Below are 45,956 nucleotides of genomic sequence, written 5' to 3'. Positions count from 1 at the left end.
AGCTACTGGTCAGTTAATCAGATTTCCCGCTTCTTCTGAGAGAAATTTTGAGCTTGATATGGAAAGTTTTGTAAATAAAGCCTTAGTAGAAAACCTGAACCCTTAATTATTGTTTCCCTAATAATCCTACGGAGTAATTCTATACCTAAATCGTAACTTATTTACACCTAGGAGGGCACTAAGAGATCACGATATTATCCTTTATTATTGATGAATCTTTTGTAGACTTCATGTCAACCCCGAGCAGCAAAGTTTAACTAAATATGTTACATCGTTTAATAATCTAGTTATTGTGAAGAGCTTAAGTAAAACATGGGATTGGGAGGGAATTCAGTTGGGTTATTTATTAACCTCTAATCTAGGTTTTCTGGCACTTATGCATGAAACAAACTTCCTATATGGAGACATTATTGGGTTTGGAGAAAAATTTATACGGAATTTGTCAAGTTATCAGAAAGAATATAAAGCCAGCTGTTTAACTTTCTTTAGAAATAATACTGAGTTTTATTACACCAACATCTACAGGTAATTCCGGAACTAAGGGTTTTTCCAACCGAATTACAAACTATATTTTCTGTCAGTTTTGGCCAATTCATTAGGCACTGCAAAATGGAAATGACAGAAAAGCTATTAATTGATCATAAAATATTAGTTAAAGATTGTTCAGGAAAATCTTTAACAGACTTCGAAACAATGTGGCTCAGAATTGCTAGCAGGACCCTGATGAAAATCTTAAGTAGTAAATTCGATGAAAAATAATTGAAGAGTGTATTAGATAATTAAGTCATCCTTAAACGCATAAAAGATTTAGGAAACCTCTGCATATTAGTGGGTCTATGTTTAGGCCTAACGGGTATTTATCTTCTGTCAATAATAGGGTTATGCGACACTGTTAGGCCTTCACAGCATTATTATGACTGTCCTATGTGATATATTTGACGGGATTATTGCTAGAACGACAGAAAATCTTACATCACAATCATCTGCCATGGGCGGCCAACTTGATTCTTTAGCTGATCTTATCCATAGTGGAATAGGACCAACTTTAGTTATTGGCGGCTGGTGCGGTTGGCCCTTATGAATATTTATACCGGCTAGGTTTATTGAATTATGTCGGATGCTATAAGGTTAGCCAATTATAAATGTGTTTGGTTTAACTAAATAGCGGCTTCTTTCCAAGGATTACTTATTTTCTACTGTCCTATTGTTGTTAGTATAATTTTTTATTAAAGAAATTACTCTAACGTTTTAGAATAATTTTATTAGTGACAATCATCCTTGTTGCTTCTTCAAGTGGCCCCATACAGATACCTAAACTTAAGGGTTGGGCTTTGAAGGGTCTGGTTGGATTAATTATTTGTTTATCTGCCTATTATATTCTTGTAGGCTTCCGCACTTTATACGTATGAAAAGAAAGATTCAGTGAAAACATTAATTATTTTTGGATATCGATGGAACTCTCCTAGATACAGTTAATGCTCATCAAAATGCTTTGTTAAGAAGCTTTAGAGAATTTTAATTTTCTTATATAAATAAAAATTGGGGTTCTTATAAACATCACCTTGGACTGTGGATTTTGCATGAATTATTTTTGCAGAATTTCAATAGACAAGCTTTACCTGTAGAAGTAAAAAAGTTTGATGTTTTGTTGCATCAATTTTACGTTAATAATTTACCAAATTATAAAGTTAGCCCAATTACCGGGGCGAACGAATTTTTAGACATGGTTAATAGCAAGCAAGAAAAATTTGCCTTTGCATTTGCCACTGGCGCCATGCGTTTAATTGCCTCTGAAACTCAATTTTCTAAATAAAAAATCAATCAAACACTTTTATCATCTGCCAGTGAATATTTAACGCGTGAAGAGATTGTTTTGAATGCGATAGAACGGTCCAAAAAAAAATTTGGTGATACCCAATTTGGGCGGATCATTTCCATTGGTGACGGTGTATGGGATGCAAAGGTAGCGAACAATCTTAAGTTAGAGTTTATTGGAATCGGAGAATGGAACAACAAATTTGAAGGTTTATGTAAGCCGACCCAATTCTATAAAGGGTTTGATGATATCAATCCAGAACTATTATAATAAAAGGGACCTATTGTTCAGGTGTGAAGGGAAAGATAAAATGGTTAACAACTCTAAACAGAAAATTGCGGTCTTAGTGGGATCTCCTAGAACTGGAGCAGGCGAAGCAGCGGTGAAAATTCTTAATAATTTAGATATAAAACCAATTATTTTGTTATTGACTCACAAAACCTACCTACGGTTATTCAGGAAGCTTATAAAAGAATTAGACGCCAAGAATAATCACTTGTAATACTTCTAGTTTCAAGAAGTGATTGATTGTTGTAGCGACCTAAAGAACTTTGATTTATATGCAGTTGGATCAGTTTATGAATATTCACACTGGTAGCAGCACAAGCAGCTAAGAAGCTAGGCCTTCCAGGGCCAAACCGGAATCCGTGGCCGTTTGTCGGACGAAAGCTCTATGCGCAAAATCCTTAATGAATTTTCTGACGTGAACCCAAAAAATAGAACAGTGACTTCAACAAATGAAGCGGTTAAAAGCTTCCGATGAGATCATTATCCGGTTGTTGTTAAACCCACCAGCTTAACAGGAAGCGCTTTTGTGCGTTTATGTAAGAATGCTGGGGAGGTTAAGGAGCAAGCGGATTTAATTTTTGGGCTTGGCTCTTATATGCATATAACTTTAGAACCCTCTATTTTGATTGAAGAATATATTGATGGACCGGAATTTTCTGTAGAAATCATGGATAGTTTGATCATCGGAATAACTAAAAAACATCTTGGACCACCCCCATATTTTGTGGAAATAGGGCATGATTTTCCGGCAGATATTTCCGTGGATCTGGCTGATCAGATTTCTAAGATAGTTATTAAGGCTTTGAAAAAGATAGGATTAACGTGGGGTGCAGCTCATGTAAAGTTCGTGCCGATCGTAATGGCCCACGTATTGTGGAAATTAATCCTCGAATTGCCGGAGACCGCATCCCAGAACTTATTAAATTAGCTTATGGCGCTGATATGATAGAAGCAAATATTTTGGCTCTACTTGGAAAGAAAAGACCTTTAGTAAAAAGCATAACAAAGGAGCCGCTATGGTTTTTATACCGAACTCTAATAAAGGCAAACTAATAGACATTCAAGGTCTTGAAGAAGTCAAATCACTGCCCTAGGTTCGAAGTAAAATATACCGAACCTTAGAGATAATTAATTATATTAGTAATGGTTTCTAATAGGGATAGAGTGGCTCATATTATTACTTCAGCAAATTCAGTTCAAGAAGCTGCACAACTTGCGGAGCAAGCTACTAAGAAAATAAGATTTGATTGGCAAGAAACGGTCTAAAAGAAGAATATTTACTGTCATTTTTGATTTAATCAAAGGAAAAACTGGTAATACACCATTATTTTTACGAAAAACATTGTTAGCCATAAAATGAAATTCTAAAGACCTTTTATTTAGCATTAACTCAAATTCTAACTCTATAAGAAAGCTAAAAATGACTTGGTTAAAAAGAGATGAACTAAGCCCGTTCTTAACAATTCGCTTTTTATCTTTGTTATGTGAACAAGTTATATTTTATCTTGTACCTTTAATTATTTATATTAAAACAAAATATTACTCTTTCTGGGTTAGCTTTTTTATTGAATGGACTCCGAGAGTTATTTTTCTTCCATTTCTGGGTTTTCTGATCGATCGCTATAGCTTAAAATATCAATTAATTTTTGTTGAATATATTAGAGCAGTGTTGTCATTTTAGCATATTTTTGTTTCTGATAATTACTTAGTAATGGTAACGGTGGCTGGTTTTAGCTCTTGTCAGTGCACACTCATGGCTGGCGCTAGAGCGATTAATAGCAACTAAAAAAACACATGCAAACCAAGTTCCAATTTTGCAAGCAAGAGCTCAAATTATTATTCAACTCTCTTCAATCTTAGGGCCAGCTATAGGAACAATTTTGATATCGAGAATATCTTTCGAACTAATTATTGTTATATGTACAAGTATTTTCTTTCTTAATTCCTTTTTACTTAGAAAATTCTTTCCCAATAATAATGAAGATTCCACAAATCAGTTGCAAAATAAACCAAAGGCTCAACTACGCAATTTATTACAAGGATTTAGTATTATTTATAAGAGTCGCGCATTAAAATGTATAATTCTTTTAACAATATGCCTTAATATTGTAGAAGGGTTGTATTTAGCAACTATGCCCGCTCTCATTGTAGATATTTTTAATGTAGAAAAAGATTATGTTGCTATTACTTTATCAGTTGCTGCAATTGTTAGCCTGGTCTGTCTGTGGACCTTGCCATTAATTTTAAAAAAAACAAGTTTAAATCTGCTTGCAGTCTTTAGTGGACTTATTTTGGTTATCAGTGCTCTCTTAATAGGATTAGTCACCTCAGTATATTCATTTATCATTTTATTTTCATTGTTTATGGCAGCACGTAACGGTTTTACTGTATGGTTAAGAACAAAAAGATTAGAATTCATTCCTGTTAATGATGTAGGAAAAACCATAGGGATTTTTTTGCTGCTGTATTAGCAGCTATGCCCTTTCTGGGCTATTACTAGCTCAATTTGGTAATATATCATCTTTATCAAATTTAATTTTTATACAGCCCTTACTTCCTCATCAATGGCTTTATTTGTCATTTATATCAACCAAGGCTATTTGCTCGTAGCAATTCAACCTCCTCTTAGAATATCATTCATTCAAATTATTGTTATGCGGTAATTAAGTAGATTGATTAAAATTAAAGTAAGTTTCTGAAATCCAGGCTTTTACCAATAAGAAACCCTGTTCCTAGTAGCAACGACTGAAGATGGTTGCTTGAGGATTATGTATAAAATGGGGATATTTTAGATGGTTGCGGGGGCAGGATTTGAACCTGCGGCCTTCAGGTTATGAGCCTGACGAGCTACCGGGCTGCTCCACCCCGCGTTAGGGTATGTGTGTTGGGGTGTTGTGGGGATTATATGGAGGTGAGGGAGGATATGATGTGTTGACGGGACCTGGCAGTGACCGACTCTCCCGTGCCTTAAGACACAGTACCATGGGCGCGGAGGATGTTCACGGCCGAGTTCGGGATGGGATCGGGTGTAGGCTCCTCGCTATAACCACCAGGTTTCGTCAACACATCATGCGTGAAGTTATAGAACAGATAAGAAGTTGGGGTATCCGTGTAACTGTTTTTCTTTGATCCAACAGAGTTTGATCTCTGTGCGCGGATCAGCAAAGATGCGATAAGCCAATGAGGCGATTAGTACCGGTTAGCTACATGCCTTACGGCACTTCCACTTCCGGCCTATTAACGTGGTGGTCTACCACGGCCTTCATAGGAGAACTTATTTCGAGGTGGGTTTCCCGCTTAGATGCGTTCAGCAGTTATCCCGTCCGTACTTAGCTACTCGGCGATGCCGCTGGCGCGACAACCGATACACCAGAGGTACGTCCATCCCAGTCCTCTCGTACTAGGGACAGATCCTCTCAATTCTCCAAACACCCACGGTAGATAGGGACCGAACTGTCTCACGACGTTCTGAACCCAGCTCACGTACCACTTTAAATGGCGAACAGCCATACCCTTGGGACCTGCTCCAGCCCCAGGATGTGATGAGCCGACATCGAGGTGCCAAACCTCCCCGTCGATATGGACTCTTGGGGAGATCAGCCTGTTATCCCCGGAGTACCTTTTATTCGTTGAGCGATGACCCTTCCACACAGAGTCACCGGATCACTATGGCCGACTTTCGTCTCTGCTCGACTTGTCAGTCTCGCAGTCAGGCGGGCTTGTGCCATTGCACTCAGCGGTTGATTTCCGGACCAACCTGAGCCCCACCATCGCGCGCCTCCGTTACCTTTTGGGAGGCGACCGCCCCAGTCAAACTACCCACCATGCAGGGTCCCGGCCCCCGTTTTTGAGGCTCGGTTAGATATCAGAGAACAAAAGGGCGGTATTTCAAGGGCGCCTCCACACTAGCTAGCGCCAGCGCTTCATCGGCTCCCGCCTATCCTACACATCTCTTCCCTAATACCACTGCAAAGCTATAGTAAAGGTGCATGGGGTCTTTCCGTCTAGCCGCGGGTACTCCGTATCTTCACGAAGAATCCAGTTTCGCTGAGTTGATGTTGGAGACAGTGGGGAAGTCGTTACGCCATTCGTGCAGGTCGGAACTTACCCGACAAGGAATTTCGCTACCTTAGGACCGTTATAGTTACGGCCGCCGTTTACCGGGGCTTCAATTCAGAGCTTGCACTCCTCCTCTTAACCTTCCGGCACCGGGCAGGCGTCAGACCCTATACGTCGCCTTCCGGCTTCGCAGAGTCCTGTGTTTTTGTTAAACAGTCGCTACCCCCAATTATGTGCCCCCTATTCATGGTTCCCCACAAATGGGCCCTCTTCTTCCGAAGTTACAAGGGCAATTTGCCGAGTTCCTTCAACATCATTCTCTCAAGCGCCTTGGTATACTCTACCAGTCCACCTGTGTCGGTTTGGGGTACGGTCTATACGCTAGAGTTATTTCCTGGGACACCTTCACAGCCCTCACCACTTCCATCCGGCAAGAACAATTTACAGCATCCGTCACTTCTAGCAGGCCCTGGAATATTAACCAGGTTCCCATCGATTACGCCTGTCGGCCTCACCTTAGGGACCGGCTCACCCTGCGCGGATTAACCTTGCGCAGGAACCCTTGACTTACGGCGAAAGTGTTTCTCACACTTTTATCGCTACTCGTGTCAGCATTCTCACTTCCGATACCTCCAGCATTCCTCACGGAACACCTTCACAGGCCTACGGAACGCTCCGCTACCGCTTGTGGACACTCCCGTGTTTCACAAACCCGCAGCTTCGGTACATGGCTTAATCCCGATACATTTTCGGCGCAGGACGACTTTCTAGATCAGTGAGCTATTACGCTTTCTTTAAAAGATGGCTGCTTCTAAGCCAACTTCCTGATTGTCTTGGTCTTCCCACATCCTTTCCAACTTAGCCATGATTTAGGGACCTTAGATGGCGGTCTGGGCTCTTCCCCTCACGACCACGGACCTTAGCACCCATGGTCTGCCTATTGACTTCTACTCACCGGTATTCGGAGTTTGGTTAGGTTTGGTAAAGCTCGCGCTCCCCTAGCCCATCCAGTGCTCTACCCCCAGTGGTAATCCATCAACGCTCTACCTAAATAGATATCGCGGAGAACCAGCTATTTCCAAGTTTGATTAGCCTTTCACCCCTAACCACAGGTCATCCCCGTCTTTTCAACAGACGTGGGTTCGGTCCTCCAGATAGTGTTACCCATCCTTCAACCTGCCCATGGCTAGATCACTTGGTTTCGGGTCTAATCCCACGAACTATCGCCCTATTCAGACTCGCTTTCGCTACGCCTACACCTATCGGCTTAAGCTCGCTCGTGAGACTAACTCGCTGACCCATTATACAAAAGGTACGCAGTCACCACACACAACCCGAAGGTCATGATGGCTCCTACTGCTTGTAAGCATTCGGTTTCAGGTCTATTTCATTCCCCTCATCGGGGTGCTTTTCACCTTTCCCTCACGGTACTTGTTCACTATCGGTCACTAAGAGTATTTAGCCTTGGAGGGTGGGCCCCCATGTTCAAACAGGATTTCACGTGTCCCGGCCTTACTCAAGGATTATATTGCTTTCACCCGTACGGGGCTATCACCCTTTCTCGCTTGCCTTTCCAGACATTTCCGGTTCTTACATTATAACCACTGGCCTCTTCCGCTTTCGCTCGCCACTACTCGCGGAGTCTCGGTTGATTTCTTTTCCTCCAGTTACTGAGATGTTTCAGTTCACCGGGTTCGCTTCACAAACCTATGTATTCAGTTTGTGATAACCCCTAAGGGTTGGGTTCCCCCATTCGGACATCCACGGATCACTGGTCATTCGCACCTCCCCGTAGCTTATCGCAGCGTATCACGTCCTTCTTCGCCTCTTAGTGCCAAGGCATCCACCAAATGCTCTTATTCGCGCTTGATCGCAACCGCTTCTCCTCGCACAGAGATCACTCCCCGCTCAATTCAAAACAGTCACACTTAATCCCTCAACTCATTTCTTTCTTCTTCGTAAACTCTCAGCCATCGCCAAAATTCCTCTTAAGTCTAAACTTAAGCTCAATCCAGCAATAGCCAAGGTTAACCTTCTTTTCTATACTTCACGTATTCCGGTCTGTCACCTTCGCCCACATCAATCCGCAACCCTTAAGGCCACTCCATCAACACAAACTTCGCCAACTAAGTTATACCAACTCCCCTCAGCCAGCCTGGCTAACCATCCCCATCACCACAAGACTCACGTCCCACAGCAATAGTTACAGCTAACCCCTAACATTCCTTCCTCTCTCACCTGTCATATAACATCGGCTGCTTCGTAAAGCGGCCAAATATCATTACCATAAACACTGGCAACGGGTTACGGTTATAAGCTGAAGATACCCCCTGTCAATAAGTTTCTAATAATATTTTATTATGATTATTAGGAATAAAAAACCCTTATATAATAGATGGATAAATAGTTTATTTGCCCTTTAAAATGTTTCTGATCTTATTCCTGCCGTTACTAATCGACCAATAATCACATTTTCTTTCAAGTCTATCAAGAAAAGAAGAAAGAAACACTTCCCCAGTTGAACTTTTGATCATTAAGAATAAAGAAACTAACTGATCAACAAAAATAGCAAGTTTAGTCAAGCAGCTTGATAAAAAACTAGCTATCATCTGCCACACCAAGGAGAAATAGTTCAACCTACTGGTCGAAAAACACGGGAAATCATGAGAATAAAAACTGGTACAACGCAAATATATATTGATCGCATCCAGCGTTCTTTAGAATATATTTGCCAGCATCTTGATCAATCCGTTTCTTTGGAAACGCTGGCCAAGATTGCCTGTTTTTCACCTTTTCATTTTCATCGGATTTTTCGGGGATTGACAGGAGAAACGGTTGCCGACCTAACCCGGCGCATCCGTTTGGAATATGCTTATTACATGCTTATGCAGCAAAAACTGGATGTAACCGAAGCTACTTTTGAAGTTGGTTATGAGAATGTTGAATCATTCAGTCGGGCTTTCAAAAAGCATTTTACTTTAACCCATCAAAGTAACCATAGGAAAAGCAATGGCAGATTTTCAAACCCATGCTTCCTATGCTGTCCGGTTGAATTTTCCCCATTAAAACTAGAATTACAACCTATTATCGGAGAGACCACCATGAAAGTACGAATCGAAGAAATCAAAGAACACCCCATTGCCTATATTCGCCATATTGGACCCTATCACGAAGTTGGCGATACCTATAAGCAATTATTTGCCTGGGCAGGCTCAAACGGACTACTGCACCCCATGCCAAATATGTATGGTTTTTCATGGGATGACCCAACCGTGGTTCCAGCCCATCAATTACGTTTTGATGCAGCTATTTCCATGCCAAAAGATACAAATTTAAAAAAGGAAAAACTTGTCCAAATCATTAAATTCCCCGCTGGGTTATGGGCGATTACTCGCCATCAAGGTTCTTATAAACAAATTGGGGAAATCTTTCAAGAAATGATGGGAACTTGGGTACCAACAAGTGGCTACATGCCCGATGATAAAAGACCATGTTTGGAAATTTATTTAAACACCCCTATGTCCACCCCAGAACCAGAACTTCTGACGGATATTTGCATTCCCATCCAAAAAATTTCTTTGAAAAATAAATTTTAACAACTAAGATTTAAGCGGTTTTTCTTTTTTAACATTCATGTTAAACATAAAAACAGGCAGTTCGTTGCAATTGCCTGTTTGCATCGAATTAAAATGATTCGTTGTTTCGATGAGTAAATCCTAGAGGATGCACGATATCTTTCATTCATCAAATCTATAATAGTCGAGCGATGTCAAACGAGCGTCTCACCAGTTTAATCAGAGAAATTTTAAAAGTTTAAGAGGTGCTCAGAATTGCTTAGGCATCCTCTAATCCTTACCTCTAATAACTGGGTAAAGTGCTTCTAAAATAATAAGTGACAAAGTTTAAACTAAAACTGTTTTCCTGCATGATCTTCATTTTTATATAATTAAATTGGGTGAGCCGCTATTAAGTAGTTTATTTGTTTAAGTTGTATCTTACGATGATATCATCATACTTCTGGCAAGCTTCGTTCAATTTGCCCGCATAAGCCAGCAAAGCCGCTTCATCGGCCTGATTAACAATGTCGTCCATGTCACTTGATGATATTTGACCCATTATGGTCTTGTCGATAATAAATCGAGCTTTTGCGTCTATCTCCTCATCTGTGCAATCCGCATAAGAAATATTTGTTAATGCAAAGCTTGATAATAAAGCTACAATAAAAGCGTATTTTTAAACATAATGTTTCCTTTCAAATACTTTTAGCATATATTTATACCACAAAAAACAAAATTTGGAACTTACTTCTCGCTCATCATTTTTATTTTCGTGAGAATAGCTTCGGCCAATATTTGATGTTGCGAAGCTTCCCAATGCACCCCATCCAATTTACTAGAAGTGACAATCTTGGAAGCGTCTAAAAACCCAATTTCTTGTTTTTGCGATAATTTTTGGTAAAAAATAGGTAATTTTTCTGAATTTTTGATGGCTTCTAGTGAAATTCAAGTTGAAATGAAGCAGAAAAAAATTTCAGGTTGTCTGATGATCGGCGGCGCTATCAATAAAATTTCGGGGCTTGGCCTGATGGACCTTTGTTGGAATTTTTAACTAATTCAATCAGTTGGCTCATTGCTTGCGTAATTTGCTCAGGCGTGCGATTAAATCGTGCCCTGATATCATTTGTTCCTAAGCTTAAGATAACAATCTCAAGGGGATAATGAGACTCTAAAAACAACGGTAAATCCTTCCAACCGTTTCTTGGGGGTTTATTAGGAATAAGCTCATCAAGATTAGTCGTTCGACCAGCCAATCCTTCTTCAATAATATGATATTGCTTGCCAAGCTTTCTTTGCAAAATACCGGGCCAGCGTTGATCGCGCGCATATCTCGAATGGAGGGATGTTTTTTCATCAAAACTTGCTGGAATGCATCCCCGCAAATTTGAATCGCCATAACATAATATATTTTTCATAATAGTTTCTTTCACCGAGCTAAGTTATAACATTTTATTTCGGAAGACGGGTGTAATAGATGATAATCTTCAATAACCTGATCATAGATTGTGCATGCTATTTGCAAGTCGCGCGGATTTGCTACTGTTTGGATAACTTCTAGTCTACGAGAAATTTCTTCTGACTCAGTAATTAAGAACCTATTTTTATTTACGGCATCTTCGAGCACGCTTATTTTTGCCACAAAATCCTTTATTGAGCAGGTTCCTCTATACCGTGAAGCTGTTACGGCGCTTGGCATTATAATAAAAATCAAAAAAACTATTTTTCTGACGCTCATCCACATGGGCTTTTATTAGAATTTCGTCCTTTAAATTAGTCAATTAATTTTTTGAATTTACTCAAATGTATAATTAACCTAATAAACAAAAAAAGCGATACCAACCAAATGGTATCGCTTCACAAATAAGAATCTCTAAAGATGATAAATGAGTAAAGGAGGAGAAGGGATGGGAGGGAGGTGGGTTGGGTGTGGGGTTGAAGATAGGGTATGAATTAGTAGTATATTATGTAAGGTTGGGTTAACCATTGCTGGTTAACATCCTTAGAAAGGAGGTGATCCAGCCGCAGGTTCCCCTACGGCTACCTTGTTACGACTTCACCCCAGTCACTGACCCTACCGTGGTTGGCTGCCTCCTTGCGGTTAGCAACACCAGCTTCAGGTAGAACCAACTCCCATGGTGTGACGGGCGGTGTGTACAAGGCCCGGGAACGTATTCACCGCTACCTGCTGATTAGCGATTACTAGCGATTCCAACTTCATGCTCTCGAGTTGCAGAGAACAATCTGAACTGAGATGGCTTTTGAGGATTTGCTCCAGGTTGCCCTATTGCGTCCCTCTGTCACCACCATTGTAGTACGTGTGTAGCCCAGCCCGTAAGGGCCATGAGGACTTGACGTCATCCCCGCCTTCCTCCGGCTTATCACCGGCAGTTTGTTCAAAGTGCCCAGCTTAACCTGATGGCAACTGAACATGGGGGTTGCGCTCGTTGCGGGACTTAACACCAACATCTCACGACACGAGCTGACGACAGCCATGCAGCACCTGTGTGGAAGCCAGCCGAACTGAAGGATCTCATTTCTGTGACCCATACTTCCCATGTCAAGAGCTGGTAAGGTTCTTCGCGTTGCGTCGAATTAAACCACATACTCCACCGCTTGTGCGGTCCCGTCAATTCCTTTGAGTTTTAATCTTGCGACCGTACTCCCCAGGCGGAGTGCTTCATGCGTTAGCTGCGACACTGAAAGGTAAACCTTCCAACGTCTAGCACTCATCGTTTACGGCGTGGACTACCAGGTATCTAATCCTGTTTGCTCCCCACGCTTTCGCGCCTCAGCGTCAGTTGAATTCCAGATAGCCGCCTTCGCCACCGGTGTTCTTCCTAATATCTACGAATTTCACCTCTACACTAGGAATTCCGCTATCCTCTCCCGGACTCTAGCTTTACAGTCTCAAATGCCATCCCCAGGTTAAGCCTAGGCCTTTCACATCTGACTTGTAGAGCCACCTACGCGCCCTTTACGCCCAGTCATTCCGAACAACGCTAGCCCCCTCTGTATTACCGCGGCTGCTGGCACAGAGTTAGCCGGGGCTTATTCTCACGCTACCGTCATCATCGTCGCGTGCAAAAGAGCTTTACAACCCGAAGGCCTTCATCACTCACGCGGCATCGCTGGATCAGGGTTGCCCCCATTGTCCAAGATTCCTCACTGCTGCCACCCGTAGGAGTCTGGGCCGTGTCTCAGTCCCAGTGTGGCTGATCGTCCTCTCAGACCAGCTACGGATCTCAGGCTTGGTAGGCTTTTACCCTACCAACTACCTAATCCGACGTAGGCCCTTCCTTCGGCAATTAATCTTTCCCCCAAAGGGCTTATAGGGTATTAGCTATAGTTTCCCATAGTTATCCCCTACCCAAGGGCAGGTTCCTACTTTGTACTCACCCGTTCGCCACTAATGATATTGCTACCATCCGTTCGACTTGCATGTGTTAAGCGTGCCGCCAGCGTTCGTTCTGAGCCAGGATCAAACTCTCAGTTTAACTTACTCGATCCACAGCCTAAACTGCAAATCAGAGCCCAATTTAATTCAAACCTTCCTCAAACGTCTCTCGTCCAAACATATCAAAGGCTCTCACCCTCAACATGCCTAAACGCTAGCGCTCATTTCTATCTTCAAAGAGTTAAAAGATACCCCTATCCCCCCACTCACTCCACCTCCCTCCTATCCCTTCTCTCTCTCCTCTACTCACTTGTCATACAACACGCCAAACCGGCTAAAACTTCGTTTAAAGCAGCCAATCGATCATCCGGCTATTTTAAACAGCTCAGGGACTTTATAAACTACGCCACTGATTGTCAACTATTTTCTATAACAATTTATAGATTCTTTTAAATGGTAGATTTCTTCAAGATACTACAGAAAAAGCATTAATCTTTCTTTAATTGTTTCGATGCGATCGCAACACCCGCTTTTGATGAATTAGGCCGCTTACAAATTTTGCTGATCCATTGCCCCACAGATACCAGCCAATCAAGGTTAATTCCTGTTTGGATCCCCATCCTATTTAATCCATATACCACATCCTCAGTCGCCACATTCCCACTTGCCCCAACAGCATACGGACAGCCGCCGAGCCCTGCAACCGAGCTGTCAACTACCGTAACCCCCATCTGTAATGCGACTATAATGTTGGCAAGCGCTTGCCCATAAGTGTCATGGAAGTGCACCGCTATTTTTTCAACAGCCTATGCCTATTTAAGCCGCTTTGCCCATAAATTGAAAGTCGGTCAGTTGGTTAAACAGGGGCAAATCATTGGTTATGTCTGAAGCACAGGATTAGCCACAGGCCCCCATTTACATTTTGAGGTTTTGCAAAATGGCAGCCAAATTAACTCTTCGAAGCTCAAATTTGACCAGCAAGAAAAATTGTCCGGCCAAGCGTTGCAAGAATTCCTGGCGCGGGTGAAAGAAATTGAGCAAAAACAAAGCCAATGGCAATCACCCACCCCTGTTGCCGAAATCGAAAATTCCGGCGACCAGCAATAGGCCTGCCCTATCAACGTTGTGATTTATCCTCTAACCTATTAAGGTTGCTGCTTAATTTTTCTTTTTTCTTGTCGCATGGCCTGCAAAACCAGCCCTTGATCATCAGCCGTAACATTCACAATCTGCCCTTCCTGAATTTCTCCGGCAATGACCGCTTCAGCCAATTTGTTCTGCAAATGACGCTGGATAACTCTTTTAAGGGGACGGGCGCCATATACAGGATCGTACCCTGCTTCCGCCAGCCAAGCTTTAGCTTTTTTATCAAGGTTCAATTGGATCTGCTTGTCCACCAGAAGTTGGCGCAACCGCTCAAGTTGGATATCAACAATATTTGCCATGCTTTCGCGCCCCAAACGATGGAATAAAATAATGTCATCCAACCGGTTGAGGAATTCCGGTCGAAAAGCCCGCCTAACAATCGCCATCACTTGATCGCGCATTTTAGGCGTTTCATCCTCTTGAGATTGGGCTGCCAAAATTTCGCTGCCCAAATTCGATGTCATAATAATTAGGGTATTGCGAAAATCGACTGTACGCCCCTGGCCATCGGTTAAACGCCCATCATCTAAAACCTGCAACAAAATATTAAAAACGTCAGGATGGGCTTTCTCCATCTCATCAAATAAAATCACCCGGTAAGGCCGCCGCCGCACCGCTTCGGTTAAAGCACCACCCTCCTCATACCCAACATAACCAGGCGGGGCACCAATTAAGCGTGAAACCGAATGTTTTTCCATATATTCTGACATGTCAATCCGCAGCATGGCAGCTTCATCGTCAAATAAGAAAGCTGCAACAGCCTTTGATAATTCGGTTTTTCCGACCCCTGTAGGGCCTAAAAATAAGAATGAACCGATCGGACGGTTAGGGTCTTGCAATCCCGCCCGCGAACGACGGATTGCACTTGCGATAGCTTGGATCGCTTCCTCCTGGCCAACTACCCGCTGACGTAATTTATCCTCAATGTGGATCAGCTTAGATTTTTCTCCTTCAAGCATTTTTTCAACAGGAATACCTGTCCAGCGTGCGACAACCGCGGCTATTTCTTTATCCGTTACCACCTCATTAAGCATATGGTGCTGGCCAGCTGCTTCGGTTTTTTCAACCTTACTAGTTAAATCCGGGATAACACCGTAAGTTAATTCACCCGCCCTGGCCAAATCCCCTCGGCGTTGCGCTTGCTCCAATTCGGACCTAGCTTGCTCCAACTGTTCTTTTAGTTTATTAGCCGAGGCTAACTTAGCTTTTTCTTTCTGCCATTTGCCCGTTAATTCGGCTGATTGGGATTCGAGTTTAGAAAGCTCATCCATCAGTTTTTGCAACCGCTCACGGGAAACAGGATCCGTTTCCTTTTTCAGGGCTTCTCGTTCAATTTTTAATTGCATCACCCGCCGGTCAACTTCATCAATCTGCTCCGGCTTTGAATCCACAGCCATTCTTAAGCGGCTGCCCGCCTCATCAACCAAATCAATCGCCTTATCGGGTAAAAACCGGTCCGTGATATAACGGTTGGATAAGGTGGCAGCGGCCACTAAGGCACCATCGGTGATACGGATCCCGTGATGAAGTTCATATTTTTCCTTTAATCCGCGCAAGATAGAAATGGTATCATTAACAGTCGGTTCAGCCACAAAAACTGGCTGAAAACGCCGCGCCAATGCAGCGTCCTTTTCAATATGTTTCCTGTATTCATTTAAAGTGGTAGCGCCAACGCAATGCAACTCCCCTCTGGCTAAGGCAGGCTTTAACATATTGGACGCATCCATGGCGCCCTCCGCTTTGCCCGCACCCACGAGGGTGTGTAATTCATCAATAAATAAAATAATTTGCCCTTCAGCCGCCGATATTTCCTGTAGAACCGCTTTCAACCTTTCTTCAAATTCACCGCGGAACTTAGCACCAGCAATCAAAGCGCCTAAATCCAGGGAAATCAATTTTTTGTCTTTTAATCCCTCTGGGATATCACCATTGACAATACGGAGTGCCAAGCCTTCCACAATAGCGGTTTTACCTACCCCAGGCTCACCAATTAATACCGGGTTATTTTTGGTACGGCGCGATAGCACTTGGATGGCCCGCCTAATTTCCTCATCTCGCCCAATAACCGGGTCTAATTTTCCTTCCCTGGCTGCTGCCGTCAGGTCACGACCATATTTTTTCAACGCCTCATAATTGTTCTCTGCTGAAGCCGTATGCGCTTGGCGGCCTTTGCGAATATTATTAATGGCTTGGTTTAGTTTTTGGGGTGTAGCACCCTGTTTATTCAAGGCGTCAGCAGCTGGAGTATTGGTTGCCATAGCAACTGCCAGCAATAAGCGTTCAGCCGTAACAAAACTGTCCCCAGCTTTATCAGCCAGTTTTTCAGCTGTTTCAAGGATTTTTGCCATTTCCTGATCCAGATGGACCTGGCCAGCCCCACTGCCTTCCACTTTTGGCATTTTGCTAATCGCCAATTTAACCTGGTCAAGGATCAATTGCGGATCAGCGCCTATAGAACGGATAAGGCCATCCGCTAATTTATCTTTATCTTCGAGTAAAATCTGTAACAAATGTTCAGCAGTAAGCCGCTGATTGGATTGGCGTTGCGCCAACAACTGCGCCTCTTGCAAAAAACCTTGGGATTTTTGCGTATATTTATCGATATTCATGATGCCCTCTTTCCTGCTGCGTCCGTTGATTAAGCCCACAGCTGTGATGCGTTCACCCTACCATCTCTGCTAAAATCAGCTGGATGAGGATGCTGTCTTTCTTTATGTGATATGGTTGGTTTTTAGTAAAACACAAGACATATAGCAAATTTTTCCCTTCATTTTTCGAACTTCGATCGCGGCTGGTTAACGAACCATATTCCAAAAATCTAACAAGGACACAAACGGCGATTTGTCAACGCTTGCATCAATAGTTATGGCCCAACAAAAATGATCCGTGAAAAAATGAAAATATCACGTAGTCCAGAAACTTGTGATCTGATATTCTGATACGCATCCTTTACCAGTCATCATTCACTATACTTGGACGATCATACTACAAAGGAATAATGATGAAAATTAAAAAAATCGACCGCCTTGATGGCATTGATCTTGCGAGATTTATTGCGTTTTGTGGAATGGTGATTGTCAATTTTAAGATGGTGATGGCAACACCTGAACATTCTTCTAGCTGGATTGGAATGATCGTTGATTCTTTCGAAGGCCTGCCGCAACTTTTGTAGTATTGGCTGGCATCAGTTTTAGCCTACTAATCAAGCACATTGGCTGGGAACATGGAAAATTAGTCATTTTAAAACGAATATTGTTTTTATTGGCAGTTGGATTGTTGCATTCGCTAATATTCCAGGCTGATATTATTCGTTATTATGCACTTTATTTTTTATTTGGCTTGGTTTTTTTCAGGGCCTCTACTCGCATATTGATTATCAGCGCGTTATTCATACCGATACTATTTGTCCTGTTATTATGGTTTTTTGATTATGATAAGGGATGGGACTGGGTAACTCTTACCTATATCGATTTCTGGACGTTTAAAGGTTTCAGCAGAAACCTGTTTTTTAACGGCTGGCATCCAGTGATCCCCTGGTTAGCCTTTTTCCTATTCGGCATGACGCTTAGTCGGCAGCGGCTCCATCAATTCTCGACTCAATTGTTGATAACAATTACGGGATTTTTCACCGCCCTAATGCCCTCGTTGATATTGGTAGTCCTGAGCAACGTCAGTATTAGGGGTTTGGATGAGTTTGCTATTCTATTTGCTACAAAGCCATTACCACCGATGCCCCTTTATATTATTTCCGGGATAGGGACAGCCTCCGTTATTATTGGGATAAGCTTATTAGCCGCCAGCTGGCTAAACAAGATAGGAAAAAACCAATTGCTATCTTTATTCACCTGTCCCGGTCGGCAAGCCCTAACCCTCTACCTTGCGCATGTTATCTTGGGAATGACTATCCTCGAATTACTGGGAATGTTAGGAAGCCCCCAACCCCTCCCTCATGCCCTGATTGCTGCCTTGATTTTTTGCTGTTTTGCGGTGTTGTTTGCAACAATCTGGTCTCGGTATTTTTCCTATGGACCTGTCGAGATGTTGATGCGACGCTTGACCAGCTTACAATCTGGTCTAGGGCCTGGAAAAGGATAAAAAATTTCTTCTTGAAGAATATCTATTAAATGAATATTGATCGTTTTTTCGTTAATTATTAGCGGTATCATAATACCGCTGCCAGCAATTACACACAAAGCTTGACTTTTATGAAATTGCTCGTTAATAATCTGCAAATTATTGAGTTCATTTTGTTCAAAGCAGGGAAATTGCAATGTTAAAAACTTTTTCTGCCAAACCAACCGATATCCAAAAAAAATGGATCGTGGTTGATGCAGAAGGTGTGGTACTTGGCCGCTTAGCCAGCATCATCGCCTCTTATCTGCGCGGCAAACATAAAACGATTTATACCCCCCATATGGATTGCGGGGATAATATTATTGTCGTCAACGCAGCTAAAGTGAAGCTGACTGGCAATAAATTTGAAGATAAGAAATTTTATTGGCACACTGGCTATCCCGGTGGTGTAAAAGTACGGACAATCCGCCAATTGATTGAGGGCAACCACCCGGAACGCGTGATCACCAATGCGGTGCGCCGGATGATACCACGCGAACCGTTAGGCAGGCAACAAATGCGTAATTTGCGCGTCTATGCCGGGGCAGAACATCCCCATGGTGGTAGCAACCCGGAAACACTGGACGTTGCTGCTATGAACCCCAAAAACAAAAGGGAAAATGAAGCATGAACCCTACCTCCCAAACATTTTCAAGTTTAAAAAATTTGAAACAAGAAGTCCCTGGCGTTGAGCTTGATAACCAACCCAAAATTGATGAATTAGGGCGTTCCTATGCCACCGGTAAGCGTAAAAATGCGGTTGCCCGGGTGTGGTTAAAGCGTGGTTCCGGTAAAATTGTTGTCAATGGCAATGATGTAAAAATTTATTTTGCCCGTCCGGTGTTGCAGATGATTATCAATCAACCTTTCGCAACCGCTAGCCGCGTTGGTCAATTTGATGTGATGTGCAGTGTGAATGGCGGCGGCTTGTCTGGCCAAGCTGGGGCCGTACGTCATGGCATCAGCAAGGCTTTGACGTATTTTGAACCGGATTTGCGGCCCGTTCTAAAAACGGGTGGGTTCTTAACCCGCGACAGCCGCGTGGTGGAACGCAAAAAATACGGTAAAGCCAAAGCCCGCAAGAGCTTCCAATTCTCGAAACGGTAATATCTATTTCTGGTATCTACCATTAAAAAAGCGCCTAATCATTTTAGGCGCTTTTTTCTTTCCTCTCCCATTCCATCACCTTTTCTAAAATTGATCCAGGATTGCGTTTTTCTGTAAAATCTTTAAGAATGTTAAAAAATTCTTTAACGTTGGTATCTGATTTGAAAGCATCACCTATGGCAATATCACGGCAATCTATCCTGAAAATTGGTATATTAGGCGCCAGCGGCTATACGGGCGGGGAATTGATTCGCCTACTGACCAACCATCCCAAAGTTAAGCTTGTAGCACTTAGTGCAGAAAAACAGGCCGGTAAATCCCTAGGGGAGGTGTTCCCCCATTTACGTCATTTGGGCCTGGGCAACTTACAAAAAGTGGATGATATCAATTGGGCCAATTTGGATTTGGTTTTTTGTGCCCTTCCCCACGGTATGACCCAAGAATTGGTGGCAAAATTACCGGATCATTTAAAAATCATCGATCTTTCCGCCGACTTCCGCCTGCAAAATACCCTTGAATATGCCACCTGGTATGGCCATGCCCACCGCGCCCCGCAGCTCCAACCAAAGGCCGTCTATGGATTATCGGAAATTTACCGGGCACAAATTGCCAAAGCTTCACTTGTCGCTTGTCCGGGATGTTACCCGACCGCTGCCCAGCTTGCCCTGATTCCCTTAATCAACCAAAAATTAATTGAACACAGCCCGATTATTATCGACGCCAAATCCGGGGTCAGCGGCGCTGGCCGTGAAGCCAAGCAAAGCAGCCTATTCAGCGAGGTACAGGAAGGTATTCATGCCTACGGGGTCACCGGCCATCGCCATACCCCGGAAATTGAACAGGGTCTTACGCAAGCAGCCCAAAAACCCATAAAAATATCGTTCCTTCCCCATTTGGTGCCGATGAGCCGGGGGATTTTGGAAACAATCTATGTGCATTTGGCGCCACAAGTAACGGCCCAAGATATCCGCCAAGCTTGGCAAAAACAGTATCAGCATGATGGGTTTATCGAGGTTCTGCCGCCCCCCATTTCACCCGAAACCAGGCATGTGCGTGGCACAAACAGATGTGTGATGGCGGTTTTTGATAGTCCCCTTAAGGGGCATGCCATCTTGCTGGTAACGATCGATAATTTAATCAAAGGCGCTTCCGGGCAAGCCATCCAAAATATGAATATCATGATGGAATGGCCGGAAGATTTAGGGCTTAATCAAATTGCCTTATTTCCTTAAAACGGGGGTGATAGCGCGTGGCCGATAAAACCCCCCATACTAAAACCCCTGCCCAGATCCATCATGCAGAATTGCGAAAACAGCAAAAAAATAATCGTTTGCAACAAGCGTTGCGGAACAATTTGCAGCGCCGGAAACAACAGCAACAAGGCAGGTCGCCAGCTATGATTGACGATAGTCCAGAAAAACCGGATGAATAATTCCAGAGGAAAACATGATGCTTGTAAATAATTGTTTATTTCTGCCACACAATCGGCCAAAATTTGGTTATAATCCACTTGTATCAATCCATCAGCAGCAGCAATTAATGAAAAGGTAATATCATGGCAATCATGCCGGATCATTGGATCCGTAAAATGGCTAAGGAAAAAACGATGATCGATCCTTTTGTGGATGGTCAAAAACGGCAAGGGGTTATTTCTTATGGCCTTTCCTCTTACGGCTATGACGCTAGGGTATCTGAAGAATTCAAAATCTTTACCAATGTGGATAATGCCTTGGTTGATCCTAAAAACTTTTCAGCCACCAGCTTTGTGGAGCGCAATACCGAGGTTTGTATTATCCCACCCAACAGTTTTGCCTTGGCAAGAACGGTTGAATATTTCAAGATCCCCCGCGATGTTTTGGTGATTTGTCTGGGAAAATCTACCTATGCCCGTTGCGGGATTATTGTCAATGTAACCCCGCTGGAACCTGAATGGGAAGGCCATGTGACGCTGGAATTTTCGAATACCACCCCACTGCCCGCCAAAATTTATGCCAATGAAGGGGCGTGTCAGTTTTTATTTTTGAAAGGTGATAGCCTGTGTGAGGTGTCTTACGCAGACCGGGCGGGCAAGTATATGAAACAAAAAGGGGTGACTTTACCCAAGGTGTAAAGTGACAACCCGAATTCCCGAATTGACGATATAACAAGATGTGGTTCAGAAAAAATATGGACAAGATTAAAATTAACGGCGGCCAGCCCCTTTTTGGGACGATCCCTATCAGTGGCGCTAAAAACGCTGCCCTTCCCTTATTGGCGGCAACCCTACTTTGCCCTGAAAAAATTATCTTGGAAAATGTTCCTAAGCTTGCGGACGTCCATTCCATGCAATTGCTGTTAAGCGATATGGGCAGCCTGATTGAACAACCCAGTGCCGACAGACTGGTGATTGACAACCGCCAGATCCATTCTTACCGCGCGGATTACGAATTGGTGCGAAAAATGCGTGCTTCTATCTTGGTTTTAGGGCCATTGGTTGCCAGATTTGGCGAAGCTTGCGTGTCATTACCCGGTGGCTGTGCGATCGGCACGCGGCCAGTTGACCTTCATATCAAAGGCTTGCAAGCATTGGGTGCAGAAATTGAAGTGAAGGATGGCTATATTTATGCGACAGCAAAAAAAGGGTTACAGGGTACCAAGATAACGCTGCCGATTGTTTCGGTCGGCGCCACCGAAAACATCATGATGGCTGCCAGCTTAGCGAATGGGCTAACCATTATTGAAAATGCAGCCCGTGAGCCGGAAATCATTGATTTGGCAAATTTTTTAAACAAGATGGGCGCGGACGTGACAGGGGCTGGGACATCCCGTCTCCGAATCAAGGGGGTCAGTTCTCTCAAAGGCTGTCATTACCCAATCATGACAGACCGGATCGAAGCAGGCACCTATATTATCGCGGCTTTAATTACCGGCGGCGAATTAACCTTAACCAATGCCCCTACCGCATCTTTGGACGCCTTGTTAACGCCTTTGACACAAGCAGGAGTTAAAATAGAAACTTTACCGGGGCAAATCTCCGTGAAACCTTCTTCCCGCAAACTCCTAGGCATTGATATTATGACGGAGCCATACCCCGGCTTTCCCACAGACTTACAAGCACAATTTATGGCGTTGATGACAATTGCTGAAGGGGCATCTATGATGACAGAGACGATTTTTGAAAACCGTTTCATGCATGTTCCCGAACTCGCACGGATGGGCGCTAATATTACGATCCACGGTGCCTCAGCTCTTATTCGGGGAGTTAAAAATTTATCCGGTGCACCCGTTATGGCCACCGATTTACGTGCGTCGGTTTCACTGGTACTCGCGGGACTTGCGGCAAGCGGTGAAACGATTGTGAACCGGATTTATCATTTAGATCGCGGATACGAAAATTTAGTTGAAAAACTTACAAATTGCGGAGCATCAATTGAACGAAGTAAAAATTAAGCATCCTGAAACCCCAGACTTATTAAGGTTACACGCCTGTGACCAACAAGATTTACAGGTGGTGTCGGCCATGTTACAGGACTCTTTGGTCACTCTTAGTGATATGGTCTACTGGGCTGAAGAAAAACGTTTTGCGATCCTATTTAACCGGTTTTGCTGGGAAACACATTGCTCGGCTGCAAAAACTTCCAAGGAAACCCCCGGGCAACATATTCATGGGCAACGTATTCATGCAGGATGTATTTTTAACGATGTTGAGCAAGTTCAACAACAGGGCTTAGATGATTCGTCCCCGAGCCAAATCCTCAATTTATTGGCAGTTGAGTGGCATGAGGACAAAAAATCCATCCATTTGATCTTTTCAAATAATATGGCCGTCAAGCTCTCGACACCGAAAGTAAATTGCTACCTCAAAGACCTGGGTGACAGTTGGCCCACCTGCTGGCAACCGCAGCATCAAGCATAAAAATAAAACCTTTTTTTTGCACACCCTTGCCAAGCAGAAAAAATAGGTGCATGGTGGGCTCACATTTCAAGTGATACGTATCATATTAAAGGCTTAAGATAGGAAAATAAATGCCTAAAGAGGATGTCATCGAATTCCCAGGTACCGTTGTGGAATTATTGCCTAATGCCATGTTTCGGGTAAAGTTAGATAACGATCATATTATTTTAGCCCATACATCAGGCAAAATGCGGAAGAACCGCATTCGGGTTTTGGCGGGTGACCGGGTCAATGTGGAAATGACGCCTTATGATTTAACCAAAGGCAGAATCACATTCCGGCAGAAATAATAACCCATGTATTTGCTTTTGTCATAGGTTGAGGCTGTGTTTATCCTTGCATCCGCCTCGCCCCGTCGTCTCCAATTATTGGAACGGATTGGCGTTCGCCCGGATCATATTTTGCCCGCAGGTTTAGATGAAACCCCGGGCAAGCAAGAACTGCCCTTGCAATACGCTAACCGCATGGCCGAAGAGAAAGCCCTACATATTTATCAACAACACCCGACCGCCATTGTCTTGGGGGCGGATACGGTTGTTGCCTGTGGTAGGCGCATTCTGCCTAAGGCCGACAATGCCCCTACAGCTAGAACATGTTTACAACTACTTTCCGGGCGTCGCCACCGGGTGATTACAGGCGTTTGCTTAATCACGCCTGATAAAACGATTTATAAAAAAACTGTGATGACTTCCGTTAAATTCAAACGGCTTTCTGCTGGGGAAGTCGACCGCTATATTGCCACCGGCCAATGGCAAGGAAAAGCAGGGGGATATTCTATCCAAGAGTCTGCCGAATGCCTGATCCAAGCAGTCCATGGTTCCTATTCCAATATTGTGGGATTGCCTTTATATGAAACCCGTCACTTGCTGTTGCATGCCGGGTTGACTTGTTTGGTATAACCGTGACTTCCCCGATGATTTTATTTATTTGGCAGGAAAAATCCCTCTCCAAGGCAGCTCTTTGGCAAAATGACCGCTTGGTCGAATATAAACAACGAAGTACCAACAGCATTGGCGGATATAATGACATTTTTTTAGGCAAGGTAACAACCATCCTAGATAAGGGCGGCACTGCTTTTGTTGAACTTGGGCATCAGCAAGCGATGCTACAGCAAAATGATTGTCCCTTTCCTTTGCAGCCGGGACTTGTACTGATGGTACAAGTGGAAAAGCCAAGCGATATCTATGGCAAACAGGCCAAACTAACAGCAAAAATTAAATTACCCGGTATTCATTCGGTTTATTGCCCCCATCATCAAGGGATCACTTTTTCCTCCAGAAGCGGGGCATCTGAAGAGGCGCGCACCCTTATTCAAACGGCGATGCAGCCGATGATCAATTCCCTATCCGGCGGCTTGATTATCAGGCATGCCTTGGCCGCCAGTTTACTGCCCCATGCCTTGGCAGAAGTTGCATGGTTGCACCGGCAATGGCAAATTTTTCTTGAAAAATGTAACTCCCTTAAAAATCCGCAATTGGTATTTCGGGAAGAACAACCTTTCTGGCAGTTGTTGCGGGATGAAATAAACCAAATTCAAAAAATCATCGCCTTTTCACCCTTAAAAGCCCAACAAATCCAAACATATCTCGAGAAATATTATCCGTCTTTACAGGACAATATTGAAGAATTGCCTATTGCTGATTGGCCAGTTGGCCTAGAAGACATCCAAGACCAATTAGAAGATGCTTTAAGGCAAGAAGTCACCCTTCCCTCCGGCGGATCGTTAATTATTGAGGAAGGTCAGACGCTTACAGCCATTGATGTTAATGCCGGAAAGAACTTAAGCGCCGTCCAGCAAAAAAATTATTCCAAAAACTTTTATGTTAACCAAGAAGCTTTGGGGGAAGTCGCCAAACAAATCCGCTTACGCAACCTCAGCGGCCACATATTGATAGATGTCATCCCCTTATCTTCCGGGGTCGAGAAAAAAGAATTACTGGATTATCTATCTGGCCAAATCCAACAGGATTCAGCCTATTGTCGGGTTGCAGGCTATAGCAGATTGGGATTAATCGAACTGACCCGACAAAACAAAGGTACCCCTTTATCCGCAATCAACATCAAGCAGAAATAAATAACACTGGAAAACCCGATCCAAGCTATATAATTTTGTTAAGCAACAAAATATCTCCTTTGGGAACATCCTAAAAAATGAAGTGCCCTATTTGCCATCAACCATCACAAGCAAAATACCAGCCTTTCTGCTCGGGCTATTGCGCCGATGTGGATTTATTGCGCTGGTTAAATCAAGATTACCGTATTTCCTCGCCCCTTTCTTCCGAAGAATCAACAGCCCCCAACCGGGATGATGAGGCGGAACAGGAATAACCAGCTTTTATGAATTCTTGATAAAATTGATGAAACGCTGGCGGAGATCAGGTGCAATAAAAGCAGCCTCCAAGGCATTCACATTGCATTGCCGGAATTCCCGCTTAGTCCAGCCAAATATTTGGTGCAAACGGTCATATTCCTGCCCCAAGGAAATATTATTCAGGGCCCGACCATCGGTATTAATGCTTAAAGAGACACCCGCCTTGAATAAGCGATTGACGGGATGCTGGCTATAATGGCCATAAACCCCTGTTTGGATATTGCTGCTGGGGCAAACTTCCAAATGGATGCGATGGCTGATCAAATAAGAAATTAAATTTTTATCTTCCCAAGAACGTATCCCATGCCCTAAACGGGAGGGGTGCAGTTTTTTTAATGTTTCCCAAACACTTTCTGGCCCCTTTGATTCGCCAGCATGCGCGGTGATGGGAATATGACGGGCAAAAACTTGATCGAAAACCTGCTCATGGGCATTGAGGGGGAAATTTGCCTCATCCCCAGCAATATCAATCCCCACAACAACCCCTTTAGGGGCATGACGCCGCACCAAATCTGCTGTTTCCTGGCTTTGTCGAGGAGTAAAATGACGTAATGTACAAAGTAAAAGCCTCGTTTCCAGACTTGGATGAATCGCCCTTTGTTTACGGAGTTCATCGGACACAATCACCACCACATCGTCCCCCGATAACCCTTGTTGCACATGCAATAACGGGGCATACCGGATTTCAGCATAGATGACACGGTCTTCAAGTAATTGGCGGATGACATCTTGGGCGGCCAACCGCAAACCAAATTCCGTTTGCATCAGTTCTAAACTGCGGCGGGTATAGGTCAGAAATTCAGCTAAATCTTTACATTTGGCCGGGGCCACAAAATCCTTGCGGTACGCATCAGGGGTGATATTTGGCTCAAATGCGCGGACAAAAAGGTAACTGAGGGAACAATCTAAATGAAGATGCAGTTCAATTTTCGGTTCTGTTTGCCACATTTTCTGCTCCATCATCCGCATGATCACCTAATTATTGTCCTAATAAAACAAAAAGCCTATCTATTTTCATAGACAGGCTATCCAATTTTGCTCTACCGACCGGTCAGTAAAAATCCATAAGAATTGGTTTAAATCAGACAAAAAGATCGAATGTTGCCCTTCAATCTAATATCCTTCGCGTTCCATCCGCTTGCGCAACAGCTTGCGGTAACGGCGCACCGCTTCAGATTTTTCACGGGTACGACGCTCAGACGGTTTTTCAAAATTCCGGCGCAATTTAATTTCCCGGAAAACACCTTCGCGCTGTAATTTTTTCTTTAAAACACGTAAAGCCTGATCAACGTTATTATCACGAACAACAACTTGCACGTTTAACCTTCCTCCACTCATAAAATTGAATAGCAAATTTGCCCAATGCAAAATAAGTCCGCAACCAATATCATAGGCATCTTGATTTGTGAAGTGTTTTTATCAAAATATCTTTTGCTTTTATTAACGGCCTGTCATTTTCATTCACAGCCCTTATACATCCCCCTTAACTCCTACGAAAAAACCCTTACAAAGCAGGTATATTTAAGCAATATTCACCCATACCCTTCCCCCCTAGCATCCTGGAATGCTCTATGATATGGTGAAAAAGTCATTATAAAAACAAAGAAGAAATATCAATTTTATACCAAGAAAGGATCAATGGTGGCTATTTTAAAAATCGCCCGAATGGGTCACCCGGTTCTGCGTATACTGGCTAAACCTGTTGCTGATCCCACCGCCCCAGAGATTCAACAATTGATCCGGGATATGCTGGAAACCCTGGAAGATATTGGTGGTGTTGGCCTGGCTGCCCCACAAGTTCATGTGCCATTACGAGTGGTCATTTTTGAAGTTCCGGCCAAACGCGCTGGCGACAATGCCCAGCCCATGACTCATCTGATTAATCCCGAGATTGAAATCTTGTCCGAAGAAACCGTGGAAGGATGGGAAGGATGCCTGTCGGTCCCAGGATTGACCGGGATAGTACAGCGGCCAACCCATATCCGTTATCGGGGATACACACCCACAGGCGAAAAGATAAGTCGGGAAGCCCATGGATATCATGCCCGTGTGGTCATGCATGAATGCGATCATTTAGACGGTATTTTATACCCAATGCGGATGCAGGATATGTCAAAGCTTATCTTTCGGGAGGAAATGCGTTTTTGGCCCGAAACATTTGCCGAAGATTTGGACGATTAGGAAAACGGTGTTATTAGCCAAGGAATAGGGATCATGGATAACAATTTAACCCCCCAAAAAAACAATTTATTGCTGGCTGTTTTACCGCATGTGGCTTTTAGCGGCTGGTCTCCTATGGCTATCGACACGGGCTGTGCCGATATGGGGGTTGATCCCCAACAAGCTGATATGCTTTTCCCCGGCGGGGTTAAAGAAATGATTTTATGGTATAGTGCCTATGCAGACCGGGAAATGGTTGCTGCGTTACAAACGGAATTGAATGAATTAAATGGCGTTAGGGCTAAGGTTTTTCGTGCTATCCAGCTGCGTTTGCAGCAGAATCTAAGGTACCGAGAGGCCGTCCGTTTGGGCTTATCCTATCTTTTATTACCCTGGAACCAAACAGCTGCCTGGACCAGCCTATATCAGACAATCGACGGGGTCTGGCATTCCATTGGCGATCAGTCGGTCGATTTTAATTTTTATACCAAACGCCTGACATTAGCGGGCGTATATTCATCAACCCTTTTTTATTGGTTGCAGGATTCTTCCCCTAACCATGAAAAAACCTGGGATTTCCTAAATAATCGCCTACAAGATACGACCCGTATCCCCAAAATCCGCCAACAACTAAAATCAGCCCGGCAACATCTCCCCTCGCCCTTGAAGATGCTTCAAAAATTGCGCAAAAGTTTATAATATCTTTTTTAAGCGGTTAGATCAGGAAGCAATTTGCTTTCCAACTTGGTTATTTGATCTTTTAATAAAAGTTTACGTTTCTTCTGCCGTTGTAATTGGATCTGATCGAACGGTGCCATTAACATTGCCCGCCGGATCAGTTCATCCAAATCCCGGTGTTCTAGCCGTAATTCTTCCAATTGCCGCCGTAAATCTTCTAAACCTCTCATGATCTAATGGTTCCAATATATAAAATGTTAGCTTTGTTTTCTATTTTTTTTAGAACCCAGCATGCAACATATTGAACCCGCTCTGTGCTGCATGCACAGCATATTAGCTTTTTTACCCCCAGCAATCAACATTTATCCGCGCCTTCAAGTGACAAATTGATGAATCATTCTACCTCTCTTACACATTTGTAATCCAGATAACCCTTAGCCATTCCCCAGAATAAATCAGCTTGCGAATATTCTTTAACCCATGCTTAATAAGCGGATTCCTGATTGGAAGAAAGGATACCTATGATGAAAAAGATTGGAATTTTAACCAGCGGTGGTGATTGCCCCGGTTTAAATACCGCAATCAAAGCAATGGTCCAACATTGCGAGCTTCAAGGGTTACAGCCCATCGGCATCCGTTACGGCACAAATGGGTTATTAGCACGACCCGTTGATACGGTGGCTTTAGAGTCCGGTAATCATCCCTATGGTCTTGATTGGTGGCGGCAAGGGGGGACAGTTTTGGGCACCACCAATAAAGGTAATCCTTTTTCTCCCTCAACCACAGGAAAAACCACCAACTATTCTTCGGAAATTATTGAAGGGTTAAAAAAAACAGGGGTTGAGGGATTAATAGCCATCGGTGGTGATGGCAGTTTGGATATTTTATATCGCCTATCTCAGCAAGGCCCATTCAATTTGGTTATGGTTCCCAAAACGATTGATAATGACGTTGGTGGCACGGAAATTGCTATCGGCCATGATACAGCCGTTATGGTGGCTACCACCGCCTTGGACGATCTAAAACCAACAGCCGCCAGCCACAGCCGCATCATGGTACTCGAAGTGATGGGACGGGGAACCGGTCATATTGCCTTGAGTTGCGGCATAGCCGGTGGGGCGGACGTTATTTTAATCCCAGAGATTCCCTATCATCTTCCAAACATTACACAGCATATCCAAAAAATCCAGAAAAGCGGGCGAAATTTTGCTTTAGTGGTGGTGGCGGAAGGCTTGAAAAAAGAACCCGCTAAAAAAACATTTAGCCAACATGATGCCGCCACAGATTTAGGGATTGGCCAATATCTGGCGGAAAAACTAGAAAAATCAACGGGAATGGAAAGCCGGGTAACCGTCCTTGGCCATGTGCAGCGGGGTGCCCCGCCCAATGCACGGGATCGCCTGCTAGCTGCCACTTACGGCGTGCATGCTGTAGAATTGGCGGTACAAAATAAATGGGGCCGGTTAGTAATTTGGAAAAATAACCAGGTTGATCATATCCCATTGGCTAGTTTATCCCCGCAACAGATCCAGCCAATTATTAATAAAAGCCTACTCAATACGGCCCGCGGCCTTGGCATATGTTTAGGAGATAGGTGAGAGGAGCCTTTCTTTGACTGCAAGAACAGAGGGCCAGGATATTATTGATGATATTGTACTTTAACCAATGCAAAAGGGGAGGAACGATGTTCCTCCCCCCTTTGGTTCAGTTGATTATCGGTGGTTAGAGTTTACCAACGGATGCCCAGCGATCCTTGGAACGTCCGCTCATCCCTCTTGCCACCAATGCTTTGTTGGTACCCCACACCCACCGTCACAGGCCCAAAACCCACATTCAATCCACCACCACCCGTATAGATGTTCTTGCTGCCGTCTGTTGACCGCACGTTAAACGCCGTCCCCGGTTGCTGGAACGACACTTCCCGGTCTTGATACCCCTTACCCACCAACACCCGCTCATACCCTCCCTTCACATACGGTTCAAAGCTCACCAAGCCCGCTTGGAATACAGCGCTCACCTCCACCCTCACATGCCCTCGTCCCTCCCATCCCTTCTCCTTCTCCCCACTTAAGCTCACCGAGTTCCCACCCTTCTCCTCAAACCCTTGCTCATATACACGCGCCATCTCCAACCCAACCTCAGGTGTCACACGGATCATCCCCAAATTGATCCCATACCCCACCCCACATCCATCCCGAACTCCTCACCTGCTCCGATCCCCTCATATTCCGTTGGTTAGGCAACCAACTTCCTACTATGCTTCTTGTAACCTTCTGTTTACCAGACGCATAACTCACTCCCCCACTCACCTCAATCCCTCCGAAGTTCCATCCTCCATACCCCCCCATCATCAGTTTCACCTCTCCCTCCCCACGTGCGCCCAGCTTCAATCCCCCCTGCCCATACCCCACCATCACACCTACCTTCCCTCCCCCAAACCCATATTCAACACCCCCCACCAAGCCTCTCACATCTCCACGGATCCTCTCCCCATTCCCATCCCCCTTCACATCCTCCTGCCCCTGCAGCACATTCCCCCATACCCCAACCCCTTCCAAGTTCCCATCAATCCGCCCATCCCTAACGCACGGAAGTTCCGTGTCACCCCACTACGCACTTCCCCCATCGCTGCCCAGGCTTCCCCACTTAAACTGTCCAGTGCCGCTCGGTAGGCATCATCATTCGCCCCTAATCTCTCAAACGCCTCCGCTACCGTCTCCATATCACTCCCGCCCCACTCCCAGCCATCCCCCGGAATAACCCATCCCCCGCTTGCCGCTGGTTGTAACTGTTCCCAACCGTCGCATAATTGATCTTCTCCACCTGCACCTGCACCACCCTTGGGACAGTATAATTCACTTTGAACTTCGTAAACTTCGTTCCAGCAGGTAATGTTGTCAAACCAAACTGCCCATTCACCGCCACTCCTGCCGTGATCACATCATAACTCGCGCCATTCCTGTACAATCCGGGCGCAACCGCCACTGTCAATGTGCCATTGCCACCCAAATTCACACTCCCCCCTACCGCAAGCTGGCTCTGTAAAGCACCAGGCCCAACGCTAACCTCCACAACCGATCCCGCATCCACCGTCACATTCCCCGTTACCGTCAAGGTACCTGTGCCTGTCGTTCCATTTCCAGGACGAAGAATCCCAGTTACCAGTACGTTCACACTCCCCTGCACCCTTCCCAAACCACTGAATGTCCCTCCAGTTCCTACTACAACCCCTGCTGTAGTCACGGTCCGATTGGTGGCAATATGTAACTCACCGGCCCTCACCCCTACTGCGTTACTAAAGTTATAATCACGATCCAATTCCCATCTACCAGCACCAACTTTTTGCAAAGATTCAATATTATTCACGGTATTGCTGAAGGTCTGGCTTTGATTCGCCACCCCCCCACCTAACGTCAGCGTATCAGTCCCTACTCCTCCATCAATAATCCCACCCACTCGCATATTCATATTCAACGTTAAGTTGTCGTTCCCTACTCCTAAATCAATGCTACCCCCTATCACCCCTGTATTCACTACAGTATCATTCCCATCCCGCATCAGAACATCTCTACTAATCTCGCCATTATTCGTCAGGGTATCAACGTTATTTCCCAAATCAACGCTCCCGAAAACCTTCCCATCCACTCCATTGGTCACTGTATGGAACCCACCCAAACCGCCAAGGATCGATGCCCCCACCAACCCCGTGTTATTAACGGTGTTGCTCCCATTTCCTACATTAACGTTCCCAGCAATAGCACCGCTATTGATGATCTCATCATTGCCAGCACCTGCCAAAACACTGCCAGAAATCCCCTTCCGTATCCCATTCAATGGATCCCACTGACCCGTATTGGTTAGCTTGTTGTTACCTTCGCCTAAATTGACATTCCTGTTCATAAGGTCAATAGCAATTGCCCCATCATTGACCACCACATCATCCCCTGCTCCCATGATTACCTCGCCGTGAATGACCCCCGTCGCTCCGTTAGTTAGCGTGTTATCACCATTCCCTAAATCAATTACCACAGGTGACATAACAGTACCAATAACCGCATGATTCTCTATAATGTCATTGCCACCCAGGGTTGTGATACCTTGTACAATCATCCCTGTTCCAATATTTTTTACAACGTTATTGCCTGCCCCCAACCCCAATTTGCCTGAAATACTGCCATCATTTACAACCCTATCAATCCCACTGCCGCCGGTAACATCACCGTTGTAAATCGCCCAGTGATTATGTAGTGTATTATCCCCATTTCCCAACCTCACGGCACCTCTTATTGAACCATTATTGGTAATAATTTCATTACCATCACTACCATCAATAGCAAATCTGGTTCCCTTCAAGTCACCATCGTTGATAATAGTTGTCTCTTGCCTCATGGCCGAGTCTACCCAGACCCCTGTATCAGCTGTAATCTCTGCACCGCTTTCATTGATGATAGTGGTGTTATCAACGCCTTTCAGACTTATGCCTATGCCGAAAGCAGTAATTTTCCCATTATTAGTAATTTCTGAGTTATGACTGCCTAACTCAATGATGATGGCATCTTTTTTAGCGTTGTTAATCACCCCATCATTTTCTATCACTACCTTACCATTCTGAGCGATAATAGCAGCGCCTGTCCCCCCGCTAATAACTCCATTCTTAAAAACGCTATCCTTAACGTTTTGTATTTTTCCACCCTTATTAATAAAAACACCATTAAACCCAATGCCAGCGAGGATCTCACCCGCATTGATAACTGTCCCTCCCCCGCCAGACAAAGCAATAGCTGAACCTCCGCCTGCATTTACTTTGGCGGTGTCCTCCACCTCCACAGTAATATCTGGGACTGCGTCAGAATATGGTGCGCTCACTCCACTACATGTCACAAGTTTCCAGCTTTCACACAAGCAGCTTGGGCAGATGTGCCAGAAAGACCAAGAACCATTAAAGCGGCAACCGAGGTCATGGTAACAAAACATGCTTTGGGCGATAGGAAGTGGGTCATTAATCTCTCCTTAAAATCTGTGTGAAAAAGCCAGGAAAATACGGACCATACGGGGCCATTATTAAAATAGCTATGGGGCATGCTATCAAATTTTATTATATTTAGCTACTATTTTTAGGGGCTGGCGTAGATTGATAGAAAACACTCGGGACATCCGTGGATAACATGACAGGCTTGCCAAGTCCTCCCTATTGCATTGGACAAACCTTTCAAGGAAAAGTTGATACCCATACATATATATTCTTTTGCCGAACCCACCTCGCCATTACCCCCAGAACATCCATTACCCAGCATTTTCCCATAGATTATTTTGCCAAGATGCTGTTATATAGCCTGGTTATTTTGTTCAATCCCTATATATAACGGTCTTTGATCATGCCCCGCTGCCTTGCCTTGTTCCTATTACTCAGCAATTTCTGTTGGTTATCCGCCTGCGGCTTAAAGGGTGATGTGAACCCGCCACAGGATGCAGGTCCCGCCTATCCCCGCACCTATCCCTTCATTCCCTAAAGGATGCCATGTTTCATTACCATCAGCAAAATTTGCATGTTGAAGATGTTTCCTTGGCTACGCTCGCTGAAAAGGTGCGTACGCCTTTTTATTGTTATTCGAGCGGGTATATGGCCCAACAATATCAACAACTGGCCCAAGCCCTGCACCGCTTTTCTCCCCTGATCTGCTTTGCGGTTAAAGCCAATTCCAACCAAGCCGTGATTAAAACCTTCGGGCAATTGGGCGCGGGGGCTGATGTGGTTTCTGGTGGTGAGTTGCGTCGCGCCCTAGCGGCTGGCATCCCCGCCAGTAAAATTGTTTTTTCAGGGGTTGGCAAAACCGCTGAAGAAATTACCTTTGCCTTACAGCAAAATATTTTTCAATTCAATATCGAATCCGAACCCGAATTAATGCTGGTGGCCCAGCTGGCAGAAAAAATAGGGAAGAAAGCTGCCATTTGCTTGCGCGTTAACCCCGATGTGGATGCCCAAACCCACGCGAAGATATCGACCGGCAAGGCCGAAAATAAATTCGGCATCGACCGTCAGCATATTACAGCCCTTTACCAAGCCGCCCAACATTTACCCGGGTTAGATGTGATGGGACTGGCCGTCCATATCGGTTCACAAATCACGGATTTTTCTGCATTTGATAAAGCTTTTGCGGGTATCGGCCAACTGGTTGCCGAATTACGTCAAAAAAATCTGCCCGTCAAAAGGATTGATGTGGGGGGCGGCATTGGCATTCCTTACCGGGGCGAAACCCCGCCTTCCTTAGCTTCTTACGCCGCCCTGATTGAAAAATGGATTACCCCCCTCAATTGCCAGTTGCTGGTGGAACCCGGACGGTATTTGGTTGGCAATGCGGGCGTTTTGATCTCACGGGTTTTATATGTCAAAAAAGGGAAAACCCGGCAGTTTCTAATTATTGACGCTGCCATGAATGATTTATTGCGGCCTAGCCTTTATGACGCGTGGCATGAATTCCAACTGGTTCAACAACCCAAAGAAAATCAGCCCTACCAGTTATATGATATCGTGGGGCCAGTTTGTGAAACGGGAGATACTTTTGCCAGCCAACGCCCCCTTCCGCCTGTCCAACCAGGTGACTTGGTGGCCATCTTATCAGCTGGCGCTTATGGGGCCGCCATGGCCTCCACTTACAACAGCCGGTTATTGGCCCCTGAAATACTGGTTAAAGGCAACCAATTTAAAATAGTGCGTCCGCGTTTGAATTATGATACATTGCTGGGGTACGATCAATTACCGGATTGGTTAAGGTAAGCTATTTGGTTGAAGTGAGGAAGGACATGTCACATTCGCGCCGTTCTGTATTACAGCCCAATCAAAAAGCCCCGCCGTCAGCAGGGGGGCCGTTATTGCCTTCATCTATCCTCAAGCGTTTGCGGCAATCATCAAGGGCTTTGTGGTGGGAAAAAGCCTGGTATGAAAGCTGGCCATTTTTACTGAGCCTATGCTTGGGTTTTGCCCTATTATTTTCAGGTTTACTGCCCTTATTACCAGGTTGGGCACATGGGGGCTTGCTAGCCCTTTTAGGGATTGGATTGGTCGGAAGTGTGACATATTGGTGGCGGACCAGCCGAAAACCCGCCCCTGCTGAAATTCACCGCCGCCTGGAACAAGAAAATCAATTGAGTGGCCACCCGGTTAGCCAATTGCATGACCGTTTGGCAGGCGGCGCCGATGATGGTTTTTCGCAAGTTTTATGGCAAGCCCACCAGCAACAACTCATCCATAAAATCGGCACTATGCAAGCCGTAACCCCAAGGCCACGCTTATTTCGTCGCGATCCCTTCGGATTGCGGGGGTTGGCGGTGGCTGCCCTATTCCTGGCCATTTTCTTGCCAAACAGCAGCCCTTGGCAACGGTTACAGCAAGCCCTGTTCCTACCACAAGCTTCACCCAATGATCCTGGGCTACCTCTCGCCAAAACCCCTTTATTATTGGATATTTGGATCTCCCCCCCCGCTTATACGGGGCAATCCCCTATTTTTTTAGCAACGGCTGATCACCCTTTTGTTAAGCCATCGGCAGGTAATAAAACCGCCACTCTTGAAATTCCTGAGGGCAGCGTGCTTAACATCGGGTTAAGTGGGGGCAACGGGTTAGCCCCCGATGTCATGGGTGGTGATATCCCCGTATCAATCCAACAAATTACGAACGGTACTTTCCAAGGAAAAGGTTTGTTACTGGTGGGTACCCGTATTACCCTTAAGCAAGGTCAAGAATTATTGGGGGAATGGAGCATCCGTATTATGCCGGATACCCCCCCCGTTATTTCTTTCGCTAAACAACCAACCGGCACAGGCCGTGGGCGTTTGGATTTGAAATATGTTGCCAGCGATGATTATCAATTGCAATCGGTCAAAGCGATCATCACCTTGCTCAACGATCAAGCCCATTCTGATCAACAAGAAACGATAGAGGTGGTATTACCGGTCGTCACAAAAAATAATTCCAAGATTGTGGAGGGCAGTAAATTATATGACAGCGCCGCCCATCGTTGGGCGGGATTGCCCGTAAAGGTTCAGTTAATCGCAACCGACAGTAGCGGCCAGTTCGGCCGCAGCAAACCCGTTGAGATGTTACTGCCGCAGCGCCAATTCAAGCATCCCTTAGCACAAGCTGTTATTATCCAAAGGCGGATGTTAAACCTGATCTATAACCAGGAAATGCGCCTGCCGGTTGCGATGTCTTTGCATCATATCAGCAGCCAACCTGCTGAATACCGAGATGACAGCCTAGTCACTTTAGGCCTGCGGTCATCATTGGAACGTTTGTTGCAAGACCAGGGCGATAAGGCAATCCCTGAAGTGCAAGATATTTTATGGAAAGTGGCTTTAAGAATTGAGGACGGCAATTTATCCGACGCCGAACAAGAGCTGCGGAATGCCCAACAAAATATGCAGGAAGCCTTGAACAACGGGGCATCTGACCAGGAATTACAAGAACGTATGCAGGAATTGCGGGAGGCGATGAACAATTACATGTCATCGATGCAAGATAAAGCCCAGCAAGACCAGCAAAATGCTGAGCAAGAGGGGCAAGACCAAGGCGAAGCGCAACAGGGTAACGGCCAGTTTAAAAATGGCGGCAACGGCCAAACGATCACCCAAGAAGATTTGCAGCGTATGTTGGACCAGGCGGAAAATATGGCACGCAGCGGCGCCCGGGAGGCTGCACAAGATATGTTGTCACAGTTAGAAGAATTGATGGATAATTTGACCCCCTCACCCGGCCAAGGCCAAGGGTCAGGTAACCCTCAAACGGGCCAAAACTCAAGGCAGAATGGCGATCCACTGCCTTCCCCGGAATCGCAGTTGAATAAGGGCTTGAATGGTTTGATGCAAGATCAGCAAGACCTGATGGATCGCAGTTTTGGGCAATCCCAACAAGGAAATAATCCTGGCCAAAATCGCGACAATGCCCAAGAGCAACAGCAACTTCGGGAACAATTGGGCGAACAAATGCGGCAAATGGGCGAATTGCTTGGGGACATCCCTCAAAGTTTTGGCGAGGCTGAGCAAGCCATGCGCGAAGCAGAACAAGCCTTCCGCCAAGGTAATCCAGACGCCGCAGGGGAAGCCATGGGGCGGGCGCTTGAGCAGTTACAAAACGGCAGCCGGGAATTAGGGGAAATGCTGGCAAAAAGGCTTGACCCCAACGGCAATCAAACAGTCCGCCGTAATGACGGCGGACGTGACCCGCTTGGCCGCCAAGATCCCGGACAAGGACGGATGGATGAAGGCCAGGTTAAAATCCCAGATGCCCAAACGATGCAAAAATCCCGAAATATTTTGGAAGAATTGCGTCGCCGCGCTGCTGATTTAAGCCGCCCAGCCATTGAACGCGAATATCTGCAACGGTTGCTGCAATTGTTTTAAAGTCCATCCTTGTACCTTTAAGAACGGCAGACAGACAATATTTTGATTGACTTTTGATCAAATGGGCAAAGCTGTTGCCCTGTTCCCCCTTGGCCTCCTATCAAGAACATTCCCTTGTACCAAGAGATGTTTCGCAATTCGTAATTTTGCTGATACGCTTAACGTCCACTAGTCGGGTCGGCAAATTCAAGCTGAACATATAGTTTGGTAGCTGGCGGGTGATAAAGGGTGGATTGCACCACAATTGATTGCAGGGGCGCTAGTTCCTTAACAGGGGCGTGAAAAGTCCATTCTTGCAACCAATTGTTTGTCCCCTCCTCCCTCACAATGACCCGCAAGGGAGGAAGCGGTTGGGGTAAGTGGGTTAAATTGACAATCCGGCCTTCGACAACCAGGGTAGCAAGTGGCGCCAGTTCCGGCGTATCACTTGGCGGCGTTTGCAAGATGCGGACATCGGTAATCTCAAGCCCAGCCCCGATAATACCCAACCCTATCCAGCCATACGCCGCATTCAAACCCGGCCATATTTTAATCAGCGGGCGTTGCAACCCTAATAAAACCAAAATACCAATCCCTAATCCGATGCAGGCTTTCCCCCAAGTCCTAAATATCCAGCGCTTAGGGACAGGCGGCTTAAAAATTGCTGGCAATTGGATTTTTCTGGGCAAATCTGCAACCATTGGCGAATCATTGGCTGATGTGCTATTGGAAGTAAAGGCTGGGGGCGGGGTTTCATCGCCGCCATGACCGCTTTTATTGTGGGTATCCCCCATTTCTGGCAGCGGGATACCGTTTTTGTGCGGATCGGCAGGTTCTTGCCACCAACGATGCTGGCAACGGGCACATTGCACCGTCCGGCCCTGTAGGCCCAGGAGATGATCCGCAACTAAATAACCTGTATGACACGCTGGACAAGTGGTAATCATCCGTTAATCACCATAATAGCTGATTATTTTTGTTATCATTTGGTAAAAAATTTGCTAGAAATTGATCAAACAACGTATAATCCAAATCTGATGCGCGTTATTTAATGTTTTATACTGTGCCGATTCGCCTGAAGCAAGCAATCATTTGGTGGATTTTTACCTATACGGAGTGATGTTGGTTTTATTTGAACATGTATCCATGCGTTATGGCAATGAGCCGGAAATATTGCGGGATATTTCTTTTACCCTGACCCCCGGAACATTCCATTTCCTGACCGGCGCCTCTGGTGCTGGCAAATCATCCCTGTTGCGGATGATGTATTTGGGTCAACAGCCATCCGCAGGGACTTTGCGATTATTCGGCCGTGACGTCATCCGTTTAAGGCGGCAGGAATATCCGTTGATCCGCAGGCGGATCGGGGTGGTTTTCCAGGATTTCCGCCTTTTGGATAACTTAACCGCTTTTGATAATGTGGCCTTGCCCTTACGGGTGATCGGCGTCTCGGAAGCCCAAGTTCGGGAACATGTATCCGAATTGCTAATTTGGGTGGGGTTAGCTGACTATCTTTACAATTACCCGCGCACGCTATCCGGCGGGCAACAGCAACGGGTGGCGATTGCCCGGGCGATTATCAGCCGCCCCAGTTTACTGCTGGCGGATGAGCCGACCGGTAACTTGGATGAGCCGATGTCCATGCGTCTCATGTATTTGTTTGAAGAACTTAATAAAACCGGCACAACCATTATTATTGCCACCCATAGTGAAAATTTGATCCATAGCTTTCCCTATCCGCAAATGCATATCCATAACGGGCAGTTATCTTTCCTGCCGCCCGGAGTTAGTTAACATGGGCTTTTTTTCCGTTACCCTGCCGCTTGGCCAAGATTCCTCGGGCCGCTTTTTGCCCTGGATTATGGCGTTTATGGTGTATATCGGCATGTTGGCCTTGGCCAGCAGTTTAGCCCTTGACCGCCTGGCCGCCCGTTGGAACACCGGCTTGCAGGGCAGTATGACCGTGATGCTGCCGCCGCCATCAATGGCCACGGAGCAAACCGTTTTGCGGGAAAAAGCCTTGCAGGTTATCCGCACCACTCCCTGGGTTACCAAAGCAGCAATCATTGACCCTGCAACAACGGCGAAAATGCTGGAACCTTGGTTGGGTAACAACAGCAATTTCCAACAATTGCCTATCCCTGACCTGATTGCGGTGGAATATCAATCAACCAACCCGGCCCGCATTGCAGAATTGCGGAAATCCTTAGCGATAGTTTCACCAGACATATTGTTAGACGACCATCAAGGCTGGTTATCCGAATTGCTCAGTTTTGCCGAATCCTTACAAGGCCTGTCTTATTTTTTGATTTTGGTGGTTGAGGCGGCCACCGTTATTACGGTGATTTTCGTTACCCGCACAGGTTTGGCCATCAACCGGCGTATTGTCGATGTTGTGCATTTGGTGGGCGCCCCTAATCGCTATATCGCCAAGCAATTCCAGAACCATTCGCTGCGCTTGGGAATCATGGGCGGCATCATTGGGGCTTGCCTGGCGGGGTTGACTTTGCTGGCAATCGAATATGTGCTGGGTTCCCTAAGCTCTATCATCCTACCAAAACTGACCTTATCTTTTTGGCATTGGGTTCTGTTATCGCTTTTACCGGTTTCAGCAGGGATTATTGCAATGCTTACGGCGCGCTATACCGTTTTACGCTCACTCTCTTGATATAACATTGAGGATGGATCATGCGAGGATTTCTATCGTCCTTATTATTTCGCTGCCGATTTTGCAGGACGGTTTTTTTGCTAGCGGTTTTTTGGGTCATGGGTTTTGTAGGTTATATCAACCAAAGTCCCCGTCACGATAATTTTTTACCAACCACCCGTTTTCAAAGCGGGGTGATTTTAACAGGGGGGCCAGGCTTTCGCCGCATAGAACAAGGGATTAATTTTCTACTTACCAATCAGGTTGAACGCTTGTTGATTTCAGGGGTCGACCCATCTGTATCCTTACCCGCCATCCTAACCCCTGCCTCTTCTGCCTTGACTGGGGAAAATATCAATTGGCTATCCTGCTGTATTGATTTGGGATATGAAGCGCGTGATACCATCGGCAATGCTAAAGAAACCAAATATTGGGTGGAGCGGCATGGATATCAAGAATTGCTGGTCATTACATCTGATTACCATTTGTTGCGCAGCATGACAGAACTGCAAATGGCGTTGCCCCATACCAAATTATATTACTCATCTGTACCTTCCGATTTCCTTAAATCGGTTGATGATGGCAAAATCAACGTCAAATATCTGTGGAAATTAGCCGAAGAATATAACAAATTCCTGCTCGTTGCCGCCCGCCAATGGCTAGAAGAAATTTGGTAACCTCAATGGATCAAAAAACAAATAAACCCTTCCCTAAGTCCCGTGGCTTATTATCCGAAAAACAAGAAACTTGGCTGCGCTCCCTTAGTTTTACCATCGCTTTTTATGGCTGGAGTTTTTTGATTATGACCATTTCTTTGCCTTGCTTACCCCTTTCAAGGCAAGCAACCTTTGAATGTGGCCGACTGTGGGTGCGGGTGACTTGTTGGTTGCTTCAGGAAATTACCTTAATCCGCCATCAATTTAAGGGATTAGAAAATATTCCCAACACCCCGGTGATTTTTGCAGTCAAACACCAATCAGCTTGGGAAACACTGACTTTTTTGCTGGTCAGCAAACAGCCAGCTTTTGTGTTGAAGCGGGAATTATTATGGGTGCCTTTATTCGGCTGGTTTATGTGGGGGTTAAACATGATTTCCATTAACCGGCGCGAACGCCGGCGCAGCATGCAGCAATTGCTGCAAAATGCCCGCCTGCGTCTTACCCAAGGCCGTTCAATCGTCATCTTCCCCGAAGGCACCCGCATGCCCCCTGGGCAGACAGGGCCTTACCATGCCGGTATTGCCGCTTTATACCAACATTTAAACGTACCGGTTGTGCCGGTGGCTTTGAATTCTGGGAAACATTGGCGCCGCAAAAGTTTGCTGAAATACCCAGGCACTATTACCATGGAATTCCTATCCCCCTTGCCCCCGGGATTGGATAAGCAACAATTCCTTAGCACCCTAAGGCAACAGATTGAGGCCGCCTCAAAGCGGTTGGACATCTAGGAGAAATATTTTAGGGGCTGGCGTAGATAAGTCTAAACAAGACACCGCCACCTTATTATCATAAAAAAGACCAATAGGGTTTCTTAAGAAAACAAAATCTATTTTCTGGCTGTCCGCTCAAACCGCCAATAGACGGGTTGGATGCCTTTATTAATGGCCTTTTCCTCATAACGGGTGGCTGGCCAACCCTCGGGCCTTTTTAACCAATCATCCGCACTTTCAGCCAACCAACGGAAATCTTGATTTTTCAACATATGTTCAGAAATCCAGGTAATCAGGCCGTAGTCATCGCTGGCTAAACGAAATTCACCGCCGTCTTTTAAGATTTTTGCCAATAAAGCTAGATTCTCGGGGTTAACAAAACGCCTGCGGGCATGACGTTTTTTCGGCCAAGGATCGGCAAACAGTAAAAAAATCCGGTCGATTGATTGTTCCGGTAACATTTTGAGTAACGGTTGGGCAGGCTTGGGGAAAATCCGGATATTTTGCAATTGTTTTTCCCCAATGGTGGACAGCAAATTCCCCACCCCATTTTCAAACACTTCACAACCGATCATACCGATTTGAGGGAAAGATTTGGCCATTTCGGCCAAATGCTCCCCGAAACCAAAACCGATCTCCAGCCACATCCCGTGTACAGGAAAAGGAAACAAAACAGCTGGATTAAACGGCGCTGCAGGCAATTCGAAAGAAAATTTTGGCAACAATTCATTGAAATCATGCTGCCGCTGGACGCGCATCGGCCGCCCTTTCCGGCGGCCATAAAAGCGCGAGTCAATCGAGGGAATAGACATCTTTAAAAAGCCGATTTCAGTTCCTCGGCCAAATCCAGTTTCTCCCATGAAAATCCGCCATCTGCCTGGGGTTTTTGACCAAAATGGCCATAAGCAGAGGTGCGGGCGTAAATCGGCCGGTTCAGCTGCAGTTTTTCCCGAATGCCGCGTGGGCTTAAATTAACCAATTGCTGTAACTTTGTGGATAATACGTCTTCATCCACCTTGCCTGTGCCATGGGTGTTGACGTAAACCGATAGCGGTTTAGCAACCCCAATTGCATAGGCCAACTGGATCGTACAATAATCGGCAAGCCCCGCAGCCACCACATTCTTTGCCAAATACCGGGCCGCATAGGCAGCTGAACGGTCAACCTTGGTGGGATCCTTGCCGGAAAAAGCGCCACCGCCATGGGGGGCCGCCCCACCGTAGGTGTCCACAATAATTTTCCGGCCGGTTAAACCTGTATCCCCATTGGGTCCACCGATCACAAACCGCCCCGTTGGGTTCACATAAAATTCGCTTTCTTCGCACATCCAACCTTTCGGCAATATTTGCAGCACGTGGGGACGGACAATTTCGCGCACTTGCTGCTGGCTTAAATCTGCATGATGTTGGGTTGAAACCACAATCGAGGTGGCGCGAACTGGCTTGCCATCAACATATTCTAAGGTAACCTGGCTTTTGGCATCCGGGAACAAACCCATATTTTTGTTTTTGCGCCGCGCTTGCGATAAGGATTTTAAAATGCCGTGGGCATAATATAAGGGCGCTGGCATCAAATCCGGCGTTTCTTTGCAAGCATACCCAAACATAATCCCTTGGTCGCCCGCCCCCTCTTCCTTACCGGCCGTTGCGTCCACCCCCATCGCGATATCAGCGGATTGGCTATGCACATACACATCAATGTCAACGGTTTGCCAGTTAAACCCTTCCTGGTCATAGCCGATATCACGAATGGCCTGACGGGTGACTTCCTGCATTTTTTGTTTGTTGATTTGGGCGGGGCCGCGCACTTCACCGGCTAAAACCACCTTGTTGGTGGTTGCCAAACTTTCCAAAGCGACCCTGGCGTAAGGGTCGACGGCCAAGAACGCGTCCACAATGCTATCGGAAATACGGTCACAAACCTTATCCGGATGGCCTTCTGATACTGACTCGCTGGTAAACAAATATTTCTTTTTCTTTAATTGCACGGCGAAGATCCTTTTTCAATGAGTGAGGAGATTCTATTATATTGCCAAGTATGAGGCACAGAAACACGGCTTATTTGTCTATTCCCAAGAAATTTTTTAATCTTTTTTCTTCACGAAATTAAGTCGATAAAAGAAAAATAATCTTGTTTCATAAAAAAAGAAAATAAAATTTTCGATGATGGCTGATCACTTGGCAATCACCGCCTTTGCCGCAATAAAACAATCCACAAAACTAATAAAATGAGCAGCCCAAAAAATATATTATTGCCAAAGCGGGCATAAAGGGTTGGGGATGGATGCGGTTTGGGTAAGGGGACATCCAGGACACCCTGCTGATTTAAGGGTAGGATGCCAATAATCCGTCCGTAAGGATCGACCGCCCCACTAATTCCCGTAGCAGCTGCCCGTACCAGGGGAATCCCCTCTTCAACCGCCCGGACGCGCGCCATGGCAAAATGTTGATAAGGCCCATCACTGTTACCAAACCAGCCATCATTGGTAATGTTTAACATCCATTCCGGTTGTTGCCCTGCTGCTTTGATTTGGCCTGGGAAAATAATTTCATAACAAATTAAAGGACTAAAAGGGGGAAGTTTGTCACCCCAAAAGGACATGGTTACATGATCCAAGCCTGAGGAAAAATCCAGTGCCCCGGGGGTAATTTTATTCAGCCAAGGCAGCCAGGGGCGCAGCGGCACATATTCCCCGAAAGGCACTAGGTGAACTTTATCATAATAAGCAACAATCTTACCTTGATCATCAAGCACATAAAGACTATTCCATGCTTGGGTAACCGAATCTTGTTCCCACAACAGCCGATTGGCACCAAAAATTAATTTACCCTTTAAGGGAACAACTTGCGCCAGCACCTCCTGTAATTGAGGATAACGCTCTAAGGAATAACTGACAGCAGATTCGGGCCAGATAACATGGGTAACTTTTTCAAACCCTGGGGTTTGTGAAGTTAGCGACAGATACAGTTGTAGATTTCTGCTATAATATTCAGAGTTAATTTTTTCTTCTTGGGGAATAGCCGGTTGAACCAGCCGCAAGACAACATCCGTCACATAGGTTGTTGGAAACTGGGTTAACCGGTACCCACCATATAAAGCCATTCCGGCCCACAACAACGTAACCAATGGTATAACCAGCCATTTTGATGGGCGGTTGATGATCATTTGATGACTGTTAATGCGCAGGTCAAAAAATAACGCTGGCGTGGCCGCACTGAAAAAGGTAAGCATACCAAGCCCTAAAACCCCGATAACACTGACACTTTGAAGGATCGCTAAGTTTGCGGACCAAACATAGCCGATTAAATTCCAAGGATAGCCGGTCAAAAACCAGCAACGCAACCATTCCGCTAAAGACCAGGCAAAGGTCAGCAATAAAATTCTGGCCATACCGTAGGGCCAGCCAACGCGCCATAGGATCATAAATAATAAAGCCGGGGCGGTTGCCAGAACAGCCCCCGGCCCTATTAAAGCTATGGGATAAAGCCAGCCAAATTCCTCAGACCTTACCAAAATGGCATTTGCCATCCAGGCGTTGCTGAACGCAAAATGTCCGAAACCAAACCACCATAAAACCAAAAAAACCCGCCACGGCTTTTTTTGTAAATCGATCAGCCACACAAGAATGGCTAAAGTCGGTAAAAGGACAGGGACAAAATGAAAAGGGGGCAGCGCAAAGGTCGACGCTATCCCTAAACATGCCAAAAATAAACGTAATGCCCAACCCCGATGATCGATGGCGAGCAGTAAAGTGCTTAAGAATTTCTTGATGGCCAATTTTTTCACCGCTGGCCGGATTTGTGATCAAAGCCCATTATGTCACCTGTTTCATCAATACCCTTAATATGTTGGCGCTGGCCTAGTAATCCGCAGTTTCTTAAT

General features: G+C 45.3%; 46 protein-coding genes, 1 tRNA gene and 3 rRNA genes (1 of these 50 only partly in view). 30 read left to right on the top strand and 20 right to left on the bottom strand.

The genetic code is table 11. The features are described from left to right. Positions 1-913 precede the first annotated feature (913 nt). The 6 genes from IPP67_09580 to IPP67_09555 all read left to right on the top strand — a co-directional run bounded on the left by IPP67_09580 (position 914) and on the right by IPP67_09555 (position 4,575). Positions 914-1,081 carry a CDP-alcohol phosphatidyltransferase family protein gene (locus IPP67_09580; GenBank protein ID MBL0339385.1) on the top strand — a complete coding sequence of 56 codons (168 nt, stop codon included), beginning with the start codon at positions 914-916 and terminating at the stop codon, positions 1,079-1,081. Between the two features lie 495 nt (positions 1,082-1,576). Further along, positions 1,577-1,813 (top strand): hypothetical protein, encoded by a 237-nt coding sequence (locus tag IPP67_09575; protein ID MBL0339384.1) that lies wholly within the window; start codon positions 1,577-1,579, stop codon positions 1,811-1,813. 60 nt (positions 1,814-1,873) lie between these two features. Continuing rightward, entirely contained in the window at positions 1,874-2,086 is a 213-nt protein-coding gene (locus IPP67_09570) for a hypothetical protein (GenBank protein MBL0339383.1), read from the top strand. Positions 2,087-2,630: 544 nt separating this feature from the next. Beyond that, entirely contained in the window at positions 2,631-3,032 is a 402-nt protein-coding gene (locus IPP67_09565; GenBank protein ID MBL0339382.1) for an ATP-grasp domain-containing protein, read from the top strand. Positions 3,033-3,268: 236 nt separating this feature from the next. After that, positions 3,269-3,370: a hypothetical protein gene (locus IPP67_09560; GenBank protein MBL0339381.1), complete on the top strand. Its 102-nt coding sequence runs from the start codon at positions 3,269-3,271 to the stop codon at positions 3,368-3,370. 548 nt (positions 3,371-3,918) lie between these two features. Beyond that, a complete protein-coding gene (locus IPP67_09555; GenBank protein MBL0339380.1) occupies positions 3,919-4,575 on the top strand; it encodes an MFS transporter in 657 nt (218 codons plus the stop codon). A 322-nt stretch (positions 4,576-4,897) separates the two neighbouring features. Here IPP67_09555 and IPP67_09550 read toward each other — a convergent pair. From IPP67_09550 to IPP67_09540, 3 genes are all read right to left on the bottom strand, one after another. After that, positions 4,898-4,974 (bottom strand) — tRNA-Met (locus IPP67_09550). Positions 4,975-5,043: 69 nt separating this feature from the next. Next, positions 5,044-5,158, bottom strand: a 5S ribosomal RNA gene (gene rrf, locus IPP67_09545). Between the two features lie 114 nt (positions 5,159-5,272). Continuing rightward, positions 5,273-8,036: ribosomal RNA gene (locus IPP67_09540) — 23S ribosomal RNA — on the bottom strand. Between the two features lie 790 nt (positions 8,037-8,826). Here IPP67_09540 and IPP67_09535 point away from each other — a divergent pair. Beyond that, a complete protein-coding gene (locus tag IPP67_09535) occupies positions 8,827-9,759 on the top strand; it encodes an AraC family transcriptional regulator (protein MBL0339379.1) in 933 nt (310 codons plus the stop codon). 379 nt (positions 9,760-10,138) lie between these two features. Here IPP67_09535 and IPP67_09530 read toward each other — a convergent pair whose 3' ends face one another. The 4 genes from IPP67_09530 to IPP67_09515 form a co-directional block, all read right to left on the bottom strand. Next, on the bottom strand, positions 10,139-10,279 hold the full coding sequence (locus IPP67_09530) for a hypothetical protein (protein MBL0339378.1): 141 nt from the start codon (positions 10,277-10,279) through the stop codon (positions 10,139-10,141). Positions 10,280-10,721: 442 nt separating this feature from the next. Beyond that, on the bottom strand, positions 10,722-11,135 hold the full coding sequence (locus tag IPP67_09525; GenBank protein ID MBL0339377.1) for a hypothetical protein: 414 nt from the start codon (positions 11,133-11,135) through the stop codon (positions 10,722-10,724). Between the two features lie 588 nt (positions 11,136-11,723). Further along, positions 11,724-13,214, bottom strand: a 16S ribosomal RNA gene (locus tag IPP67_09520). Positions 13,215-13,602: 388 nt separating this feature from the next. Further along, complete coding sequence (locus IPP67_09515) at positions 13,603-13,908, bottom strand: hydroxymethylglutaryl-CoA lyase (GenBank protein MBL0339376.1); 306 nt, start codon at positions 13,906-13,908, stop codon at positions 13,603-13,605. Positions 13,909-14,044: 136 nt separating this feature from the next. Here IPP67_09515 and IPP67_09510 point away from each other — a divergent pair, with 136 nt between their 5' ends. Then, entirely contained in the window at positions 14,045-14,221 is a 177-nt protein-coding gene (locus IPP67_09510; protein MBL0339375.1) for a hypothetical protein, read from the top strand. A gap of 38 nt (positions 14,222-14,259) precedes the next feature. Here IPP67_09510 and clpB read toward each other — a convergent pair whose 3' ends face one another. After that, the gene (gene clpB / locus IPP67_09505; GenBank protein MBL0339374.1) at positions 14,260-16,869 is read right to left on the bottom strand and encodes an ATP-dependent chaperone ClpB; all 2,610 of its coding nucleotides are present in this window, start codon (positions 16,867-16,869) and stop codon (positions 14,260-14,262) included. 389 nt (positions 16,870-17,258) lie between these two features. Here clpB and IPP67_09500 point away from each other — a divergent pair, with 389 nt between their 5' ends. The 13 genes from IPP67_09500 to yacG all read left to right on the top strand — a co-directional run bounded on the left by IPP67_09500 (position 17,259) and on the right by yacG (position 25,742). Further along, a complete protein-coding gene (locus IPP67_09500; GenBank protein ID MBL0339373.1) occupies positions 17,259-17,432 on the top strand; it encodes a hypothetical protein in 174 nt (57 codons plus the stop codon). 557 nt (positions 17,433-17,989) lie between these two features. Continuing rightward, the gene (locus tag IPP67_09495; protein MBL0339372.1) at positions 17,990-18,355 is read left to right on the top strand and encodes a DUF418 domain-containing protein; all 366 of its coding nucleotides are present in this window, start codon (positions 17,990-17,992) and stop codon (positions 18,353-18,355) included. Positions 18,356-18,530: 175 nt separating this feature from the next. Then, on the top strand, positions 18,531-19,004 hold the full coding sequence (gene rplM / locus IPP67_09490; GenBank protein ID MBL0339371.1) for a 50S ribosomal protein L13: 474 nt from the start codon (positions 18,531-18,533) through the stop codon (positions 19,002-19,004). Further along, on the top strand, positions 19,001-19,480 hold the full coding sequence (gene rpsI / locus IPP67_09485) for a 30S ribosomal protein S9 (GenBank protein ID MBL0339370.1): 480 nt from the start codon (positions 19,001-19,003) through the stop codon (positions 19,478-19,480). Before rplM ends, rpsI begins: the two co-directional genes overlap by 4 nt. 176 nt (positions 19,481-19,656) lie before the next feature. Beyond that, positions 19,657-20,712, top strand: coding sequence for an N-acetyl-gamma-glutamyl-phosphate reductase (locus tag IPP67_09480; protein ID MBL0339369.1), 1,056 nt, complete (start codon positions 19,657-19,659; stop codon positions 20,710-20,712). 17 nt (positions 20,713-20,729) lie between these two features. After that, the gene (locus tag IPP67_09475; GenBank protein ID MBL0339368.1) at positions 20,730-20,912 is read left to right on the top strand and encodes a hypothetical protein; all 183 of its coding nucleotides are present in this window, start codon (positions 20,730-20,732) and stop codon (positions 20,910-20,912) included. Between the two features lie 123 nt (positions 20,913-21,035). Then, on the top strand, positions 21,036-21,590 hold the full coding sequence (locus IPP67_09470) for a dCTP deaminase (GenBank protein MBL0339367.1): 555 nt from the start codon (positions 21,036-21,038) through the stop codon (positions 21,588-21,590). A gap of 56 nt (positions 21,591-21,646) precedes the next feature. Continuing rightward, positions 21,647-22,909, top strand: coding sequence for a UDP-N-acetylglucosamine 1-carboxyvinyltransferase (gene murA, locus IPP67_09465; protein MBL0339366.1), 1,263 nt, complete (start codon positions 21,647-21,649; stop codon positions 22,907-22,909). After that, the gene (locus tag IPP67_09460) at positions 22,890-23,375 is read left to right on the top strand and encodes a DUF2948 family protein (GenBank protein ID MBL0339365.1); all 486 of its coding nucleotides are present in this window, start codon (positions 22,890-22,892) and stop codon (positions 23,373-23,375) included. Before murA ends, IPP67_09460 begins: the two co-directional genes overlap by 20 nt. Before the next feature lie 110 nt (positions 23,376-23,485). Next, positions 23,486-23,704, top strand: a complete 219-nt coding sequence (infA, locus tag IPP67_09455) for a translation initiation factor IF-1 (protein MBL0339364.1) — start codon at positions 23,486-23,488, stop codon at positions 23,702-23,704. A 36-nt stretch (positions 23,705-23,740) separates the two neighbouring features. Continuing rightward, a complete protein-coding gene (gene maf, locus IPP67_09450; protein MBL0339363.1) occupies positions 23,741-24,313 on the top strand; it encodes a septum formation protein Maf in 573 nt (190 codons plus the stop codon). Further along, positions 24,301-25,488 (top strand): ribonuclease E/G, encoded by a 1,188-nt coding sequence (locus IPP67_09445; protein ID MBL0339362.1) that lies wholly within the window; start codon positions 24,301-24,303, stop codon positions 25,486-25,488. The genes maf and IPP67_09445 overlap by 13 nt, the downstream gene beginning before the upstream one ends. Positions 25,489-25,565: 77 nt before the next feature. After that, a complete protein-coding gene (gene yacG, locus IPP67_09440) occupies positions 25,566-25,742 on the top strand; it encodes a DNA gyrase inhibitor YacG (protein MBL0339361.1) in 177 nt (58 codons plus the stop codon). Between the two features lie 7 nt (positions 25,743-25,749). On the opposite strand, the gene add is transcribed toward yacG, so the two are convergent. Further along, positions 25,750-26,748 (bottom strand): adenosine deaminase, encoded by a 999-nt coding sequence (gene add, locus IPP67_09435; GenBank protein MBL0339360.1) that lies wholly within the window; start codon positions 26,746-26,748, stop codon positions 25,750-25,752. A 150-nt stretch (positions 26,749-26,898) separates the two neighbouring features. Next, positions 26,899-27,102, bottom strand: coding sequence for a 30S ribosomal protein S21 (locus IPP67_09430; GenBank protein ID MBL0339359.1), 204 nt, complete (start codon positions 27,100-27,102; stop codon positions 26,899-26,901). A gap of 324 nt (positions 27,103-27,426) precedes the next feature. Here IPP67_09430 and def point away from each other — a divergent pair, with 324 nt between their 5' ends. After that, positions 27,427-27,966 (top strand): peptide deformylase, encoded by a 540-nt coding sequence (gene def, locus IPP67_09425; GenBank protein ID MBL0339358.1) that lies wholly within the window; start codon positions 27,427-27,429, stop codon positions 27,964-27,966. A gap of 33 nt (positions 27,967-27,999) precedes the next feature. Then, complete coding sequence (locus IPP67_09420) at positions 28,000-28,644, top strand: COQ9 family protein (GenBank protein MBL0339357.1); 645 nt, start codon at positions 28,000-28,002, stop codon at positions 28,642-28,644. Positions 28,645-28,652: 8 nt separating this feature from the next. Here the strand turns inward: IPP67_09420 and IPP67_09415 are convergent, their stop codons facing one another. Next, on the bottom strand, positions 28,653-28,853 hold the full coding sequence (locus IPP67_09415; protein MBL0339356.1) for a DUF465 domain-containing protein: 201 nt from the start codon (positions 28,851-28,853) through the stop codon (positions 28,653-28,655). Between the two features lie 291 nt (positions 28,854-29,144). Between IPP67_09415 and IPP67_09410 the strand changes: the two genes are divergently transcribed. Further along, complete coding sequence (locus IPP67_09410; protein MBL0339355.1) at positions 29,145-30,221, top strand: ATP-dependent 6-phosphofructokinase; 1,077 nt, start codon at positions 29,145-29,147, stop codon at positions 30,219-30,221. A gap of 131 nt (positions 30,222-30,352) precedes the next feature. Here the strand turns inward: IPP67_09410 and IPP67_09405 are convergent, their stop codons facing one another. The 4 genes from IPP67_09405 to IPP67_09390 are packed head-to-tail and all read right to left on the bottom strand — an operon-like array spanning position 30,353 to position 33,489. Further along, positions 30,353-30,781: an autotransporter outer membrane beta-barrel domain-containing protein gene (locus IPP67_09405; GenBank protein MBL0339354.1), complete on the bottom strand. Its 429-nt coding sequence runs from the start codon at positions 30,779-30,781 to the stop codon at positions 30,353-30,355. Beyond that, positions 30,762-31,154 (bottom strand): hypothetical protein, encoded by a 393-nt coding sequence (locus IPP67_09400; protein ID MBL0339353.1) that lies wholly within the window; start codon positions 31,152-31,154, stop codon positions 30,762-30,764. Before IPP67_09400 ends, IPP67_09405 begins: the two co-directional genes overlap by 20 nt. Further along, complete coding sequence (locus IPP67_09395) at positions 31,130-31,345, bottom strand: hypothetical protein (protein MBL0339352.1); 216 nt, start codon at positions 31,343-31,345, stop codon at positions 31,130-31,132. Before IPP67_09395 ends, IPP67_09400 begins: the two co-directional genes overlap by 25 nt. Further along, the gene (locus IPP67_09390) at positions 31,333-33,489 is read right to left on the bottom strand and encodes a hypothetical protein (GenBank protein ID MBL0339351.1); all 2,157 of its coding nucleotides are present in this window, start codon (positions 33,487-33,489) and stop codon (positions 31,333-31,335) included. Before IPP67_09390 ends, IPP67_09395 begins: the two co-directional genes overlap by 13 nt. Before the next feature lie 652 nt (positions 33,490-34,141). Here IPP67_09390 and lysA point away from each other — a divergent pair. Together lysA and IPP67_09380 are read left to right on the top strand one after the other, a co-directional pair. Next, on the top strand, positions 34,142-35,398 hold the full coding sequence (gene lysA / locus IPP67_09385) for a diaminopimelate decarboxylase (protein MBL0339350.1): 1,257 nt from the start codon (positions 34,142-34,144) through the stop codon (positions 35,396-35,398). 26 nt (positions 35,399-35,424) lie between these two features. Then, positions 35,425-38,019: a DUF4175 family protein gene (locus IPP67_09380; GenBank protein ID MBL0339349.1), complete on the top strand. Its 2,595-nt coding sequence runs from the start codon at positions 35,425-35,427 to the stop codon at positions 38,017-38,019. A 158-nt stretch (positions 38,020-38,177) separates the two neighbouring features. Here the strand turns inward: IPP67_09380 and IPP67_09375 are convergent, their stop codons facing one another. Further along, a complete protein-coding gene (locus IPP67_09375) occupies positions 38,178-38,945 on the bottom strand; it encodes a zinc-ribbon domain-containing protein (protein MBL0339348.1) in 768 nt (255 codons plus the stop codon). A gap of 172 nt (positions 38,946-39,117) precedes the next feature. On the opposite strand from IPP67_09375, the gene ftsE reads away from it, so the two are divergent. The 4 genes from ftsE to IPP67_09355 are packed head-to-tail and all read left to right on the top strand — an operon-like array spanning position 39,118 to position 42,092. Continuing rightward, complete coding sequence (ftsE, locus tag IPP67_09370; GenBank protein ID MBL0339347.1) at positions 39,118-39,792, top strand: cell division ATP-binding protein FtsE; 675 nt, start codon at positions 39,118-39,120, stop codon at positions 39,790-39,792. A 1-nt stretch (position 39,793) separates the two neighbouring features. Further along, positions 39,794-40,666 carry a hypothetical protein gene (locus tag IPP67_09365; GenBank protein MBL0339346.1) on the top strand — a complete coding sequence of 291 codons (873 nt, stop codon included), beginning with the start codon at positions 39,794-39,796 and terminating at the stop codon, positions 40,664-40,666. A 20-nt stretch (positions 40,667-40,686) separates the two neighbouring features. Further along, the gene (locus IPP67_09360) at positions 40,687-41,322 is read left to right on the top strand and encodes a YdcF family protein (GenBank protein ID MBL0339345.1); all 636 of its coding nucleotides are present in this window, start codon (positions 40,687-40,689) and stop codon (positions 41,320-41,322) included. Positions 41,323-41,327: 5 nt separating this feature from the next. After that, positions 41,328-42,092, top strand: coding sequence for a 1-acyl-sn-glycerol-3-phosphate acyltransferase (locus tag IPP67_09355; GenBank protein ID MBL0339344.1), 765 nt, complete (start codon positions 41,328-41,330; stop codon positions 42,090-42,092). Positions 42,093-42,190: 98 nt separating this feature from the next. On the opposite strand, the gene trmB is transcribed toward IPP67_09355, so the two are convergent. The 4 genes from trmB to IPP67_09335 form a co-directional block, all read right to left on the bottom strand. Continuing rightward, on the bottom strand, positions 42,191-42,886 hold the full coding sequence (gene trmB / locus IPP67_09350; GenBank protein ID MBL0339343.1) for a tRNA (guanosine(46)-N7)-methyltransferase TrmB: 696 nt from the start codon (positions 42,884-42,886) through the stop codon (positions 42,191-42,193). Positions 42,887-42,888: 2 nt separating this feature from the next. Next, the gene (locus tag IPP67_09345; protein MBL0339342.1) at positions 42,889-44,061 is read right to left on the bottom strand and encodes a methionine adenosyltransferase; all 1,173 of its coding nucleotides are present in this window, start codon (positions 44,059-44,061) and stop codon (positions 42,889-42,891) included. A 197-nt stretch (positions 44,062-44,258) separates the two neighbouring features. Continuing rightward, positions 44,259-45,851, bottom strand: coding sequence for an apolipoprotein N-acyltransferase (lnt, locus tag IPP67_09340; protein MBL0339341.1), 1,593 nt, complete (start codon positions 45,849-45,851; stop codon positions 44,259-44,261). Between the two features lie 63 nt (positions 45,852-45,914). Continuing rightward, positions 45,915-45,956, bottom strand: the 3' portion of a protein-coding gene (locus IPP67_09335; protein MBL0339340.1) for an HlyC/CorC family transporter. The gene runs 870 nt beyond the window's last position; 42 of the gene's 912 nt are visible here — the last part of the coding sequence; its start codon lies beyond the right edge, outside the window; its stop codon occupies positions 45,915-45,917.

This window comes from Rhodospirillaceae bacterium, assembly GCA_016722635.1.
In the GTDB taxonomy this organism is placed as follows: Bacteria; Pseudomonadota; Alphaproteobacteria; order JAEUKQ01; family JAEUKQ01; genus JAEUKQ01.
This window is presented reverse-complemented; position numbering and strand designations above follow the sequence as displayed.

What these genes read in the sequence shown, in the direction of transcription:
- clpB (MBL0339374.1), bottom strand. Translation starts at nt 16,869, where the DNA reads ATGAATATCGATAAATATACGCAAAAATCCCAAGGTTTTTTGCAAGAG.
- IPP67_09480 (MBL0339369.1), top strand. Translation starts at nt 19,657, where the DNA reads ATGGCAATATCACGGCAATCTATCCTGAAAATTGGTATATTAGGCGCC.
- murA (MBL0339366.1), top strand. Translation starts at nt 21,647, where the DNA reads ATGGACAAGATTAAAATTAACGGCGGCCAGCCCCTTTTTGGGACGATC.
- ftsE (MBL0339347.1), top strand. Translation starts at nt 39,118, where the DNA reads ATGTTGGTTTTATTTGAACATGTATCCATGCGTTATGGCAATGAGCCG.
- IPP67_09415 (MBL0339356.1), bottom strand. Translation starts at nt 28,853, where the DNA reads ATGAGAGGTTTAGAAGATTTACGGCGGCAATTGGAAGAATTACGGCTA.
- IPP67_09470 (MBL0339367.1), top strand. Translation starts at nt 21,036, where the DNA reads ATGGCAATCATGCCGGATCATTGGATCCGTAAAATGGCTAAGGAAAAA.
- add (MBL0339360.1), bottom strand. Translation starts at nt 26,748, where the DNA reads ATGATGGAGCAGAAAATGTGGCAAACAGAACCGAAAATTGAACTGCAT.
- rpsI (MBL0339370.1), top strand. Translation starts at nt 19,001, where the DNA reads ATGAACCCTACCTCCCAAACATTTTCAAGTTTAAAAAATTTGAAACAA.
- rplM (MBL0339371.1), top strand. Translation starts at nt 18,531, where the DNA reads ATGTTAAAAACTTTTTCTGCCAAACCAACCGATATCCAAAAAAAATGG.
- IPP67_09525 (MBL0339377.1), bottom strand. Translation starts at nt 11,135, where the DNA reads ATGAAAAATATATTATGTTATGGCGATTCAAATTTGCGGGGATGCATT.
- yacG (MBL0339361.1), top strand. Translation starts at nt 25,566, where the DNA reads ATGAAGTGCCCTATTTGCCATCAACCATCACAAGCAAAATACCAGCCT.
- IPP67_09495 (MBL0339372.1), top strand. Translation starts at nt 17,990, where the DNA reads ATGCCCCTTTATATTATTTCCGGGATAGGGACAGCCTCCGTTATTATT.
- IPP67_09420 (MBL0339357.1), top strand. Translation starts at nt 28,000, where the DNA reads ATGGATAACAATTTAACCCCCCAAAAAAACAATTTATTGCTGGCTGTT.
- IPP67_09380 (MBL0339349.1), top strand. Translation starts at nt 35,425, where the DNA reads ATGTCACATTCGCGCCGTTCTGTATTACAGCCCAATCAAAAAGCCCCG.
- IPP67_09530 (MBL0339378.1), bottom strand. Translation starts at nt 10,279, where the DNA reads ATGGGTCAAATATCATCAAGTGACATGGACGACATTGTTAATCAGGCC.
- IPP67_09500 (MBL0339373.1), top strand. Translation starts at nt 17,259, where the DNA reads ATGATGAAAATTAAAAAAATCGACCGCCTTGATGGCATTGATCTTGCG.
- infA (MBL0339364.1), top strand. Translation starts at nt 23,486, where the DNA reads ATGCCTAAAGAGGATGTCATCGAATTCCCAGGTACCGTTGTGGAATTA.
- IPP67_09580 (MBL0339385.1), top strand. Translation starts at nt 914, where the DNA reads ATGACTGTCCTATGTGATATATTTGACGGGATTATTGCTAGAACGACA.
- IPP67_09360 (MBL0339345.1), top strand. Translation starts at nt 40,687, where the DNA reads ATGCGAGGATTTCTATCGTCCTTATTATTTCGCTGCCGATTTTGCAGG.
- IPP67_09375 (MBL0339348.1), bottom strand. Translation starts at nt 38,945, where the DNA reads ATGATTACCACTTGTCCAGCGTGTCATACAGGTTATTTAGTTGCGGAT.
- IPP67_09405 (MBL0339354.1), bottom strand. Translation starts at nt 30,781, where the DNA reads ATGATCCGTGTGACACCTGAGGTTGGGTTGGAGATGGCGCGTGTATAT.
- IPP67_09410 (MBL0339355.1), top strand. Translation starts at nt 29,145, where the DNA reads ATGATGAAAAAGATTGGAATTTTAACCAGCGGTGGTGATTGCCCCGGT.
- trmB (MBL0339343.1), bottom strand. Translation starts at nt 42,886, where the DNA reads ATGTCTATTCCCTCGATTGACTCGCGCTTTTATGGCCGCCGGAAAGGG.
- lysA (MBL0339350.1), top strand. Translation starts at nt 34,142, where the DNA reads ATGTTTCATTACCATCAGCAAAATTTGCATGTTGAAGATGTTTCCTTG.
- IPP67_09365 (MBL0339346.1), top strand. Translation starts at nt 39,794, where the DNA reads ATGGGCTTTTTTTCCGTTACCCTGCCGCTTGGCCAAGATTCCTCGGGC.
- IPP67_09355 (MBL0339344.1), top strand. Translation starts at nt 41,328, where the DNA reads ATGGATCAAAAAACAAATAAACCCTTCCCTAAGTCCCGTGGCTTATTA.
- IPP67_09535 (MBL0339379.1), top strand. Translation starts at nt 8,827, where the DNA reads ATGAGAATAAAAACTGGTACAACGCAAATATATATTGATCGCATCCAG.
- IPP67_09395 (MBL0339352.1), bottom strand. Translation starts at nt 31,345, where the DNA reads ATGGAGACGGTAGCGGAGGCGTTTGAGAGATTAGGGGCGAATGATGAT.